At 39.4% G+C, this 49,858-nt stretch carries 44 protein-coding genes and 3 tRNA genes; 37 read left to right on the top strand and 10 right to left on the bottom strand.

Features of this window, described 5'->3' with window-relative positions:
- The first annotated feature begins 85 nt into the window (after positions 1 to 85).
- From IH597_13675 to IH597_13540, 28 genes are all read left to right on the top strand, one after another.
- Positions 86 to 820, top strand: coding sequence for a hypothetical protein (locus IH597_13675; GenBank protein ID MBE0663502.1), 735 nt, complete (start codon positions 86 to 88; stop codon positions 818 to 820).
- A 265-nt stretch (positions 821 to 1,085) separates the two neighbouring features.
- Positions 1,086 to 1,808 (top strand): hypothetical protein, encoded by a 723-nt coding sequence (locus IH597_13670; GenBank protein MBE0663501.1) that lies wholly within the window; start codon positions 1,086 to 1,088, stop codon positions 1,806 to 1,808.
- 146 nt (positions 1,809 to 1,954) lie between these two features.
- Positions 1,955 to 3,205: a hypothetical protein gene (locus IH597_13665; GenBank protein ID MBE0663500.1), complete on the top strand. Its 1,251-nt coding sequence runs from the start codon at positions 1,955 to 1,957 to the stop codon at positions 3,203 to 3,205.
- Between the two features lie 200 nt (positions 3,206 to 3,405).
- A complete protein-coding gene (locus IH597_13660; GenBank protein MBE0663499.1) occupies positions 3,406 to 4,416 on the top strand; it encodes a zinc-binding dehydrogenase in 1,011 nt (336 codons plus the stop codon).
- A gap of 410 nt (positions 4,417 to 4,826) precedes the next feature.
- Entirely contained in the window at positions 4,827 to 5,237 is a 411-nt protein-coding gene (locus tag IH597_13655; protein ID MBE0663498.1) for a hypothetical protein, read from the top strand.
- A 198-nt stretch (positions 5,238 to 5,435) separates the two neighbouring features.
- Positions 5,436 to 6,212, top strand: coding sequence for a T9SS type A sorting domain-containing protein (locus IH597_13650; GenBank protein MBE0663497.1), 777 nt, complete (start codon positions 5,436 to 5,438; stop codon positions 6,210 to 6,212).
- 332 nt (positions 6,213 to 6,544) lie between these two features.
- Entirely contained in the window at positions 6,545 to 7,960 is a 1,416-nt protein-coding gene (locus IH597_13645; protein ID MBE0663496.1) for a hypothetical protein, read from the top strand.
- Positions 7,961 to 8,184: 224 nt separating this feature from the next.
- Positions 8,185 to 9,297: a hypothetical protein gene (locus tag IH597_13640; GenBank protein MBE0663495.1), complete on the top strand. Its 1,113-nt coding sequence runs from the start codon at positions 8,185 to 8,187 to the stop codon at positions 9,295 to 9,297.
- A 312-nt stretch (positions 9,298 to 9,609) separates the two neighbouring features.
- On the top strand, positions 9,610 to 10,011 hold the full coding sequence (locus IH597_13635) for an ester cyclase (protein ID MBE0663494.1): 402 nt from the start codon (positions 9,610 to 9,612) through the stop codon (positions 10,009 to 10,011).
- A 2-nt stretch (positions 10,012 to 10,013) separates the two neighbouring features.
- Positions 10,014 to 10,577 (top strand): cupin domain-containing protein, encoded by a 564-nt coding sequence (locus IH597_13630; GenBank protein ID MBE0663493.1) that lies wholly within the window; start codon positions 10,014 to 10,016, stop codon positions 10,575 to 10,577.
- Positions 10,578 to 10,768: 191 nt separating this feature from the next.
- Positions 10,769 to 11,812 carry a beta-lactamase family protein gene (locus IH597_13625; protein ID MBE0663492.1) on the top strand — a complete coding sequence of 348 codons (1,044 nt, stop codon included), beginning with the start codon at positions 10,769 to 10,771 and terminating at the stop codon, positions 11,810 to 11,812.
- Between the two features lie 56 nt (positions 11,813 to 11,868).
- On the top strand, positions 11,869 to 12,360 hold the full coding sequence (locus IH597_13620) for an RNA polymerase sigma factor (GenBank protein MBE0663491.1): 492 nt from the start codon (positions 11,869 to 11,871) through the stop codon (positions 12,358 to 12,360).
- Entirely contained in the window at positions 12,344 to 13,000 is a 657-nt protein-coding gene (locus IH597_13615) for a hypothetical protein (protein ID MBE0663490.1), read from the top strand. The genes IH597_13620 and IH597_13615 overlap by 17 nt, the downstream gene beginning before the upstream one ends.
- A gap of 113 nt (positions 13,001 to 13,113) precedes the next feature.
- Positions 13,114 to 13,566, top strand: a complete 453-nt coding sequence (locus IH597_13610; protein ID MBE0663489.1) for a hypothetical protein — start codon at positions 13,114 to 13,116, stop codon at positions 13,564 to 13,566.
- A 111-nt stretch (positions 13,567 to 13,677) separates the two neighbouring features.
- A complete protein-coding gene (locus IH597_13605; protein MBE0663488.1) occupies positions 13,678 to 15,075 on the top strand; it encodes an alpha/beta fold hydrolase in 1,398 nt (465 codons plus the stop codon).
- A 123-nt stretch (positions 15,076 to 15,198) separates the two neighbouring features.
- Positions 15,199 to 16,458: a prolyl oligopeptidase family serine peptidase gene (locus tag IH597_13600; protein MBE0663487.1), complete on the top strand. Its 1,260-nt coding sequence runs from the start codon at positions 15,199 to 15,201 to the stop codon at positions 16,456 to 16,458.
- A gap of 43 nt (positions 16,459 to 16,501) precedes the next feature.
- A complete protein-coding gene (locus IH597_13595) occupies positions 16,502 to 17,167 on the top strand; it encodes a DUF4386 domain-containing protein (GenBank protein ID MBE0663486.1) in 666 nt (221 codons plus the stop codon).
- Positions 17,168 to 17,779: 612 nt separating this feature from the next.
- A complete protein-coding gene (locus IH597_13590; GenBank protein MBE0663485.1) occupies positions 17,780 to 19,303 on the top strand; it encodes a serine hydrolase in 1,524 nt (507 codons plus the stop codon).
- 124 nt (positions 19,304 to 19,427) lie between these two features.
- Positions 19,428 to 19,535: a hypothetical protein gene (locus IH597_13585; GenBank protein ID MBE0663484.1), complete on the top strand. Its 108-nt coding sequence runs from the start codon at positions 19,428 to 19,430 to the stop codon at positions 19,533 to 19,535.
- A gap of 235 nt (positions 19,536 to 19,770) precedes the next feature.
- Positions 19,771 to 20,217, top strand: a complete 447-nt coding sequence (locus IH597_13580; protein ID MBE0663483.1) for a GNAT family N-acetyltransferase — start codon at positions 19,771 to 19,773, stop codon at positions 20,215 to 20,217.
- Between the two features lie 225 nt (positions 20,218 to 20,442).
- A complete protein-coding gene (locus IH597_13575) occupies positions 20,443 to 21,243 on the top strand; it encodes a hypothetical protein (protein MBE0663482.1) in 801 nt (266 codons plus the stop codon).
- 471 nt (positions 21,244 to 21,714) lie between these two features.
- Complete coding sequence (locus tag IH597_13570) at positions 21,715 to 22,593, top strand: Fic family protein (protein ID MBE0663481.1); 879 nt, start codon at positions 21,715 to 21,717, stop codon at positions 22,591 to 22,593.
- A gap of 153 nt (positions 22,594 to 22,746) precedes the next feature.
- Positions 22,747 to 23,235 carry a nuclear transport factor 2 family protein gene (locus tag IH597_13565; protein ID MBE0663480.1) on the top strand — a complete coding sequence of 163 codons (489 nt, stop codon included), beginning with the start codon at positions 22,747 to 22,749 and terminating at the stop codon, positions 23,233 to 23,235.
- Between the two features lie 162 nt (positions 23,236 to 23,397).
- Positions 23,398 to 24,504 carry a hypothetical protein gene (locus IH597_13560; GenBank protein ID MBE0663479.1) on the top strand — a complete coding sequence of 369 codons (1,107 nt, stop codon included), beginning with the start codon at positions 23,398 to 23,400 and terminating at the stop codon, positions 24,502 to 24,504.
- 100 nt (positions 24,505 to 24,604) lie between these two features.
- On the top strand, positions 24,605 to 25,039 hold the full coding sequence (locus IH597_13555; protein MBE0663478.1) for a DoxX family protein: 435 nt from the start codon (positions 24,605 to 24,607) through the stop codon (positions 25,037 to 25,039).
- Positions 25,040 to 25,391: 352 nt separating this feature from the next.
- Positions 25,392 to 26,372, top strand: coding sequence for a hypothetical protein (locus IH597_13550; protein ID MBE0663477.1), 981 nt, complete (start codon positions 25,392 to 25,394; stop codon positions 26,370 to 26,372).
- A gap of 36 nt (positions 26,373 to 26,408) precedes the next feature.
- The gene (locus IH597_13545) at positions 26,409 to 26,621 is read left to right on the top strand and encodes a hypothetical protein (protein ID MBE0663476.1); all 213 of its coding nucleotides are present in this window, start codon (positions 26,409 to 26,411) and stop codon (positions 26,619 to 26,621) included.
- A 309-nt stretch (positions 26,622 to 26,930) separates the two neighbouring features.
- Positions 26,931 to 27,137, top strand: a complete 207-nt coding sequence (locus IH597_13540) for a T9SS type A sorting domain-containing protein (GenBank protein MBE0663475.1) — start codon at positions 26,931 to 26,933, stop codon at positions 27,135 to 27,137.
- Between the two features lie 236 nt (positions 27,138 to 27,373).
- Here the strand turns inward: IH597_13540 and IH597_13535 are convergent.
- Positions 27,374 to 27,447 (bottom strand) — tRNA-Arg (locus IH597_13535).
- Positions 27,448 to 27,540: 93 nt separating this feature from the next.
- A complete protein-coding gene (locus IH597_13530; protein ID MBE0663474.1) occupies positions 27,541 to 29,391 on the bottom strand; it encodes a peptide MFS transporter in 1,851 nt (616 codons plus the stop codon).
- A gap of 623 nt (positions 29,392 to 30,014) precedes the next feature.
- Between IH597_13530 and IH597_13525 the strand changes: the two genes are divergently transcribed.
- A complete protein-coding gene (locus tag IH597_13525; protein ID MBE0663473.1) occupies positions 30,015 to 31,559 on the top strand; it encodes an AbgT family transporter in 1,545 nt (514 codons plus the stop codon).
- A 103-nt stretch (positions 31,560 to 31,662) separates the two neighbouring features.
- Positions 31,663 to 33,066: an alkaline phosphatase gene (locus IH597_13520; GenBank protein MBE0663472.1), complete on the top strand. Its 1,404-nt coding sequence runs from the start codon at positions 31,663 to 31,665 to the stop codon at positions 33,064 to 33,066.
- A gap of 190 nt (positions 33,067 to 33,256) precedes the next feature.
- Here the strand turns inward: IH597_13520 and IH597_13515 are convergent, their stop codons facing one another.
- Entirely contained in the window at positions 33,257 to 34,573 is a 1,317-nt protein-coding gene (locus IH597_13515) for a metallophosphoesterase (protein ID MBE0663471.1), read from the bottom strand.
- Between the two features lie 176 nt (positions 34,574 to 34,749).
- On the opposite strand from IH597_13515, the gene IH597_13510 reads away from it, so the two are divergent.
- The 4 genes from IH597_13510 (at position 34,750) to IH597_13495 (ending at position 35,974) form a co-directional block, all read left to right on the top strand.
- Positions 34,750 to 34,836 (top strand) — tRNA-Ser (locus IH597_13510).
- Positions 34,837 to 34,849: 13 nt separating this feature from the next.
- A tRNA-Pro gene (locus IH597_13505) sits at positions 34,850 to 34,924 on the top strand.
- 113 nt (positions 34,925 to 35,037) lie between these two features.
- The gene (locus IH597_13500; protein ID MBE0663470.1) at positions 35,038 to 35,292 is read left to right on the top strand and encodes a hypothetical protein; all 255 of its coding nucleotides are present in this window, start codon (positions 35,038 to 35,040) and stop codon (positions 35,290 to 35,292) included.
- A 172-nt stretch (positions 35,293 to 35,464) separates the two neighbouring features.
- The gene (locus tag IH597_13495) at positions 35,465 to 35,974 is read left to right on the top strand and encodes an N-acetyltransferase (protein MBE0663469.1); all 510 of its coding nucleotides are present in this window, start codon (positions 35,465 to 35,467) and stop codon (positions 35,972 to 35,974) included.
- A 188-nt stretch (positions 35,975 to 36,162) separates the two neighbouring features.
- Here the strand turns inward: IH597_13495 and IH597_13490 are convergent, their stop codons facing one another.
- The 4 genes from IH597_13490 to IH597_13475 all read right to left on the bottom strand — a co-directional run bounded on the left by IH597_13490 (position 36,163) and on the right by IH597_13475 (position 44,240).
- Entirely contained in the window at positions 36,163 to 37,641 is a 1,479-nt protein-coding gene (locus tag IH597_13490) for an aminotransferase class V-fold PLP-dependent enzyme (GenBank protein MBE0663468.1), read from the bottom strand.
- 555 nt (positions 37,642 to 38,196) lie between these two features.
- Complete coding sequence (locus IH597_13485) at positions 38,197 to 40,950, bottom strand: hypothetical protein (protein ID MBE0663467.1); 2,754 nt, start codon at positions 40,948 to 40,950, stop codon at positions 38,197 to 38,199.
- A gap of 41 nt (positions 40,951 to 40,991) precedes the next feature.
- The gene (locus tag IH597_13480; GenBank protein MBE0663466.1) at positions 40,992 to 41,651 is read right to left on the bottom strand and encodes an ABC transporter ATP-binding protein; all 660 of its coding nucleotides are present in this window, start codon (positions 41,649 to 41,651) and stop codon (positions 40,992 to 40,994) included.
- Positions 41,652 to 41,813: 162 nt separating this feature from the next.
- Positions 41,814 to 44,240: a carbohydrate binding family 9 domain-containing protein gene (locus IH597_13475; protein ID MBE0663465.1), complete on the bottom strand. Its 2,427-nt coding sequence runs from the start codon at positions 44,238 to 44,240 to the stop codon at positions 41,814 to 41,816.
- 326 nt (positions 44,241 to 44,566) lie between these two features.
- On the opposite strand from IH597_13475, the gene IH597_13470 reads away from it, so the two are divergent.
- Positions 44,567 to 44,740: a hypothetical protein gene (locus tag IH597_13470; GenBank protein MBE0663464.1), complete on the top strand. Its 174-nt coding sequence runs from the start codon at positions 44,567 to 44,569 to the stop codon at positions 44,738 to 44,740.
- A gap of 29 nt (positions 44,741 to 44,769) precedes the next feature.
- Entirely contained in the window at positions 44,770 to 45,960 is a 1,191-nt protein-coding gene (sucC, locus tag IH597_13465) for an ADP-forming succinate--CoA ligase subunit beta (protein ID MBE0663463.1), read from the top strand.
- A gap of 184 nt (positions 45,961 to 46,144) precedes the next feature.
- Here the strand turns inward: sucC and IH597_13460 are convergent, their stop codons facing one another.
- The 3 genes from IH597_13460 to IH597_13450 form a co-directional block, all read right to left on the bottom strand.
- Positions 46,145 to 46,870, bottom strand: a complete 726-nt coding sequence (locus IH597_13460; protein ID MBE0663462.1) for a T9SS type A sorting domain-containing protein — start codon at positions 46,868 to 46,870, stop codon at positions 46,145 to 46,147.
- 6 nt (positions 46,871 to 46,876) lie between these two features.
- Positions 46,877 to 47,428, bottom strand: coding sequence for a hypothetical protein (locus tag IH597_13455; GenBank protein ID MBE0663461.1), 552 nt, complete (start codon positions 47,426 to 47,428; stop codon positions 46,877 to 46,879).
- A 114-nt stretch (positions 47,429 to 47,542) separates the two neighbouring features.
- Complete coding sequence (locus IH597_13450; protein ID MBE0663460.1) at positions 47,543 to 48,820, bottom strand: T9SS type A sorting domain-containing protein; 1,278 nt, start codon at positions 48,818 to 48,820, stop codon at positions 47,543 to 47,545.
- A 217-nt stretch (positions 48,821 to 49,037) separates the two neighbouring features.
- Between IH597_13450 and IH597_13445 the strand changes: the two genes are divergently transcribed.
- A complete protein-coding gene (locus tag IH597_13445) occupies positions 49,038 to 49,532 on the top strand; it encodes a hypothetical protein (GenBank protein ID MBE0663459.1) in 495 nt (164 codons plus the stop codon).
- Positions 49,533 to 49,858 lie beyond the last annotated feature (326 nt).

Here is a 49,858-nt window from a genome sequence, read left to right as displayed (position 1 = left end):
GTTACCGCCAAGTGTAAAAAGAGAAACGATTGACATAATATTTAACAGTGTACCAGTTAGAAAGCAATTAAAATATTAATTAGCTATGACTTCAAACACAATAAATCGGACAATTGAATCATCAAATGCAATTACTTTTATAATACTTGTGAGTAGGCTTTCTTTATTTATAGTTTTTCAAGCACTGATTGCCTTACTTATCAATTCATGGGAAACTTCTGAAAAATACTGGTTGCTAACTGCAACTCTTACAAATATTGTTAGTATAGCACTATTGTTCATACTATTCAAGCGTGACGGAAATAATTATTTCAATATATTCTCATTTAATAGGGCGAGTATTAAAAAAGACATTATCATCTTCGTAGGATTAGCCCTTGTATCGGTACCTATTGTTTTTGTTCCCGGCTATTTCCTGAGCATAGCGATATGGGGCAATCCAAATGTTCCGACAGATATGATGTTTAGCTCAATTGAAAAATGGTTGGTTTACGTTTTATTAATAGCTTTTCCCGTGACTATAGCTTTTGCAGAATTAGCTACTTATTTTGTATACGTCATGTCAAAACTCAAAAAACAACTGAAAGTAAAATGGTTAGCAGTATTACTTCCTGTTATATTTCTCTCTATTCAGCATTGCACTTTACCATTTATCCCTGATTTGAATTTTATCATGTATCGTGGTCTGGTATTTTTACCTTTCGCTATCTTAATCGGAGTGTCAATTTATTATCGACCTTCGCTTTTCATTTACTTTGCAATTTTACATGGCGTTATGGACTTTGGAACTGCCTTGATGTTCCTATTTGAGATAAAATAAATTAACCAAATAAACAGATATGATAGTAAAAAAAAATAGCAATACCACAGAAAAATAATACTGGCAATGGTTTACAAGGACTGATGAAAGAACACCAGGCGGTAACAAAGGCTAAAATCAAGCGGGCGGAAAGTGCTAATTTGAAAGGTATTGTAACTTATAAACTTTATCGCAGGTTGAAAGTGAAGTGCTCCGAAATGCCCGCCAGCTTTTAGCCTCAAACGTTATGCGCAATTAAAAACGACCAGACTTAGAACGAAAATTAATGACTGAAATAAAAAAATATAGAATAACGACAAGTTCACGAATTCATTTCTTACTAACGATTTTTATCTTACCAATAGTTTGTCTTATTCCAACAATGTTTTTAGTTGGTAAACTTGAGGACACAAATAAAGACTTATTTGGAATTATGACTTTTATTGTAGTTGGACTTTACTTTTTAGGCGGTTGGTTTTTATCAAAAAGAACATCAAAAGCAAAACTGATTGTACAAATTGTTGAGAATGGCTTAGATATCAAATGGGAAAGAAACTACATCCTTTACAAATATTCAGACAGATTTATTAATTGGCAAGACATAAACTGGTACAAATTTACTCCTGACCAACATTTTGACATTTTTAAAATAAAAGTAAAAAGACAACGGAATTTTAAATTTGAGCACGCTTCAAATGATAAAGATGACTTTAGAAGTTTTAATGCTGCATTCAGAAGAAACATCAGAGAACGAAATGAAAATGTGTCAGACAACTTAATGATTTTAGAAGCTCCAAATATGTATGACGGTCTGACTGGGAAAATTCTAATGGGATTTGGATATTTTACTATTGCAGCGGGAATTATTTTGATTCCTTGGGCTATAATTTCAGGACAAAAGATTAATCCCGTTACTATTTTCGGACTTTTAGGAGCTATGGGAAGCGGAGCTTTTACGATTGGACACGTGAAAAATAAACAAAAGAAAAATAAGAATAAAAGCGCATAACATTTTGTATAAGTAATGGCAGGGAAAGTGTTAAATATCAAGGTTTGTAGCCCGCTCAAACTGTGTAGCGGTTTGACAGGAAAACACCACGCAATCTGCCACTACTCATACAATTTACCGTTATGCCTCATTAAACAAAACAGAAAATGATAAAGAAAGTAAGTAGAAGAATTTTAAAATTAATATTAGGCATAGTCTTATTGACAGCAATAGCCTATGGAACATTTCACCTTTGGGAATATGCAACAGGTGGTAAATACGTTAAATATCTCAAAGAAAACTGCGAAACAGTAAACCCTGATCAGTCTTTCACCTATGACATTATCAAGACGGATATAGATAAAAGTATATTGATTTTGGTGGGCGAAATACACGGAACGGAAGAACCTTTAAAATTCGATGTTGACTTCTTTAAATATCTCAATAAAAATTATGGTGTGAGACATTATTTAGCTGAATTGGACTTTGTACAGGCAGAATATCTTAACAAGTTTATGGCGAATAAAGACCATGAATTATTGAAAAATGTATTAAAGAGATGGGTTGTTGTTCAAGGAAGAAGCAATCAGGATTACTTTAATAAATACTTAAAGTTCCAAGAATTATATGAAATACTTCCTGAAGACCAAAAATTTCGATTTATAGGAATTGACAGAATTCAAGATTGGGAATTGACGACCAGTTATTTGAATGACTTAATTCCAAAAGATTCACCTTTGCCAACTATTGAATTTAAAGAGGATGGTATCCAAGAGACATTGATAAGACAAATCGATATGTTGAACCAATATTACGCTGATGACAGCACCAGGTTAGTAAAACTAGCTAGTATAAAATCAAACATTGAAATGGTTCAAATGAAAAAGAATAGAGAAGATATCCTATTTGATAATTTCAAGACTTTTTATAACACAGAAGGGATTAAAAGTCAGAAGCTCTATGGATATTTTGGTCTATTCCATATATTTCAATATCGGGTAAATGGTAAACATCCATTGGCCTCAAAAATAAGAATGTCTGATTTGGAACTGGAGAATAAAATACTTTCTATAAATTTTATGCTCAACGACAGCTATATGGTTATGCCGAGCAAAACTTTGCCAGAGTTCTTACGAGATAAGGGGAAATACACAAGAATGCCCTTATCTGCTGATAATATGTTAGTGATGTATATTTATGGCATAAAAGACTTAAAGAGAACGACCGGCAAACAACAGAAATCACTGATAAAAATGAATGGAGTAGATAATCCATATGCAAACTCAAATCGCTTAAACACTTCATTCCAAATATTACCTGTGACAGACTTATTTGAAATGACTGACAAAGGCAAACCATACGTTCAATATACTGTTTTTGTGAGGAATTCAGATTGGGCAGAACCGATGAAAGAATAACGAAGGCATAACACTTTGTATAAGTAATGGCAGGCGATGTGCTAAATATCAACGTTTGTAGCCCGCTCAAACTGCGTAGCGTTTTGACAGGAAATTGCCACGCAATCTGCCACTACTCATACAATTTACCGTTGGGCGTAATAGCAAGATGGCTTTACTGACAAATTAGATGATACACAAATTATTAAAAAGGAGGCTTTATGAGTTATAAGCGTATAATCATAACAGATTTTGGAGAACCAGAAGTTATGCAGTTAATTGAAGAAAAAACTTTACCCGAACCTAAGCAGGGTGAGGTGAGAATTAAAGTTTTGAAAACAAGTGCAAATTTTACTGATGTTATGATACGCAAAGGTAAATATCCTGATGTTAAGGACAAACCACCTTTTACTCTTGGATACGATATGGTTGGTATCGTAGATAAATTGGGCGAAGGTTCAACAGAATTTCAGGTTGGTGACAAAGTTGCTGATATGACAGTAATTGGAGCGTATTCTGAGTACATTTGTCTGCCTGAGACAAAATTAACTCGTGTACCTGACAATATTGATTCCTCAGAAGCTGTTACTTTGATTCTCTCATATATGACAGCTTACCAAATGTTGCATCGAATAGCAAAAATTTCAGAGGAGAAAACTATTCTTATTCATGGTGCTGCCGGTGCAGTTGGAATAGCCATGCTACAATTAGGCAAACTTCTTAACCTTAAAATGTATGGAACAGCCTCTAAGTCAAAACATGCCATTGTAACTAAGTATGGTGGAATACCGATAGATTATAAAAGCGAGGATTTTATGAAGCGCGTTCATGAATTGTCAAGTGAAGGTGTTGATGCTGTTTTTGACCCCATTGGTGGTGAAAATTTTAAAAAATCATTTAAAACTCTAAAACCTGGAGGAATATTGGTTGCATTTGGATTTTACAATGCAGTTATGGGTAAAGGTGGTAATATACCATTTGAGTTTATGAAAATATTATTATGGAACATTTTACCTAACAATAGAAAGTCATCTTTTTATTCTATTGGCGGATTACGGAAAAAGCATCCTGAATGGTTTAAAGAAGATTTAATTAATTTATTTGAATTGTTAGAAAATGGGGATATTAAGCCAGAAATTGCAAATCATTTCACATTAGATAAAGCAATTGAAGCTCATTATAAAATTGAAAATGCTGAGATTGAGGGCAAAATTGTCTTCGATGTCTCGTAATTTTTATTGGGACTGAGAAATAATAATAGGTTAAAAAGCTACATACGCCCAACACATGGTATAGTGCATGCGGGTTTCAGCGGTTTTTGAAGGTTCGTGGCTCGTAAAAAACTTTGGTGTAAACTGATAGGAAATCGCTTCGTAATCCCGCACGACACCATACCATCAAACGTTGTGTGGCATATTAGAAAACTAAAACGGGAAATAATTTTGTTAATCAGATAAATGAAAGTAATATTAATTAAATAAAGGAGGAGTAATTATGAATGGAATAACTGTAATAGTTGTAATTCTTGTTCCCATTGCATTTCAAGTTTTTATGCTTCAAATCAAACAGGACAAAAGACATAATGAAATAAAAGAAATCCTAAAAAGAATTGAGGAAAAAATTGAAAAACATAATCCTTAATATGGAGAAATCAACTTTAGATGCAAAACATAACAAGAATGCACCTTATTGGGCTACAGCACTTTTGTTTTTTGGTATATTAGGATTATCGACAATTTGGATTGATTTTGGAAGATTTTGGAAGGGATACTTGCTTGATATAGCGGGGCCTGCCTGGAACTATATATTATTTCGGGGACTTTTTACATACAAAACAAACAATTCATGGACACGTTTTTTTACACCAAATAGAACTTTGGTAATATTTCTGATAGTATGCTTTGGAATTGAAACTTTGCAATATTTTAAGATTTACGATTCGACATTTGACACTTGGGATTTTCTTGCTTACATTTCTGTACTTGTCCCATTGTTTTTAATAGACAAAAGCTTGATTAAAAAAAGTAGAAATACGCCACACAACACGCAATAAAAAACATAGGGCGGAAAGTGATAAATTTGAACGACATTACTTTTAATAAAAGGCTTGGTAGCTTGATAGGTAGGTGCTTTGAAATGCCCTACATTTCTTATTGCCACTCGTTATGCCCAATGCTATGAAGACCGTTTTCCATAGACAGTTTTTCGTGCAGACAATTACTCAACAATGACAATGATAAAACAAAATACAATGAAACAACTTTTATTCATCTTGACAGTATCTCTCAGTATTATAACTGCACAGGGACAAATTTTAAATGGTAGTTTTGAAAATGGTTCAAATCCTGACTTATCAAATTGGGAATGGACTTGCGGTGCAATTTCGTTTAATAATGCACCGACAGGTGGAGGCAATTGGTGCATTAAAGTTAATGGTGGAAACACGCAAGGATGTTTTCCGGGCTACGCTTACCAAAAAATTCCTACAATTACAAATGGACAAACATATATGCTTTCTGGATGGGCGTTTGCACAAACATCACCACCTATCGGACTTTATTTTGGTAAAATAAATAACGGAATTATTACACTTCAAGCAGGGGACACAACATATTCAACTTCGTGGACACAGTTAAATGTTCAATCAAGTTTTTCTCTTTCTACTGGAGATACTGCACTGGTAGTTTTATATGGCGGACTTGTAGGCGGACCTATTCAAGGTTACGGTTACTTTGACTTGATAAACCTTCAGCAAGTGACAGGAATAAATTCTCTTGAACAAAAACAGTCAGCTAAAATTTTCCCTAACCCATTCAACAATCAAACAACTTTGCAGACAGACAATATTTTAAAAAACGCAACTCTTTCGGTTTACAATTGTTTTGGGCAGACAATAAAAAAAATAAGAAATATTTCGGGGCAGACAATTACTATTAACCGAGACAATTTACCAAGCGGAGTTTATTTTATTCGCCTAACACAAGACAATAAAATAATAGCAACAAACAAATTAATAATCGCTGATTGACGAACACAGATGACACAGGAAGCACTAGGTATAACACGGGTTTTTCGTTATGCGGGGTGAAGTGCTTAAATTTAAGTTCAGTTTTTCAAATAGGCTTTAGTGCTGGGTTGACAGTTTTATGCCCTGAAATCCCGCACGAACGCAAAGCCCGAAACCGTTACCAACCATATATAAAAACCCTACAACCTGATACAAAAGCGTCTAAAAACATGTAATGTTTCAATATGCTAAGCCTAGTAAAATTACACATTCTTCTGGATTGTCTTGTAACAAGGCTGTAAGTCTAAACGTCATACTCATGATAACTCAATTTAATAATTAAAATTACCATCATGAAAAATTGTATTTTAACATTTCTAATTTTAGGCTTAGCCTTAGACTCCTTTTCTCAGACTGACTGTAACTGCGAACAGGCATTAAGCCAATTAATAGAAAGAGTGGAAAGCGATTATCCCGGATTTAAGGAGAAAACGAGTAATAAATTAATCTACAACAGCTTAAAGAATGACTTGAGAGTTAAATCGAAAAGTATTCAAGAAAAAGATTGTTTTGATTTATTAGAATCCTATTTAGATTATTTTAAGGATGGTCATATTACACTATCGAAAAATGGTGAAGAAGAAGTAGCCCAAACTGAAGAAATGGGAAGTAAAAGCTACTCAAAAATAGAAATTAATCTGGAGAACTTTTATGAGCATATCTCAAATTCTACCGACGAACTGGAAGGTGTTTGGAAATTGGGTTCTTATAAAGTTGGCATTATCAATATGAATGACGAATATCAGGCATTTATTATTGAAAGTGATAACAAATCCTGGAAAGCCAATGAGATTAAGTTTAGCTTAATGAAAGATGGAAAGGCTAATTATTTTATGGGTGACCATTCATTAAGAGAAGACAACTATGAGTTGTTTGATGGAGCCATTTTGTCTTTTAAAAATACCAAATCCGTCTTTTTAAAGGAACTACCGAAACCAGCGCTTACCGAAAATGAAATTCAAATGAAAATGGATGAGATTGAAGGTTTCTATTTTAAGAAATTAACTGACAAAACCGTTTTATTGCGTTTGTCCAGTTTTGAACAAGCTAATGTTGAACGAATTGAGAATTTAATTAATGATAATATTGAGCTCCTCGAAAACTATGAGAACCTTATTATAGATATAAGAGATAATTCTGGAGGTACAGGCAATGCCTACGAAAAGCTACTGCCTTACATCTGTACAAATAATATTAGGTCATTGGGAACAGAATGGTTAGCAACCCCAACAGTAATTGAAACTTTGCAACACTGGATTGATATAACTCCTGATGAAGAACAGTATGCGGCAGATAAGAAAATGGTTACGGGATGGATTAAGCTCTTTAAGGCCAATGTAGGAGAATTTGTGAATCCCGATTCTACAGATGTTTCTATAACTGAAGTGAAAATTGCAGAACATAGTCCAGAACAGGTTATAATCTTAGCTAATAAGATGGTTGGCAGTCAGGGAGAGGCCTTTGTATTTAGTATGAAGCAGAGTAAAAAAGTAAAGATATTAGGAACGCCCACTTATGGGGCATTGGATTACGCTTCAGCTTACTATTTCAAATTTGGTTGCGATAATTACAATCTACTTCTACCAGCGTGGAGAGCCAGAAGACTTCCCGATTACCCTATAGACAATATTGGAGTTCAACCTGATATTTATCTGGATGAATCTGTAAAAGATTGGATTCAATTTGCTGTTGATTATTTAGAGAATTAAGAAATAACTCAACTATCATCAATAAAAATACGGTTTGGTAACAATGTATAAAAATAATAGCCGGGATAGCATTAAAATCATAATGTGCAGCCCGCTTTAACTTTTCTGTAACTTGACAAGAAAGTCCTTTGCAGTCGGCTACTATTCTTATACTAACCGTTGGCGGCAACCCTATGGCGACACTGCAAACATCAACCGACAGACTTAAAACGAACAGTCAAACAATGAAATTATACACACTTCTTTTATTAAGTATCTTAACTGTATTCACTTCCTGCAATGGACAAAATCAAAAAACGGTTGACATCAATTCAAAACAGACAAACAAAACAACTATAGGAGACACGGTTTCAGAACTTGATAAGACAATATTCGTTGTCTTTCAAGCCAACAATAATGACTATTGGTTTGGTAGTGATGGGCAAGGTGTATTTCGCTATGACGGAAAAACCATTCTCCATTTTGCAACCAAAGACGGCTTGTGTAGCGACCGTATTCGGGAAATCAAGGAAGATAAATCAGGCAACATTTTTTTCACCACTTTGGACGGCATCAGCAAATTTGACGGACAAAAATTTACCACCTTGCCGGTAATAGAAAGTACTGAATGGAAGCTGGAACCGGATGATTTGTGGTTCAATGGGCCTGGTAAAAATGGACCTTATCGGTATGATGGAGAAATGCTTTATCATTTGGAATTCCCAAAACATTATCTTGAAGACGAATTTTATTCCACAAATCCAAATCCTCCATATAACCCGTATGAAGTCTATACTATTTATGAGGACAGCAAAGGAATTCTTTGGCTCGGAACGTCAAACTTTGGCATTTGTCGCTTTGATGGCAAAACACTGAGTTGGATGTATGAAAAGCATTTGACATTAATAGAAGGGGGTGGTCAATTTGGTATCCGTTCCATTATTGAAGACAAACAAGGAAAATTTTGGTTCTGCAATACCAGCTATCGATACAATATCCTTCCAAGCAGTTTAATCGAACAGGACAAAATTTTAATAAACTATAAACGGGAAAGGGGAATTGACAATGTAAAATCACCGGAAGGAAAGGATATGATTTACTTCATGTCCGTTATCGAAGATAATAAAGGAGACCTTTGGATGGTGACTTATGAACAGGGAGTTTGGCGATATGATGCCCGCCTGAATGACGAAGTCAGGCAGGGAAAAACTCTCACCCATTATTCTGTCAAAGATGGTTCCAGGGATATTAAGCTATTCTCCATTTACAAAGACAAACAAGGCGAACTATGGCTTGGCACACATGAAGCTGGAGTATGCAAATTCAATGGCAATACATTTGAAAAATTCAAACCATGATAATTGAAAGAAGAGCAGCCGCTAACAGCGCATATAACTTCTGACGGGTGAATTGGTATATTCAAGCTTTGTGCATTTAAGTAAGTTTGGTGTATGCCGACAAGAAAGTACTTCGGAAACCGCCACAAGTCATAAACGAAAACCGTTGTGCGTCATGCTAGTGCACATAATGGTACTCTCCCTTAACTATAATCTTGCTTATTTGTTATTGTATCAGTCTAAACATTAAGATACTTTAAGAAGACAAAACATTAACAATATTGCCGATATGAAAGCGAATGAAGAAATTTTCAAAACTTTAATTGATGAAGGATCAGCAAAGGTGACGTATCTGTTTTTGACACATATTCTTCCCCAAACTTTGTTGAACATCAGTATGGATTCTTCCCTCCCAATGTTGAAGGAGTTAAAAAGGCAATTAACAGTCTGCACTATTCATTTCCAGATTTTTCATTAACCATTGATGATATGATTATGAACGGCTCCAGGGTATGGGGTAGAATGACAGGATGGGGTGCACATAAAAACAAATTTGAACCTATGTTTCCGACAGGTAAAAAAATTGAGATGACTGTAATCGATATTATGGGATTCGACAATGGGAAACAAATTGAATACTGGGGTGTTCCGGATAAATTGGCCCTCATGGAACAACTTGGGATGAAACCACCACCAGATCTTATTATGAAAATAATGAGCCTACTAAACAAGTGAAAATGAAAAGAAGAAACTTTGTTATATCAGCACTTGCAATAATACCTACACTTCTATTTGCTAAAATTGAATCAATAATTCCCATGAGAATGAAAAAAGGATTTAAAGTAATTGCAGGTGAAGCCAGATTTGGAAAACACTACAAAATGAAAGGTGTGACTCAAAACACGTTAGACATTAAAATTTCCGGAACTGACACTGAAAATGATTTAGCTGTGTTTGAGCAAACCGGGCTTAGTCCAAATGGCGGTCCACCTTTGCATATTCATCTATTTCAGGATGAATGGTTCTATGTTATAGATGGCGAATACTTGTTTCAAGTTGGTGAGGACAAATATCAAATGAAATCAGGTGACACAATTTTTCTTCCGAGGAATGTTCAGCACGCCTTTATTCAATTGACAGAAAAAGGAAAGATGATCGTTTCTTATTTACCAGCAGGAAAGATGGAATCATTTTTTCAAGTGACTGATCAATGGACATCACCTCCATCGAAAGAGGAAATAGCAAAAGTTTTCGAGGATCATGATATGAAAGTTGTTGGGGCACCATTAAAAACGGAATAAGAAATAAAATGATAGAAGGCACGAACGCAAAACACATGGTATAGTGCATGCGGGTTTCAGAGATTTTCAGGCGTTTGTGGCTCGTAAAAAAGTTGGCGTAAACTGATAGGAAATTTCCTCGTAATCCCGCACGACACCATACTATCCACCGTAGTGGCAAGCCTGACCTGTCCTAATATAAATATGATATTGTGAAAAAGAAACAAACAAAACGAATACTCAGAATAGCATTGCTTATTGGAACCATAACTTCCATGTTTTTTGTGCCATGGATTTTGGTAAAGGTATGGTTAACGCCATTACCAGATACAGTTGAGGAGCAAGTAAATGAAGCAATTGGTTATGGATTTGATGGTATGATTGTTTACGTGGACCAAGCTGGGATGCTACCGGAGTTTTATGCCGCTGGCTGGCATGACCGAAAAAATAAAATACCTGCTTACCCGCAAGCTTTATTTAAGATTGCCAGTATTACCAAGCTATATATCGCTGTTGCTACCGCAAAATTAGTCAAAGAAGGACGTTTATCTTTGGATGGTACACTCGCTGAATACTTTCCGGAACTTGCGGGAAGAATTGAATATTCAGACAAAATAACCTTGAGAATGATGTTGCAACATCGGAGTGGCATTCCCAATTTTGTTGAGCATCCTGATTATTGGAAAAACCCGCCAAAAAACAGACAAGAAACACTTGATTATGCACTGGATTTACCAGCTGATTTTGAACCAGGTGAAGATTATGGTTATTCAAATACCAATTATTTATTGATTGAGGACCTCATTGATAAATCATTGGGCTATCCCCACCAGCAATATATCAAGGAGGAAATTTTAAACCCACTTGCGCTGAATAACACTTTCGGCTCACTTAGTGAAGTGGATATAGACGATGTGATGAGTGGCTATTATGTTGGCGTTGATAAAGATTTTAAGTATGAAGACACAGGCTTAATGTTGGCTACAGCAGAGGATGTGGGTATATTCCTGCGCGCATTAATAGATGGTACTGTATTTAATAAAGGTGAACAGGAAATCTATTCATCTATCTACGTGTATGAACATACAGGCCTGCTTGTTGGTTATCAGAGTATCGCAAAATACCACAAAGACATGGACATGGTTTTAATCCAATTCAATAATACAACAAACTTTGACGGATACAACTGGTCTTTAGCAGAAATCTTTTATAAGCGTATTGTAAAAATTGTTAGAAGAGAAAGAAGCTCAAGATAAAAATTAAACTTCAGTGTAATAATTCAAGACTTACACCACTAACTAAAAAAACAGTTTTGAGTAACGATTTTTATAAAGCATACATTTTACCTTTTTCTGGAATAATCATCAAGTTGTGCAGGGCATATACCAATTCACAAGAGGATTTTGAAGATTATTTTCAGGAAGTATGTTTGCAAATTTGGAGGAGCAAAGAGAACTTTCGGGAGGAATCGGAATGGAGTACCTGGGTTTACCGAATTTCATTAAACGTTTGTTTAACCTTACTTAAGAAAAAGAAAAATAATGTTCAGCATTTTGTTTCTGATTCTTTGGCAGCAGAAGAAACCGAACATAATTCTGCCTTTTCAGACGAATCTTTAAATCAATTATATGAAGCCATTAAACAACTATCAGAAATTGACAGAGCCATTATCATGCTTTATCTGGAAGAAAAATCGTATCAGGAAATCGCTGATATTATCGGGACAAATCCCAATAATATTGGTGTGCGTGTTCAACGAATTAAAATGAGATTAAAAAAAATATTAGATGGAAAAATCAATTGAAAATATTTGGAAAGAAGGCTTTCTTAAAAGTGATGCATTGGTAGCGCCAAAGATAAACAGTCTGTACACCCGAAAGTCAATTCACATCATTGATAAGTTCAAAAGGATGTTCAGGATAAATCTGATTGCAATTGTTGCTTTCTCGTTTGCCTTTCTGATTGTTTCCTGGCTTCTGCACATTCAGGTTATGGGTGTTTTGTTTTTTGTAACGCTTATGGTACTGGTTTTTATTAATAAGAGGTTGTTAAATGATTTGGAAAAGATTAATCAGGGACAAAACAGTTATCAGTACCTCAAAAATTTTAGTCATTGGATAAAAAAACAAATTGCTATTAATAAGCGAATCGCCACATTTATATATCCTGTTTTTTTTATGTCATTCATTCTGGGTTTTTGGTTTAACAACGTAAAGGATGTTTATTTAGGCGAACGGATTGTCAGGGAATTACTGCATGTATACCCCGGCACCTACCTAATATATGGAGTGCCGCTGGTTGGGATAATTATTGCAATTTTAATTATGGCTGCCTTGGCTTATTACGGCGCTAGAATTTATCTGTGGGATTTAAATGTTATTTTCGGAAATGTATTAAAAAAGTTGGATGAATTATTGACTGATTTAGAAAGTTTAGGGAATTGAACGCCTCTTGTAAAGGCTCATTCACAAGGCTTTTAGGATTTTCAATAAAAAAAGATTGTTTTGTGTGTAATATTTATCGCATTGAGCCACTAACCAGGAAAACATTAAACATTATGACACTACAAGAAGCGTATAACTTTTTTGAAAGTTTAAAAACTGAAACCACTAAAAAGTCGGAAATCAGGGTTTATGAAAAATTCCTCCACATTCTATCCGAATTGAATAACAGAGATTTCACAACAGATGAAATTCAATCCATTGAAACGGAACTCGATAGTTTAAATTTAGAAACGAACCATGAAAACAGGAAAAAATACTTTGGCAAAACACTCCGTAAATTTAATGAGTACTTAAAAAATACATTTTCCCTGATACCAAGCGGCTATTATATTACTTACGGAACAGCCCTTGGAGTAGCCTTTGGGTCTGTCCTGGGCGTTCTTTTTGGCCAGGTTTTTGACAAATCTCCGGGCATTTCAGTTGGAGTTAGCATTGGCATAATCATAGGATTATTGGCAGGACAATATTTGGATTCTCAGGCAAAAGCTGCAGGAAACGTTCTTTAACCGCCAATGTTGTCAACTCCTTCCACTGCTAAATATTAGCACTATTTTTCATTATAAAGCACGGCTAAATAAAGCTTTGGCTTAATCACTTACATTTAAATTTTAACCAAAATGAAATCATCTGTATTAACAACTATTCTAATAGCAATTTGCATGGTAAATGCTTTTTCTCAAAACCTTTTCGGTGTATGGCACGGTTATGCCAAAAATCCGGACAACAAAGAGATACTATTTGTTTTTTTGTTTGAAAACTCTCAAAATGGACTTACTTCCACTATGGCTATTCCTACTTTTGACGTTTCAGGCATCAAACCAAAAACAACCGCTTATGAAAATGGAAAATTAAATATAGATGGTTCGAATGTGGGTATGAATTACGAGGGAAAATTAAACGAAACTACCAATCTAATAGAAGGTACTTATGCTGAAGACGGCGTTTTACTTGCTTTAACCCTAAAAAAAGGCAATCCTAAAATGCCCAAGATGAAAAGACCACAGGAACCCGTAAAACCTTATCCTTATTACGAAGAACAAGTTGTTTTTGAGAATAGAGAAGCAGGTATTAAGTTGTCGGGAACATTTACAAGACCCAATCAAAAAGGAAAGTATCCGGTGGTTGTATTAATAAGCGGAAGTGGCCGCCATGACAGGGATGGAAGCATGATGTCGCACCGGCCATTTTTGGTATTGTCGGATTATCTTACACGAAAAGGCATCGCTGTGCTGCGTTATGATGATCGTGGTTTCGGAGAATCGACAGGTGATTTTAGTAAAGCCACAACTGCCGATTTCGCGCAAGATGTAATAAGTGCCGTTCAATATTTAAAATCAAGAAACGACATCAATCCAGATCAAATAGGATTAATAGGCCATAGTGAAGGCGGCATAATAGCACCTTTTGCGGCTAATCAAACAAAAGATATTTCTTTTATAGTGACCTTGGCTGCAACAGGAATTTCAGGCAGTGAGGTATCAGTTATGCAATCAAAATCATTGAGACCTTTTCCAGTTCAAGATGAAGAAGCTTTTGAGGACAATGTAAGACAATCAATTAAAATAGCTTCTTCAAGCAAAGAAATATCGGAAAAAAGAAAAGAGTTATTGGCGCACAATAACACTTATTTAACTCCGATTTTAAAATCCATAGGTGCTACAGATGAAAATATTACAAAATTCATTCAAAATGAAACCGAATCTGTTTTAAAACCTTGGAGCATCTATTTTTACAATTACAATCCAGCAAATGAATTCGAAAAATTACAAATACCCGTGCTCTCTTTAAACGGAAGTAAGGATCAGCAGGTAGACGCTGCCATAAATCAAAATGCAATACGAAATGCTTTAATTAAAGGAGGAAATAAGAACTATACGATTGTAGCGCTAGAAAATTTAAATCATTTATTTCAAGAGTGCAAAACGGGTAACATGACTGAATATAAAGAGATTGAACAATCAATGTCGCCAACTGCATTGAGTGAAATTTCTAACTGGATTTTGGAAATAATTTAGGCAGAATGAAAAAATGAAATCGATTAACCAGATTAAATTAATCCTACTTTTACAGATTGTTTTTGGCATTCGATTTTTCACTTTGATAAAGTAGAATTAAGTAATAAATCATAAAACAATAATATGAAATTTGGGCTACGATTTTTTTTAATAGCAGGACTAATCATTCAACTTCAACAATTGGTGAATGCTCAAATAAACTCAACGAATCAGTATTTGTGCAAAGTTGGAATTACAGACAGTATTCACTCCGGGTTTTTAAATGAATTCCGGGAGATATACATCCAACTACCTGACAATTACAACCCTGACAAAAATCAGAAATACCCGGTGGTTTACATTTTAGATGGGGAAATATTTCTTCCAACTCTTACAGATGTGCAGAATTATTACAGTGGCGGATTTACACCTGAAATGGTATTAATCGGAATTGCCAATAATAGAAACAGGTTGCGAGATTTAACCACATCGACCATAGCAACAACATACGGAATGCCATTTACTGAAGAAAACGGAGGGGCTGAAAACTTCTCTCAATTCATTGAAAAAGAACTTATACCATATATAGAAGAAAATTATGCGGTAAGCAATTTCAGAACATTAATCGGTCATTCTTACGGCGGATTGTTTACAGTTTATTCACTTCTAAAACACCCGCATTTATATGCCAATTACTTAGCCATCGACCCAAGTTTGGATTGGGACGGCCAAAAATTATTGAAGGAAGCAGAAGAAGTACTTGCCACTCAGAAATTCGAAAACAAATCTTTATTTATGTCTTTGAGCGGACAATTGAACATGCAGGACTCGAATGTATCAATCGACAATGTGATGCAAGACACAACAGAATTCACCATGTTTGCCCGTTCCAATATTGCCTTTTCAAAAGTGGTAAGTCAAAACGTTCAAAACGGACTGTCTTTTGAATGGAAATTTTATCCCGGAGACTTACATGGCACCATTTCCTTTCCTTCTATTATGGATGGGTTAATTTCACTTTTCGAATGGTATCAGTGGGAAAATACCGATAAATTCAATTCACCTGATACACCAAAAGAAGAGCTTCTCAGCATAATAAAACAGAGGGAAAAGAAGCTCAAAGACCATTTTGGATATTTTGAACCTCCTTATCCGGAAGAAATTTTAAATATGTCTGGTTATATGAATATGGATATGGAACAGCTTGAAAAAGCAAAAATGTACTTTGAACTTGCCATGGAGTATTATCCTGAAAGTGCAAATGCCTATGATTCTATGGCAGATTACTATGAATCACAAGGTGACTTAACCAATGCTGTAAAATATGTAAACAAAGCTTTTGAATTAAGTGGCAGCGATTACTACAAGCAAAGAATTGAAGAACTTAAAGTGAAAAATGAATAACTGACGTTCACCTTTTTAGTAAAACACCATTAAACGTACTTTTATGAATAAAGAGAAAATGAATAAAAATCGAATTTTTGCAAAAATTACAGGATACTCGCTTTTATTGATGGCAGTATTAGCTGGATTTGCATTTGGATTTGTACTCCCCAAAGTATTTAACTCCGGTCAATTAGATTTAGTGCAAAGCAACCTTGCCAGCAATCTGCAACTTTACAAGTTGATGATATTCGCAATTCTAATCGTGCTTCTGCTTGATCTATTGGTTTCCTGGACGCTTTATATGTTTTTTAAAGATGACAACAGGAAGATTGCACTACTATCGGGTATTTTGAGAATTGTTTACACCGTAATATTTGGAACTGCGGCATTTTATTTAACGAAAAATCTTAATCCTATTGAAACAAGCAACGAGATTATTATCAATAATTTTCAATTGTTCCAATCCATTTGGAGTGCCGGGTTAATCATATTTGGAACCCATCTTATTTTCATTGGAATACTAATGAAGCTTCATCCTCGGATACCTAAGATTTTGTGGTATTTGGCATTAATCGCGGGAATTTCTTACGTTGTTGTCCACTTCCTGAAATTGACGGTAACTCAATCTGATATTGTAAGTAATTTGGAAATGATTTTAGCTCTTCCCATGGCAATTGGAGAACTTGGACTTGCTGTTTGGTTAATAATAAAAGGTGGAAAAGCATAATAAATTATCATATTGGAGAATGCCAATCTTTAACAGGTGGTCATAATACATTGGGGGTAAGGTGGTTATTCGAGCTTCTGTTCCCACATTCAGGTTCGTTGTACCTTGATAGTATAGTGGCTCAGAAACCACCAACATTACTTATCGCCAACCGTGTGTGTCTTGAATCTCAAGGACAATCCAATATAGTTCTTTGATGGTGCTGTACAAAAGATTTAAGACATGGATGCTACTCATGAAGTTTGAGCGGAGGTCAAGCGAACCGAACTGGCTGGCTACAGCAATTAAACCAAAAGAATGGCTTTCTGCAGATAGCTGTCAAACACCAGGAGGATCTGTCAATAAGGGCAGTTTTGCAGTATTTGAGAACCAGGTACAAGGAGAAACCCGGATTATTTCCACACTGGCAGTTGTTACATCCGTAGCATCATGCTACATTTGTGCCTGGACATGAAAAGCCATAGCGCCTATGCTGAAGCTACGGCGTAAGCATATGGATTGAGAGGTTCACTTACGGTTCCCCGCCTGACCGGACGGGCAGGTGTGAGAGGGAAGGGCTGAAACTCCGCTTTCTGACACGACTACACCTTATATCCCAAAGCCATCAATATCATGGATAAAATAAAAAATGTTTTAGTAGCAATTGGATTTTCTGGTTTACTTATTAGTTGTAATCAAACCAAGAATCCGGAAATAGACCAAACGGAATTTGTGAATAATATACACTATGTTTCAATTGACGGATTATGGCGCGTCACACAAGAGACAGCAATAAAATATCCGCATGGAACACTAGAGCCTATAATTCAAATAAGTGGCGATGCCTTTGGTAAGCTCAGTGCACGAGGCTGTTTTCTTTGGGATGACCATTTTTACGATTATTGGGAGATTAATAGTGTCCAATTCACAGATTCTACTGATCAATTCGTGATTGATTATGAAGAGGAAGGTTTCTATAAGGGAATTGTGGATCATCAGAAAGGGATCATAACAGGAACTGCCTGTTGGGGGGATCCTTCTGACACCAACAAACTGGATTTTTTTCGTGATGAAGATAATGATGTAAATAAATTATTTATTCCTTACCCTTCCTGTTCAAACGGAAGTATAAAATATACCTATCATCAGCCTGAAAATCGTAATGATCAACTGCAAATCGCTTCTATATTTGAATTTGTAAAAGATTCATCTTCATTTTACAATTTGATTGAAAGGATCATTAAGCAGAAATTCGGTCGTCTTGAATCATTTGTTATTATTAAAGATCAGAAACTAGTTCTTGAAGAATATTTTTATGGTTACGATCGAAGCCAACTGCATCAAATTCATTCGTGTACAAAGAGTATAATATCTTTGCTATTAGGAATATCATTAGAAGGTCATAAGAAACTTGATGTCGACGAACCAGTTTTTAATTTTTTCCCGCAATATGATACATTAAAAACCCCTGATAAAGAGAAAATCACACTTAAACATGTTTTAACAATGACTTCAGGACTTCCCGAGGATGATGATTTTGAGAAAGATGATCCTTATGACCTGGTGAAACAAATGCTCAGTCAGCCATTAGTATCCAATCCGGGAGAGAGGTTTAAATACAATAATAATGGCACAAATCTACTCGGCAGTATTATTTATACACTTGAAAAAAAACAAGCTGATGAATTTGCAAAAGAAGTTCTGTTCAACAAGCTGGGCATTTCGGAGTTTTATTGGCAAAAAGAAAATGATGTTCTTCAATGCCACAGTGATCTTCATATGTATCCGAGAGATATGGCAAAAATCGGTTTGCTGGTTTTAAATAACGGTTATTGGAATGGTGAACAAATCGTTCCAAAAGAATGGGTTAATTTATCAACAAAACCGCATGTAGCTGAGAGTGAATTCTTCGACTATGGATACCAATGGTGGTACAGGTCAAAGCGAAACAGATCATGGTGGGAGAATCCGGTACATGGTAGCAATAATGAACACGATATGTTTTTAGCACTTGGTTATGGCGGGCAATATATTATGGTGGTAAAAGATCTGAATATGGTCATTGTTACCACGTCATCGGATTATAACGAAAGTAATGGCATGGCACATGCGAAAGTTCAGATGGTTATTGAAGAAGTTGTGCCATTATTTGATTAAATAAAAGACTTATGCCCAAATTGCTTTAAAGTGGTTTAGAAACGCAACTTTCACCCAAAGAAAAATCAATTTTTATGATTATTCAAAACCGCCCTAACATCAGTCGGAGGAAATTGCCGAAAAATTGACGATACCCGCACCAACCGTTAAACGTATTTTATCAGGGTTGCTTAATAAAGGACTGATTGAAAAACGCGGAAGAGGACGCAATGTGAGCTACACAATCAAATAAAACAACGATAAAATTTAATGATACCAATGACTTAGTAAATGTTGAAATCGCCCGGCTACTTTCAGCACCTACACACAAGCAGGGGTTTTGTGTTTCATATTATTAGGAAAGTGCTAAATTTGAAGTTTAGTGTATCGTAGTAAGCTTGTTGCTTAAAGATTCCTGTTTACGTGTAGCTGCAAAACGGAACGATACTACGGAAAGTATAACTTGCCAAATCGGGAAATAATAAATTATGGTTCGAATAGAAAAGATTAGCAATAATAAGAAACAGTTCCTTGACTTGCTATTGCTGGCAGATGAGCAGGAAAATATGGTTGACAAGTATTTGCCTGTTGGAGACTTGTTTGCTCTATATGACGATGATTTGAAAAGTGTTTGCGTTGTAGTGCCGGTAAATAGCGAAACCTGCGAGTTGAAAAACATAGCGACATACGGGAAATATCAAGGCAAGGGGTACGGTAGAGCATTGATAAACTTCATACTTGATTTCTACAAAAACGACTACAAAACAATGCTGGTCGGGACAGGCGAAACGCCGGCAATCTTGTCCTTTTATGAAAGTTGTGGATTTGAAAAGTCCCATCGGGTAAAGAATTTTTTTACAGACAATTATGACCATCCGATGTTCGAGGGAGACATTCAACTTGTTGATATGATTTATCTTAAAAGGGATTTATAGGAATAGAAGGAATGTAATACATAACAAATAAAAACGCTGAACAAATAAGCACCACCAGTAACATCAGGTATAAAATATTGGGAGATAAGTAATTACCTGAACATTTCTGCTCGCATTAATTTTTGCAACGGCAGACAGTAACGACGCCCGCAATCCCCCAACATTTCAATATGCCCGATGGCCATTTTTAAAAAGCAGCACTGTCAAACCAAAAAACAGATAAAGATGAAAACAAAATTGATTTTTTTGATACTCCTTTTAACTGGAGTTTTTTTTGCCTGCAATTCTAATAAAGAGCAAAATAATCAAACAATTACAAAGTCTGAAAATAAGCTAATAGGTAAGTGGGTAAGGATTGGACAAACTGGTCCAATTGGATTTGAGTTTAAAGACATTGGATTGGTCGAAGGCGATTTTGGAAATGACCAAACTGTTGATGTTATTGTAAGCTATGAATTATCAGGAGATACAATCAAATTTATTGATAAAGAAGGGCAAATGTGCGAAGGATATGGGCAGTACAAGGTGTATCAAACAGATTACTATTTATCCTTCGACTTAATCGCTGACGATTGTAGCGGAAGGATAAAAACTACGATGGGATTTTGGACAAGGCCTGATTTCAATGATTTTTTAAAGACTCTTGATGATGAATTATCAAAGTTGCCGGAACCTGAATTATATTTAAACAGAGCAAGGATATATTTAGCAACAGGTATGACCAAACTGGCAAAAGATGATTTTGACAAGTATTTATTAACAGACACATTAGACGCAAGCGTTTATGTAAACAGGGCTGGAACCAGATTTCCGGAGGACTTGAAAGGAGTAGTATTTGATTGTAATAAAGCATTATCGTTAGACCCAAATAATAAAAATGCTTACTTTCTTCGTGGATTGGCGCGCTACGAATCAGGAGAAAAAGAGCAGGGATGCGAAGACTTTAGTCAAGCAATTGAATTAGGTTTTTCAGTATTGAGAATTGCCGAACAAGAAAAGTGTATTGATTTTTGGGATAAGGAATAATTGAAATCAAAAACGGGCTATAACATAGTATCCCTGAAATTTGCGGCCTCAGTTCTAGTTCAAGCCCCTGCTGAGCTTTTCCTGTTGTTATGGCTGACAGGAACGTACACTACTGTGGCTAGACAAGAACCATTGCGTGCAATAGTATGACGAAACTACTGAAAAGACTTAAACTGCAATAAAAATCCTATGGAAACAAACACAACAAATGGAATGAAGCCAAAGAAGAAACTAACTAAATTGCAGGTTTTAATAATAATTTTTTGGGTAGTAATGATCCTAATCTCTTTAGCAGCACTTTTTCAATAAAATATTTGCTGCTGCAGACCAGGGGCGCAGGCAAACAGCCACTGGTCAAATTGCCAGACTTGGCGGTCATTGTAACGTGCAACAGTATGCAGCAATTCAGGATAAATAATCATAACTTTGGACAGTATATTATAGCGTTACAGAATTGATAACACCTAAATTATGAGTAATGCAAAAATATCCATACGCTTTTTTGACGACCGCGAAGTGCGGGCCGTTTGGGACGAACAAAACGCCAAATGGTGGTTTAGTGTGTTGGATATTGTAGCTGTGCTTACTGACCAGGACGACTACACCAAAACCCGCAACTATTGGAAGTATCTTAAAGCAAAATTGAAAAAAGAGCACAGCGAGTTGGTTAGTGCCACTACCCAACTGAAACTTTTGGCAAGTGATGGTAAACGCTATTTAACCGATATGTTGGATTACAACGGCATCATTGCCTTAGGCAAAGAATTTCCAGGCAAAAAGGCAAACCGGTTTATTGAGTGGTTTACTTACAGCGATGAAAGCATAGACGGAAAAAGTAAAACCAAAGCGTATGCCTTGTTTGATAGTTCGTTTATCAACAGCATTGAAGTAGGTACAACCAAAGGCTTGCAGCAAATTCACGCTTATTTGTTTGGTGGATTGTATGATTTCGCGGGGCAGATAAGGCAAAAGAACATTTCAAAAGGCGGATTTCAATTTGCCGTATCACGCTTTTTGGGCGAAACATTGAATCAAATAGAGGCAATGCCTGAAACTACATTTGACGAAATCGTGAGTAAATATGTGGAAATGAACATTGCACACCCGTTTATGGAAGGCAATGGTAGAAGTGCCCGGATATGGTTGGATTTGATTTTGAAAAAACGCCTTAAGAAATGCATAGATTGGAGCCAAATAGGCAAAAGAGATTATATGGAAGCCATGATGCAAAGCCCAACAAATAGCATTGTTCTAAAACTCTTACAAAACGCTTTAACCAACAAAATCAATGACCGCGAAATGTTTATGAGAGGTATTGACTATTCGTATTACTACGAAGAAAACGACTAATGAAATACCGGTAAAAAGCTGGGGAAGAACACAACGAAAAATTGAAAAGCGAAACGACACTATCGAGAATAACGAACTGCAAATACATGAAATTGCCAGCAATCTCAAACATTTTGACATGTGGGCAGCATTTCTAAAGAGCTACAAGAAATTATGAAACAACTTATCATTTTAATTTTACTTCTGGTCTCTTACACGGTAAAAGCGCAAGTGAACAGAGACTCTGATTTGTTTAGAGATTTGAAAACCCAGGACAGCGCTTTCTTTGAACGTGGATTTAATCAATGCGACCTGGAATATCTGAATAATAAGATTTCGGATGATTTAAAATTTTACCACGACCAAAGTGGTTTCCAGAATAAAGATGCCTTTTTTGAAAACGTCCAAAAATATATCTGTTCCGATTCAGAGAAAAAGCCTGTTCGCAAAGTAGATGCAAACAGTTTGGAAGTATTTCCCCTTTACAACAACGGAAAACTATATGGTGCGATACACACAGGAATTCATCATTTCTATTTAAGGGAAAATGGTAAAGAAGATGTATGGACCAGTACGGCAAAATTCACCCATGTTTGGGTTTTGGAAAACGAGATTTGGAAATTAAGCGAAGTGCTGAGTTATGACCATCAGGACCCGGGTTGATGGAAACCTTAAAAACGACACTGAAAACTAACCAAAGGCTAACAAGGTTCCTCCATTGGGAATTAGCATTATAGAAGAGCTACTGACCAAACGACTCTAATGTGGAATAAATGATAAAAGAGCTTGTAGTCAGCAGTAAACAACAATTATAAAATCAATACAATGAAAAGCCCTGGAACTAAGCAAGTTTTCATTACAAGAACTGTAATTTTGATTCTTCTAACACTACAAATCACTTCATGTATTGGACAGGTGATTGAACACGCTGCTATTCAAGGTGTAGACCAAGAGACAGACACACAAACATTCCAATTAAATCAATACACAACATTTCCGCAAATTCACACCAACTTAAATGGAATGGTAAGGGAATTTGTCAGAACCATGCATCAGGACAAAAAAGGGAACTATTGGTTTGGAACAAATGGAAATGGGATAATTCGTTACGATGGACAAACACTCGAACAAATTGCAATTGAGGCAAGTCAACAATGGGCGGCGGTTAGAGCCATTGTAGAAGATAAAACAGGTAATGTATGGTTTGGAACTTCAGTTGGACTCGTAAAATATGATGGCGAAAAATTTGCAACGTTCTCAGAAGAAGAAGGTTTGCAAGATGAAGAAATTTGGGGATTATTTGTGGACGCAGACGGACTAATCTGGGTTGGATCGCCTGGAGGGGTTAGTCAATTTGACGGTAAAAAGTTTACACCGTTTTCTTTACCCGAAGCGATGGTCGAAAATCCACAGCATATGTTATCTGATAAATTGGTTTTCAAATTTTTGGAAGACAAAAATGGAACCATGTGGTTTGTTACTGATGGAAACGGAATTTTCAAGTACAAGGAAGGGGAATTTACTCATTCAACAAATATGAATGGACTGACTGACAATAACGTTGCCGATATCTTAGAGGATAGTAAAGGTAATATTTGGATTGGAACATTTTATGGTGGAGTGAGCAAATTTGATGGTAAAACGTATTCCAACTTCACTAAAGATGGGATTATTGAAGGTATTGAAACCTATAATTTTTGCGAAGATAAGCAGGGAAATGTTTGGTTTTCGGCTGAGAATCATGGTGTGTACCGCTATGATGGGGCTAATTTCACCCAATTCACAACTGAAAACGGATTAACCACAAATGGGGTTCAAAATATTTATGAGGATAACAAAGGACAACTATGGTTTACCACCTGGCAAGGAATAAGTATTTATGACGGATATAATTTTATGAACGCTAAAGACAAAGAACCCTGGACGCAATAAAATAAGTGTTGCTAACCTGGAAGACGATCGGAAAAAGATCTGGAAACTTTGGGGAATGAGCATTAAAGGCAAACACTCCAAACAAAAACCGATAAATCAAATGTTCAGAAAAATTATAAAAACCGACATCTCAAAAACAACCATCATTATTCGTCTGATTGTTGGCGCTGTATTTTTATCAGAAGGCATTCAGAAGTTTGTGTTTCCAGCCATTCGCGGAGCAGGACGATTCGAGAAAATCGGTTTACCTTTACCCGAACTGCTGGGAAGTTTTGTTGGTTCATTTGAAATTCTTTGCGGAGTGTTTATTCTGCTCGGCTTACTCACAAGGCTTGCAAGTATTCCGCTAATAATTATTATGCTTGTTGCCATTGCGACCACAAAAGTCGAAGTTTTAACCAACCAGGGATTTTGGGAAATGCTGCACGCAAGCAGAACAGACTGGTCAATGTTGCTATGCAGTATTTTTCTGTTAATCAAAGGCGGTGGCTTTTGGTCTCTTGATAATAAACTGGACCTCGAAAAAAGCAAATAGAATATCAGATGTACAATTTTTCATATTTCAAGGAAAAGGACAGGCAAACAATCCTGGATTTCATAGAGCAATACCCCTTTGCTTAAATGACGGGAAGTTTATTTCTTAGCCTGGGTTATTCTTTTTGATGCTTTAGTCAAGTGCGTAAAAAAAATGATTAAGATTGAAACAAGTTGCAGGTGTAACAACACCATTATCCAATGGCCTATGATAGTGTGATTTAAATCATCAAGACCTCGCAGAATTACTTGATAACGCTATTAATAAAGAACTATATCAAGCAGCACAATTCCCAGTTACAATAACGAGTAACGGATCGTTTGCCAGATGAATAACCATAATTTAATCAACTATGAAAAGATTAAATGTTTTACTCATAGCATTATTTGTTTTTTTTGAAGCCTATGCTACAGACTCCTGGGTGCTTAAAAATTTTCCTGACAGCGTGAATATTAGTGGCCTTGCAATAAACGCTGCAAACGAAATATTCGTAATTGCAAGTTATCAAAGCGATAGTGGTGCGTGGCCAGTAGGCGTTGCTTATCGTTCCAGCGATGATGGTAATAATTGGATTCAAATTGTGCCAACTGGTAGTATTCCTGAAATAATGGATATCCTGATTGACTATGAAGATGACATTTATCTTGGAATATGGTTCGGCGGATTATACAAATCAGAGGATAATGGCGCTACATGGGAGGAAAAAGGGAATGGTATGTCTAATAATCTGCCAGTGTACCTTTCGATAAATTCAGTAGGGGTTATATATGCCGGTCACTTTTTAGGCGGAGGAATTGATTATTCATTAAACGGTGGTGAAGAATGGCATTCGACCAATCATCCGACAAATACCAGCATCATAGGTTTAGGGATTGGTCCGGATGATTATATTTTTTCAGATGGTGGCTTGTATTCTCCTGACGGTGGAGAATCATGGCATTATAATAATTCCGGGCTCTCTGATGTAGTGTTAATAAACCAGGTTTGTTATGCTTTTAATAATACCAACCAGGTTTTCTTAGGTACTGTGGAAGGGATATATTACTTAAGTTCAATTGATGCAGCCTGGGTAAATGTTTTTTCAATCAATGCCAGCGTACGCGATATTATTGTTTCATCACAAAATACCATCTATGCAGCGACGTATGCAGACGTTTTCTATTCAATGAATAATGGTCAGGATTGGGAAAATATAAATGACCAGTTCACGGGTTCCCCACCTCAGAGGTTTTGCTTTGATAATGAAGGTTTTTTGTGGGCTGCCTCAGGCAATGAAGTATACAAAAGCCAACATATAGTGAATGGATTACATGAAGATTTTGCTAATCAGTAGAATATCAGGCTTTTCCCAAACCCATTTAATGACTATTTGCTTATAAATTTCACCAATAACTACCAGGATGGTGAAAACATCAGTATAAACATATTCAGCATTGATGACAAACTGCAAAAGTCAATTACTGATAAAGTAATTAACAAGCAATTAGCGCTAAACTTAAAAAACTTAGCTTCAGGAATATACATACTAGAGATGGATCAAAGAGGGTTCGGAATAAGAAATGAAATAATTATTAAAGAATAGGTATCAGTTGCACTGTACTTCCCAATACTTCATCCATAGCTTTTAGATAATTATTGCTTTCAACTCGAATGCATTACCGGAGGCCAATACAATATTTATCAATGGTTTAAGGATGGGGACTCTATTCCTGGGGCAAATAGTAATTTTATTGAATTCACTACAGTTACTTACGCTGACTCGGGCACATATCATTGTGTAGTAACAAATTCGTTAGCTACAGGATTAACCTTATTCGCCCGCCCAATTAACCTTCAAGTCACAAATCCTTCATGTTTTAGTGATAATATTTTTAATAAAGCAGACCTAAGTGTGTATCCTAATCCTGTAAAAGGAATAGCTCTAATCAGATCAAGCAATCATAGGAATATTATTGCAACAGAAGTACTTGTTACAAACATTTGGGGAGTTAGGCTGCATGCATTATCATCAAATCATTATCATCACATTAGCATTGATTGCTCAGATCTAGACCCTGGAATCTACTTCATTCAAATGATAAGCAATCCGGGATGCTGAGCAAAGCACAAAAGCTGATCGTAAGGGAATAAAATGTTAGTATTAGATTGGACTCTAAGCGGTCGCAATAACGATATATGGATTTTTTGAAATAAACCTCCATTCGCACAATATCGGTTTTTCAAACAGGACTGCGCCTTGATGTTTTCCTAAATAAAAGAAACCCAATTTTGTAACCATTAAAAAATCCCCAAAACAAAAAAGCCTGTAACATTATAATTTACAGGCCTTTTGGGTGATCCGGGCGGGATTCGAACCCACGACCCGCAGCTTAGAAGGCTGCTGCTCTATCCAACTGAGCTACCGGACCATTTTGGCGTGCAAAATTAAACAAATCCTTAAACTATAAAAAAAGGCCGCACCTTAAATTGAGCACGGCCTTTTTATAAATGAACCGGAATGTTTATTTTTTGAAACCTGTGGCGCGTTCAAGCCTGTTCATGATTGAGAAAATAAACACTGCTGCAAGAACGCAACAAATGATGAATATTCCCCAAAGCATATAAAGCTCTATTTTACCCCACATCAAACTTCCTACAAAAAGGAATTTATTACCAATCGCGGTGGCCAGTAACCAACCTCCCTGCATCAATCCCTGGAAGCGTGGAGGTGCAACTTTTGCAACAAACGATAATCCGATCGGGCTCAGGAAAAGCTCGGCAATTGTAAGGATCAGGTAGGAACTCATCAGCCAGTAAGGCGATACCCTTCCGGATTCCTCAACAGCGCCTGTAATGTCTTTTGGTGAAACCAATCCCAGCGATGCCAGCAATACCAGCACAAAGCCAAAAGCGGCGATAATCATTCCAATTCCAATTTTGCGCGGTGAGGAAGGTTCCTTGCCATGTTTACCCAACCAGGCAAAAATTCCCATCACAAGCGGAGTAAGCGCTACGATAAATAAAGGATTGAAAGACTGGAAAACCTCAGGCGAAATCAGGTTTAACGCATCGTTATTTGATGCAAAATAGTAACACAGGTAGCCAAATACAATGAACGCCGCACCTCCGATCAGACGAGTGCTTTTTTTCTTTGTGAAAAACAACATGGCACTACCGGCAATGGCGCCAATCACTGAAAGAATTGACCAGATGTTAAAGAAAAGATTGGTGAAAGGCCCTACATATTGGTGGGTGTAATCGCGGGCAAACATGGTTAGTGTCAATCCGTTTTGGTGGAACGACATCCAGAAGAAAATAACCACCACGAAAACAAGCGTTAATGCAACAACCTGTGGTTTTTCTTCTTTGGTAGAAATTTGGAACATCAGTGAAACGAAGCCGACAAACAATCCAACGGCCAGGCCAAGTTTGTAATCAATGTCTGCGATATCGGTATATCCGTCTGCAATATGGAAAAGTACAGCTATAACTGCCATCAGGCCCAGCGAAATAAAGATATATTTCACATTATTGCCCAGGTTTATGCTGGGTTTGTTAACGGTGCTGGTATTGTTAGCTTTCTCAAGTTTGGCAAGTTTGTGCTTTGATGGCAAAAGATAATTAAAACTCAGATATACAATCAATGAAACAACCATTGCAACGGCTGCTATAGCAAATGCATAGTTAAAACCTGCAGAAAAAACCCCAATATATTCGTTTGCAAAAGCTGTGAGATCCGCGGCTGACTTTCCGCCATCAGGAATTATCGCTGCATTGGCGAGGGTTTGAAATTGGTCAACATCTTGTAAAGTACCATTCAGATACTGATGGCTGAGCAAGGGAAGATTGGCGTTTTCGTAAAATCCATTGTATTTCAGCCAGAACTCTTTGACCCCTTTGGCTACAAATGGCGCAAAAAAAGCGCCGATGTTAATACCCATGTAAAAGATCATGAAGGCGCTGTCGCGGAATTTCCTGTACTTCTCATCATCGTACATCTGGCCTACAACAGCCTGAAGGTTACCTTTGAACAATCCGTTTCCTAATGCAATGATCAGCAGTGCAGCTACCGAAACCCAGAGTTCAAGACCGGGTATGGCAATGATCAGGTAACCTGCGAACATAACGACTTGTCCGACCATGATGACCGTTTTATACCTTTTGGTCCAGTCGGCCAGCATACCGCCTACAAGCGCGAGGGCATAAATTGCAAAATAGAACCACGAATAAATACTTCCTGCCGAATCGGCATCAAGTCCGTATCGTGCCTGAAGAAACATTACCAGGATTGCCATCATGGTATAAAACCCGAAGCGCTCTCCCATGTTGGTGAAGAAGGCCACCAGTAAACCTTTTGGATGATCTTTTAGCATAGATGCGTGTTTTGTTAGTGAAAATGATTATGAATGAAATTGCGGGAAATTTTGCGCAAATGTATCGTTTTCTAGCATACGTTACACAGATAATCCACCTGGATTACTAATTCTTAAATAGTCTATTTAAACACTTTCGTCAAGAGGGAATTTTGGTGGAGGATTATTTCTGAACCCAAATGAATCAAGTTCAAAATTCACTATTAATTCCACTCCGATAGGCTCAATATGCATTTCTTAATTTTTAGTCACCTAGAAATCATATTGTTCATTAAATAGCAAGTTATCGGTTATATAAACTGTGTGATTTCTATGTGGCTATTTGTCTTTGTGGTTCAAAACAACTTGTCGGAGCGGGCTCATTATTTGGGTCTGAACCATGCCAGGCAGCAACCTAAAAAGTACCTGCCAATTTCCCGTTCTGGTTTTTTATTTATATTTGCCACCGTAAAGGCTTGTTGGACTGTAATTAAACAAAAGGCCTTTGCAACAAAAAGACCACCGCAACGGTTTAAACCACCTGGAATGCGATGGCCTTATTTTTTTGTTGCAAGCCAGGTACGACCAGCAGAAAATGAACCCGTGTCAATTAGAGAGAAAATCAAATTATAAAACGAAAATCCATGAAAAAACCCATTGATGCCATCCGCGGCTTTTTTTCAAAGGCCTTTATCAAATCGCTCGATTACATTGAAATTATTGGAAACAAATTACCACATCCAGCCACATTATTTGCACTGCTTGCCTTGCTGGTGGTTGTAGTTTCCTGGCTGACATCTTACTTCGATTACCAGGCCATACACCCGGTAAGTGGCGAACCGTTGACCGTAAACAACCTGTTGAGCAGCGATGGAATTCGCTGGATATATACCAATATTACCCGGAACTTTGTCCTTTTTCCTCCCCTGGGTTTCGTACTGGTGGTGATGGTTGGCATTGGTGTTGCCGAGGGTTCCGGTTTGTTTAATGTGATGATCAGGGCTCTTGTGCTGGGAGCGCCACCCCGTATGATCACTGCCGCAGTAGTAACAGCCGGTATTCTCTCACACCTTGCATCAGAAGCAGGTTATGTATTGCTTATTCCTTTAGGAGCGATGATTTTTCATGCTATGGGACGGCATCCGATGGCTGGCCTTGCAGCAGCGTTTTGCGGGGTGAGCGGCGGTTTTGGGGCCAATTTTCTTATTGGCGCTGTTGATCCGATCCTTGCGGGTCTTTCTACTACTGCCGCGCAAATACTCGATCCTGAAATGGTGATCAATCCTGTGGTCAACTATTACTTTATGTTTGTTTCCGGGTTTCTGATCATTATAATTGGTACCTGGGTTACCAACAGGATTGTTGAGCCACGGCTCGGAAAATATACCGGCAATGCTGAGCAAATTCCGGTTGATAAGCTTAATGCAACTGAGAAAAAAGGTTTAGGATGGGCAGGGGTGGGCATCCTGGCAGTGATTGCATTCCTGGCATGGAGCATCATCCCCGAGAATGGTTTATTGCGCGATCCGGAAACAGGATCAGTGTTACATTCGCCATTTTTCGATGGAGTGATCATTGGTATTCTCATTTTCTTCTTCGTACCCGGTGTTATTTATGGTTTTATTGTGGGAACCGTTAAAGGCGATAAGGATATTGTAAAATACATAACAAAGTCAATGGCCGGCATGGCCGGGTATGTAGTGCTGGTTTTCTTCGCCGCCCAGTTTGTGTACTTTTTCAGCTACAGCAATCTTGGGCTGGTTGTAGCCATCAATGGCGCTCAAACCCTCAGCAATATTGGCCTGACAGGCATACCATTGATCATTGCATTTGTTTTGCTTTCGGCTTTTATTAATCTTTTCATGGGAAGCGCTTCGGCTAAATGGGCAATCATGGCGCCGGTTTTTATTCCAATGCTGATGCTGCTTGGCTACCATCCCAGTCTTACCCAGGCTGCTTTCCGTATTGGTGATTCAGTTACGAACCTGATTACGCCTATGATGAGCTATTTCGCACTCATTGTCACGTTCGCACAGAAATATGACGAGCGCTATGGGATCGGGACTATTATTTCATCCATGCTTCCTTATACCTTTTTCCTTACCATCTTCTGGATTATTCTGCTGGTAGCCTGGATGCTGTTAGGTTTGCCGTTAGGACCCGATGGCCCGCTGTACATGCCTAAATAGTCGTATTAGTCAGCTTTGCATTTAGTGTTAAGTTTTTATTAACTGGCATTCAGTGTTGCCTCAATTGCTACATTTGTGGGTTCGAACCATTTAATAATTCGCTATGAGAAAAATATTGATATACCTTGTGGTTATCCTGTTACCAGTGATCATGAAATCCTGTGGTCAACCTGAACCTCAGCGTGATGCACCCAAAAACGTTATAGTTTTTATTGGCGATGGCATGGGTTTTAATCATGTTGACGCTGCAAGTATTTACCTTTTTGGTGAAACCGGTAATATGGAATTTGAAGGGCGGGAATGGCAGAAGCTTGCGCAAGCCAGTTATCCGGCATTTATCAGAATGGATTCAGTAAAAATTGCTGCAGGAGGCTACAACCCACGGGCCGTATGGAGCGATACCGCCTACCTGAGAAAGGATTACACAGATTCTGGTGCGGCTGGAACAGCGCTTGCCACAGGGCGTAAAACATATAACGGCGCTATTGGAATGGGTGTCAATGCCGACACCCTCAAAAACCTGACCCGGTTCGCAAAGGAAAAAGGAAAGGCAGCAGGTGTCGTTACCAGTGTTCAGATATCACACGCTACGCCAGCAGCTTTCTCAGCGCACAATAAAAGTCGCAGTAACTATGAGCAGATTGCCCGGCAACAAATATTACAAAGCACCCTGGATGTACTTATGGGTTGTGGTCATCCAATGTACACGAATGATGGCATCATTGCCGAAGCAGATTTCAGATACCTTGGAGGAGCTGAATTGTGGTCGCAACTGGATGGTACCGAGCCTGCAACAACTTTCATGGTTGAAAACCAGCAATATATTTTGCCAGACATTAGTGGTGATGGAGAGCCAGATGCATGGACATTGATTACCGACAGTACGAAGTTTGCAGCAATCGCTTCAGGACAGAACCTGCCGGCCCGCTTGCTTGGAATTCCTCAGGTTCGTTCAACCTTACAACAATCAAGAAGCGGAAATGAAGAAATCATACCTTTTCAGCGGCCCTTCACTCCCGGCGTGCCTTCGCTTGAGCAAATGACAATGGCAGCCGTAAATGTGCTGAACCAGAATTCGAATGGATTTTTTCTGATGGTTGAAGGTGGGGCTATCGACTGGGCAGGCCACGACAACCATCCCGGCAGGATGATCGAAGAAATGGATGACTTCAACAACACCATTAAAGCAGTAGTTGATTGGGTCGAAAAAAACAGCAGTTGGGACGAGACACTTATCGTGGTTACAAGCGATCATGAAACCGGTATGCTATGGGGAGAGTCTGATGGAGCAAATGTGCTGACAACAATTAAAAACAATGGCAAGGGGCAGCTTCCTGCAATGAATTGGTTTAGTGATGATCATACGAATGCTTTGGTCCCTGTTTATATTCGTGGAAAAGGAAGTGAAATTTTCAATTTCCTGGCTGATGAAACCGATCCGGTAAGAGGGCCTTTCGTTCAGAACACAGAGATCGCACAAGGGATATTTTTGTTGTGGAACCGCTAGTATTCCGATCACTCTCTTGTATCTCTTTGAAACGAGCAGCCTGATCTTTGTTCCGTCATGGAAAAGTTGGCAATTGGCAGTCTGCAGTTGGCAATCAAATACATCACTTCATTACTCCATCACTGCATTACCCCATTACTCCATGAATTTCCGATTGTACAGCATCACAAAAAATGCAATCCCTGAACAACTATTCTTTCATTGACTTTAAAGTAAGCAAGGTTATTTCCGGCTTCATACCAATGCGAAACGGAAAGAAAATATGACCCAGTCCGCGGTTCACATATATGTAGCTCTTTCCCTGCCCGTTATTTTCTATGCTGAACAAACCGCCCCAATACTGGTAAATTATGGATGCCGGACTATACTTACGCTTCCCGACTTTTAATCCAAGTTGTAAACCATGTGTATGGCCTGAAAGGATTAAATCAACATGCTGTTTTTGTAGCAATTCTGGGCCAATAATGGAAGGAGTATGCGTAAGCAGTATTACTTTGCAAGAATCGGGGATTCCTGCCAGGGAAAGTCGAACATCCGATCTGTCTGGATAATGTTCGTTGTCGCTGTAATTGCCGGTGCCTGCGACAACAATGCATTGTTTGTCGCGAAATAGTTTAACATTTCTGTTTTCAAGCAGGAACCAGCCCATTCCTTTGATTACATTATTCATCAAAGTGTCGTTCATTTCTTTTGCATGCGCATTTGGCCAGCGCATATAGTCGCCGTAATCGTGATTTCCCAGCACGGCAAAAACGCCATCTTTCGCACTCAGTGATGAAAGCGTTTCTGTGAAAGGCAAGGCCTCAGAAGTGGCATAATTGACCAGATCGCCGGTAAAAGCAATGAGATCAGCATCCAATGAATTCACCATCTCAACAGCTTTTTGCAAAGGTTTTTGAGAGTGCCAGCGGCCCAAATGTATATCGGAAAGTTGCACAATCCGATATCCTTCAAAGGCTGTTGGGAGGTTTTCAATATGAATTTCTTCTTCAATAATTTCAAAATCATACACCCACAAAGTCATTCCCATTATCATAGCAATACCAAGAATTGCAGAAAAAACAGCGGATATCTTGAGCCAGACTCTTTTGTTGGCTAAGTGAAAAGATTTTCTAGCTAGTTGGGTAATGGATTTGCGCAAATCAAAAAGTATCAGCACCAGCAAGGGCATTAACCGGATCAGATAGAAAAACACAACAAACCCTAAGAGGTAAGTTCGGAGTATTGGATTCCAATCTACCGGACTCAAAAATGCCAGTGAAAGGAAAAAAAGCATCAGTAATGCTGAAGGCAATCCTGTAATGAAAACCAGGACTTTTCTTAGCCAAGGCTTATTGATTATGCCGCCTGAGGATAAATGCCAAAATAAATATAAATCGGCAATCGCCATAGTTAAAAGCCAGGGCATTCGGCTTGCATAGGCCGGCATGCGCCAGGCTGCAATGGCTAAAGCAAGTATAAAAACAGTCAGGTATCCGGCTTTATAAAGGTTTTTACTTATTATCACGCGATTTTAATTTTGGATCGCTAAAGGTAATGCTTTGATTGCTATTGGTATGAATTGTGGTTCTGAAAACAATTTTCTTTATAATTGATCAATGTCTTGCAGGGAACAATGATTTTTGTATTTTTGCACTCCCTAAAACGTTTTGGGAGGTGAAAACGCTCTTTACAACCATATCCGGTGAGGTGGGTGAGTGGCTTAAACCAACAGTTTGCTAAACTGTCGTACTGGAAACGGTACCGGGGGTTCGAATCCCCCCTTCACCGCAGGACAATATTTCGGGGTATAGCGCAGCCCGGCTAGCGCACCTGGTTTGGGACCAGGGGGTCGTAGGTTCGAATCCTACTACCCCGACACTTAAAAACAGCCACTTACATCATAAAAAATGTGAGTGGCTGTTTTGCTTAGTAAACATTTTTAGCTAACAAAACATAATTAAATCTTAGCTTTGCTGAAACTATACACTTATGGGTAAAAAGATTGAAATTAGTGGAACATGGGAAGGCCATAGTCATAAGGTTGATGTTCACTTACCGTTAATTTTGTTTGAAGACAGTGGCTCTCAGGTTGTCTACTGTCCGGCATTGGACGTTAGTGGTTATGGGAAATCAGAAGATGAAGCATTTGAATCCTTTGAAATTTGCCTGGATGAATTTTTTCGCTATACAATTAACAAAAACACTTTTCGTGCAGAATTACAGCGGTTGGGTTGGGTTTGCTAGGTGAAATGTTAAAATCATAAGATAAATTGATTTGAGAACAAGGATTAACGAATTATGATTTTCTTTGTTAGTAGGGCACCTCATTAATCGCTGTTCCTTAACTAACCGAAGCAATCTCACTTAAGGTAATCCTTGTTCTTCTTGAATGTAAAGGTTTAAAACAAATCCATTTATGCTCCAGCAACTAGTAACAATACGGCTAGCTGTACCTGAAGACCTTCAGGCGATTGATGAAATCTACAACCAGGCTATTGAAATAAAGGCAACGGCTCATACTTCCCCGCTTACGATTGAAGAACGTAAAAGCTGGTTCGAATATCATGAACCAGCTTTATTTCCTGTATATGTTGCCGTTGCCAATGACGCGGTAATAGGTTGGATTTCTTTCAGTCCTTACAGATCGGGGCGGCAAGCGTTAAAGTTCACAGCTGAGATCAGTTATTACATTCACCGTGATTTCTGGAGTAGGGGAGTGGGTTCGCAACTTTTGGAATTTGCCATCAATGAAGCCCCAAAACTAAACTTCAGTGTGTTGATAGCTATCTTGTTGGAACACAATAAGGCAAGCGTCAGCTTACTGAAAAAGTTTGCGTTCGAAAAATGGGGATTTCTACATGAGGTTGCTGAGTATGACCACAACAAATGCGGGCAATACTATTATGGCTTGATATTGAGGCCGTGAGAGGCTATCTAACTTCTTCTGAGTTTTAATGTTCTTTGTCATCCTGTGTGTAACGAATGATCTGGTTTTGAGGCTTAAAAGAGATCCTTCACTGCGTTCAGGATGACAAGATTTCGAGCTTCTAAAGCAGCCTCTATGCGGGTATTCGGAATTTTGTTACTAGCCAGTTGTTTTTTTGGAAAGAGCAATTAGAGTTTTAGCCAACCCTTTACGATGTTGGCCTGGCGTTCGCCATCATTAATATGATGAAACTCGTTGGTGTACTTGTTGTAAATATAGTCTTTCTGGAAACTATCATAGTTTTTCACAATATCTGCAATGGCTTGAAGTATAAAATCAACTTCCTGGTCAGTCATTACAGGGTGCAGAGATAACCTAACCCAACCCGGTTTCTCAGAAAGATCGCCAGAAGTAATTTTTTCAGTTATCAACTTCGATTTTTCATAACTTACATCCAGCAGGTAATGCCCGTAGGTTCCGGCACAAGCGCAGCCCCCACGAACCTGTATTCCATAGCGATCGCTCAAAAGTTTTACGACCAGGTTATAATGAAGGTTCTCAATATAAAAAGAAATCACGCCAATACGATCCCGCACCGTGTCTGCAAGAATATGTATACCTGGAATTTTCAGGAGCCCATCAAAAGCTTTCTGCAGCAATTGCTCTTCCCGCTTGCAAATCTGTTGCGTTCCCATCTGCTCCTTCAACTCAATGGCCAGGGCAGTGCGGATGGTTTGCAGGAAGCCGGGTGTGCCGCCATCTTCCCGTGCTTCGATATTGTCAACGTATTTGTATTCGCCCCAGGGATTGGTCCAATCTACCGTGCCACCTCCCGGCTGATCGGGCACAGGGTTATGATACAAGCTTTTATCGAAAATTAGCACACCGGCTGATCCCGGGCCGCCAAGAAATTTATGCGGTGAGAAGAAAATGGCATCGAGTTTCTCTGAGGGATCTTCAGGGTTCATATTTATTTCACAATAGGGTGCCGATGCCGCGAAATCAACAAAGCAATACCCGTTATACTCATGCATGATTTTCGCGAGTTCGTGGTATGGAACATGAATTCCGGTAACATTTGAACATGCTGTGAATGACCCTATTTTCAGCTTACGGTTTTTGTATTTTTCAAGTTGTATTCTCAGGTTTTCAGGATCAACCAGCAGGTCTTTGCCAGGTTCGAGCACTACCACATCGGTCATTGTTTCGAACCATGAGGTATGATTGGAGTGGTGCTCCATATGCGTGATGAAAATCACAGGCTTTTCTGATTCCTTTAAACAATCGTGATGAAAAAGCTGCCCACAGTATTTTAACCCGAGAATACGCTGAAACTTCACAATGGCACCGGTCATTCCATTGCCAGTACTTATGAGGATATCGTTTTCACCTGCATTAACATGTTTTTTGATCCGCTGCTGGGCATGATGGTAAGCCTTGGTCATCAAGGTTCCGGTCTCGCTTGTTTCGGTATGGGTATTACCAACAAAAGGCCCCAGGTCCTTATAAATTCTTTCTTCGATCGGGGCGTACAAACGGCCGCTTGCGATCCAGTCGGCATAGAGAATTTTCTGTTTACCATATGGGGAATCGTAGGATTGGTCAATCCCAACGATGTTTTTCCTGAATTTCCTGAAATATTCTTCCATGCCTTGCTTTGGTTTCATTGCCGGAAGCAAAGGTCAGAAAAAAAATGAGAGTAAATTCATGGCAAGATGCGAATCTGTGAGTTTTTGTTGGCTAGGCTTTGAAGGTCAATTTGTTAATTGGTTAATTGGTTGGAATGTTGGAGTAATGGAATAATGGAGTGATGGAGTGATGGAGTGATGGAGTATTGTGGCTAAGCTTGCGAAGAGCGCGTCCCCCTTGGCGAAGTGGGTTAGGGGGATTGACTGACTTAACCAACGTGATTCAGGTATGCAGTAATATAGTGTGTGAATGGTTGATAAGTCAATTGGTTGACTGGTTGGAGTAATGGAATTATGAATAGAGGTAAACCCGGCACTTCGACAGGCTCAGTGTCCGGAACTTTGAACTTTGAACATGGAACATAGAGCCCACTCCGAAAAATCAGAAATTGCTGATTTTTATCGTTTTTAGCCCCTGACCCCTAAAGGGGAAACTCTAAAAATCAGCAATTTGTGAAAGTCCCCTGTAGGGGATTTAGGGGTGAAAAGACTTTTCGAAGTGGAATCAACTTTGAACCCGCAACGCCGAACGCCTTAGTCCCCCGATGAGATGCGTAGCTGAACTATTTCCACATCTGAACCTTCGGGATAAATGCTGAGCCAGTTATTATCAATACGGTACCAGCGGTCTTGCGAGCTTACCCTGACAATAAACTGTGTCTCTTCTTTTCCGCCTGGATTTCTGAGAACGATCCCTCCGCTTTTCTGGGAATCAAGACCATAGTTAAGGAAGAAGCGGGAAGATTCCGTATTTGCAAACCGCAGTGTAAGGATTACATAGTTATTCCTGCGAACCCGCATGTCAACGGGTGAAAAATCGAAGCGCTTTTCATCGCCTGAAACTACGCTGACAGGCGAGCTTACCAGGTCAACAATGGCTCTTTCCTCGATGTACTTCCTAATGGCATCTATTTGTTCGCTTGGGTAGCTTTCGTTGGGTTTCAAACGTCCGGCTTCGGTATAGGATTCAATGGCCTGATCAAAAACCTTGGTAGTAAAATAGCGGTCGCCATCGGCGATGGCTTTGTCGTATGCTTCCTGGGTTTTTCGCAGTTCAGCTGCTACGATGCCACTTAATTCAGACAATTTTTCTTTGGGCAGGCTTTCCTGGGGTTTCAGTCCGGCAGCCGTTTCCCATGAAGAAAGTGCGCTCACAAGATCTTTGTTATCCTCATGGAATCGCGCTGAACTTACAGCATTTGCATAGGATTCGTTGATCTCAGCTTCACTTACCAGGCTGCGGGCTTCAGCGATGCGATTTTCGGCATACTGATCTTTTGGCTTGTATTTTAGCGCTTCCTGGTAGGCTGCAATGGATTGCTGGTACTCACCGGCATCAAACCTTGTGTTCGCCACCCCAATATTTTCATTATAAGCAAGCTGTTTTGCTTCAATTTCTTTAATTATTTCCTGAACCTCTGCTGCCCGTTTCCCGGGGTATTCTTCCTCTGGCTTGAGCGAAGCCGCTTGCTGATAAGCTGCAAGTGACTGTTTGTATTCCTGGTTCTTAAAGGCGAGGTCTGCCGCCTCAATGGCCTTTACATAGGTTTGATCCTTTTCAGCAATGGCAGCCAGGATTCCATCGATTTCCTTAATGCGGTTCGCATCATGGTTTGAACCGGGCTTGAGTTGCAGTGCTTCATCATATTTTTGGCGGGCATTGTTGTATTCTTTTGAAGCAAAAAGCTCATCCGCATTGGTTCTGAGCGCAGTATATGCCTTTTCATTTTCGATAAGAACCTCAATCTCGCGTATTTGTGCAAGCTCGTCTTCTTTCAGAGGCAATATTTCCTCAGCTTTACGGTATTGTTCCAGCGCCGACTGGTAATCCTGGTTCATAAAATAATCAGCAGCCGAAGAGAGGAAATCAACAACTGCCTGGGTTTTTTCGAGGCGTTGTTTGGGATGTGCTTCCGAAGGCTTCAGATTGCTGGCCTGCTTGTACGAATCCAATGCCTGCTCATAATCTTTGTCGTCAAAAGCATTATCAGCCGCAGTGATTGCTGCAAGGTATGCTGCTTCCTGCTGTTCAAGGTTCGCAAGAAGGGTATCTATTTCAGTGATGCGTGAAGCCGGATGCGCAGCCTCTGGTTTCATCTTCAACAACTGCGTGTATTGCTCGCGGGCCTCCGGGTATTTTGCACCAGCGAAAGAGTTATCGGCAGTTGCAAGCAAAGTATTGTAAGCCTTTTCAGCTTCAAGAATTGATTCAATTTCTGCTACAACGATTGCCTGATCATCAGTCAATGCTTTAATCTTTTCTGCTATTTTAAACTGGGCAAGTGCATTTTCATATTCTTTGTCCTGGTAATACTTTGTAGCCAGCGCCAGGGCTTCCAGCCGGGCTTCTTCTGAAGTAGCGTACTCAGCAAGTATAGTTTCAATATGTGCGATACGTTCCCGGGGATATTTCTCAGCAGGTTTCAGGCGAAGAGCGTGCTCATAGGCGGCCTTTGATGCATTCAAATCCGATTCGGTGAACAGCCGGTCGGCATTTTCGATCACACTGGCATAAACGGATTCAATTGAACGTTGGTCGTCGGCCATGGCATTGATCCGGTCAACCATGCTCAGCGGATAACTCTCCCCGGGCTTCAGTTGCAGTGCCTGATTGTAAGCTTTTAATGCGGCATTGTAATCCTGGATCATGTAAAGCTGATCGGCTTTGTCAACAAGTTGTTGATATGCCTGTTTTTCCTGCCGGGTAGCTTCAAACTGTTTATTGATTTCATTTACCCGGTTCCTGGCGTAAGTATCATTTGGAAGCAGACCGGAAGCATACAGGTACTCATTCATCGCCGACTGGTAATCCATCAGCTTGAAAAGCGAGTCAGCGATTATGATTGATTTATCGTAGAGTATTTTCTTGCGATCCAATTCCTTCAACTGCCCATCAATTTCTTTGAGCTTAGCCAGCGGTTGCTTTTCTTCCGGTTTCAGCACATTGGCCCAGAAATACTGTTCGCGGGCTTGTTTATAATCCTGTTGATTATAGAGTCGTTCGCCTTCGCTGATATAACTGTTGTAACGCCGGGCATCATCCGGGTCAACATATACTTCCCTGATCTGCTGAAGTTTGATCCTTGGATAGTTTGCTTCGGGATTGGCGCGCAGGGCATTCTCATATTCAGCTTTTGCCTGCTTGTAATTCTTTTGATCCATCAATTGTTCTGCACGCAGAATGATGCTCTCGTAACTTTCGCCTCCAGGCTGTTGTCCCAGGGCCGAAGGGCTAATAAAAATCAGAATTGCGAGAAGCAGGATCAGACTAAAACTTTTGTAAGTCATTGTAAACTCAAGTGTTGTTCAGTTGGTTTTAATTTATTCTTTTACGAACCGTTCATTATGATTCCATCAACGATGGTCAGTTTCCGGTCGGCCAGGTTCGCCAGTTCCTGGTTATGTGTTACAATAACGAAAGTTTGTTCAAATTGGTCTCTTAGATCAAAAAAGAGTTTATGCAGCTCTTTGGCATTGTTTGAGTCCAGGTTCCCGGAAGGTTCGTCGGCAAATATTACAAAAGGATCGTTGATCAGCGCGCGGGCCACAGCAACGCGTTGCTGCTCTCCGCCAGAAAGTTCAGATGGTTTATGATGCAGGCGTTCAGAAAATCTGAGAAATTCGGCAAGCTTCATGGCTTTTTCTGTAGCAGCCTTTTTTTGAAGTCCCGAGATAAAGGCAGGAATGCAAATGTTCTCCATTGCGGTGAACTCAGGGAGCAGGTGATGAAACTGGAAAACAAAGCCAATGTGCTTATTTCGAAATGCCGACAGCTTCTTGTCATTAAGTTTGCTGATATTTGTATTGTTGATAAATACACTGCCAGAATCAGGTTTATCCAGCGAACCGAGGATGTGCAGCAATGTTGATTTGCCGGCTCCCGAGGCTCCAACCACAGAAATGATCTCAGCTTTGGCTATGCTTAGTTCTATCCCTTTCAGCACCTTAAGCGCTCCGTAGCTTTTATGAATGTTGTTTGCTGTTATCATCCGTACGTTTATAAATGTTCAAGGTTCCAAGTTCCAGGTTCCGGGTTCAAAGTTCAATGGCCACCCCGTCTCCATTTCCCCGTTTCCCTAAGTCTCTAAGTCCCTATGTCACCAAATCTCACTTTCTCCATCTCTCCCCCTCCCTCAGTCTCTAAGTCCTTCTCAACCCCTCCGTTTTAACATCTGATAATCCAAATAATACAGAAACTTAACCGTGAGGCTGTTCAACTGAGGGCTATCGAGCGTGTTGCCAAAATTATCAAAGAAATTGTATACCGGGTATGTTTCTTCATGCATGATTGCATTTTTATACACTACGCTGAGGTTGCTTCCGGGAGCAAACTCCCAGTTAAACAACAGGTCAATGTTAAAAGTGTTGAAGTTAAAATCATGATCAATGATGTATTCCGGGTTTAGCACTAGCCGCCCATCTGTCTGTAAATCATAATAATTGTCGTATTCTCCTCTGATCCAGTAATGGCGCAACCAAAGACTAAGCGACAAGTTATTTCGGAACATGTACCGGCTGCTTAATGTGTTCTCAAGGGTTCTGATGTCACGGTTGCCAAAAAAAACCTGGTTGTTATCGCGGCTCACATAACCCCGGTCATTGTCCTGATCTGACAAACGAAGCACATGGTCCATTGTAAACTTATCGCTGAACCTGAAAATAGGCCGGATCGTGATGGATTTCGTGAAATATTTTTCTTCGTTGGTTCCGATCTCAATTCCGCCATCCAATGCAAATGCCCTTCTGTAGTCGCTTGAAAAGCCGAAGTTCGCCCATGTGTAAAGTGGCGTAATATAAAACCGATCCTTCACCCTGGGTTCGTAATAGTCGTAGCTACGTTTGAGCGATTGGGTTACACCGCCCCAGATGCTCAGGTGTTTTCTGGTAGTAGCACTGGCCCGCCAACTTGCAAAACGACCGGTATTTTTTCCTGTACTCATCCGAGACAAATTATCAAAAACTATTGTAGTTGAAAAGTTGAGAAGGCGCCAGAACGGATCGTAAATATTGTATGAAGCCTTTCCTCCGCTATTGATTTCATCATTTGTATGGTTCAAACCCAATCCATTGATGTTGTAACGATCATTCATGGCATTGAACCAAAAGTTATATTGCCATTGCCCTTTAACCTTCGCAAAACCCAGGTCGTATCTGTAGCCAATATCCACTGCATTTGGTTTTTTATCACCGTTTTGAATATTCTTATTGTAGATCTGGCTTAATTTTCCCGAAGCATCAAACTTATAGGTGTTCCTCTTTTCATAATATGTGACCCCGGCAGCCGTAACATTTTCATTATCAAATTTATTCGATCGCGTCACATTCGTATTGATCAGGTAGGCAGAAGAGTTGAAACTAAGGCCTTGATCCAGAACCAAAATGCTGTAATTGGTGAAGGGTTCGGTAAGAACCTGTCTTTGGCGGCCAAGCGAATCTTCAGCTATCGCATAGGTGTTGGCGGTCATGGCATTGAAAATACCAATTCCAAGGTTGGATGAGTTTCGACCCGAAACCTTGGTCGCATTGAGTAGCTGTGCCCTGTCGGGGTTGCGGTGAATAAATTCGCCTTCAAGCAATTCATTATGAACTGTATTGTAAAGTTGCGGTTTTCGCCCGATACGCCTGCTATAAAAAATATCTCCTTTATGAAACAGGTCAACACCTTCATTAAAAAAACCGCGGTTCTCATCATACACCGTTTCAAAGGCAGTAAGATTTTTAATTTCATGATCCGAGGCAACAGTGCTGAAATCGGGCATCAGGGTCATATCGAGGGTGAAACTTTTATTGATGCCATATTTCAGATCCATGCCACCGCTGTAGGTTGAAGAGTAATTGCTGGCGCCAGGAATATTGTATGGATAATGCTCAACCATTGATGATACAAAAGGCGTGAAGGAAAGCCTGAGCGGTGGTTCGATATTTGAAAGTCCATGCAGTTCGCCCCAATAGGCCAGCGTGTTTGAGGTGCCTTTGGGAACCAGCGCCCATTGCAGCATTTCGCGGTGACGGCGGATGGAACGATGTAATTGCAGTCCCCAGATTTGTTTTTCATTGGCCGGGAAGCGGAGTGCCGACCAGGGGATGCGCATCTCAAGCGTCCAGCCTTTCTGGTCAAATGCAACGGCGCTTTCCCACACTGCATTAAAGGTGTCGTCGCTGCGGCGGCTGTCGCATTGCACGCCCGAAGCATACACCTCAAAAACATAGGCATCAAGTCCATTGTAATAGGTGTCGAACTGGATACCGAATAAATCGGCATTAAGACCGTCATCACGGTTTCCTAATTGGGTGAGAATACTGTTGGGATCTGAATCGTAAAGTCGGGCGCCAATGTAAAGTGCACGGTCGTCGTAAAGGATGCGGACTTCGGTTTGCTGGCTTGCGGAAGCAGCGAAAACAGGATCGTACTGATGAAAATCCGTAAGTGGTTCAGACAAGAGCCAGACGTGTTCATCCAATTGTCCGTCCATGATAGGCGGCACAGGAGTCCGGATAGCAGTGGCGGTTTTAGGAATGGGATTGGCGTTAAGAATGTGTGGGATTAGAAAAAGCAGTAAACAAAACCTCAGCAGCATCTGTTATCTCTTGTGAATTTTAAGACGTTAAACGAATAATTTTGGCTTATCGTCTGTTAAAAGTAAAAATCTGGTGAGGGGAAGGATGGTTTTTCTATTTTTGGATTTTGTTTGCCACGGATGATGTATTTAATGCCACGGATTCACGGATGAAATTTTTATTGCCACGGACGTGTCCGCCGGGGCGGATTCACGGATGAATGTTATTTAGCCACGGATGCACGGATGATTTTTTTTGCCACGAATGCACGAATGTTTTTTTTAATGCCACGTATACACGGATGAAGATTTTAATGTCACGGAAATTGTTTACCATAGCGGATTACATGAACGCCGAACTCGGAACGCCGAACCTCGAACACGAAACCCGGCGCTTCGACAAGCTCAGCGACCGGAACCCAGAACCCGGAACGTCAAACCTCGAACGTCAAACGTTGAACTTGAACCCGGAACATCGAACACCGAACGCCAAACCCGGAACTTTGAACCTTGAACCCTGAACGCCTTACACTATTTAAACACGAACAACATGAACCTCCACGAGTATCAATCGAAATCAATTTTGAAACAGTACGGCGTGCAAGTGCCGGAAGGAATGGTAGCTTTTACACCAGAAGAAGCTTTGCAGGCAGCCAAAACCTTGCAGGAAACCACAGGAACAGATAAATGGGCGGTGAAAGCCCAGATCCATGCCGGAGGCCGCGGCAAAGGCGGTGGAGTCAAGATCGCCAAGAGCCTGGATGAAGTGAAGGAATATGCCAAAGCTATTTTGGGCATGCAACTGGTGACGCCGCAAACCAGCGCTGCCGGCAAGAAGGTGAACAAGATACTTATTGAGCAGAATATTTATTATCCTGGCCCATCGGATGTCAAAGAGTTTTATGTAAGTATTTTGCTGGATCGGGCCAAGGGTCGCAACATGATTATGTACTCGCCCAAGGGCGGGATGGATATTGAAAAGGTAGCTGATGAAACCCCAGAATTTATTTTCACCGAAGAGATTGACCCTAAAGTTGGATTACAGGCTTTCCAGTGCCGCAAGGTAGCTTTTAACCTCGATCTTTCGGGAACCGCTTTCAAGGAAATGGTGAAGTTTATTGCCGCCCTTTACAAAGCTTACGAAGGCACCGACGCTTCCCTGTTTGAGATCAACCCCGTGATCAAAGCTGCCGACGACCGCGTTTTTGCCGCCGATGCCAAGGTGGTGGTTGACAACAACGCCTTATTCCGTCATGCCGGCATACATGCCATGCGTGATCTTGACGAAGAAGATCCCATTGAAGTGGAAGCCAGCAAATTCGATCTCAATTTTGTGAAACTCGATGGCAATGTGGGTTGTATGGTGAACGGTGCCGGTCTTGCCATGGCCACCATGGACATGATCAAACTTTCGGGTGGCGAGCCGGCCAACTTCCTTGATGTAGGAGGTTCAGCCAATGCCAAAAGGGTAGAGGAAGCTTTCCGCATTATTTTAAAAGATCCCAACGTAAAAGCAATCCTTGTCAATATCTTTGGCGGCATCGTCCGCTGCGACCGGGTTGCCCAGGGTATTGTTGATGCCTATAAGAATATCGGCGAAATCAATATGCCCATTATTGTGCGCCTGCAGGGAACCAATGCCAAAGAAGCCAAGGTGCTGATTGATAACTCCGGCCTGAAAGTTTCATCGGCCATCACACTTGAAGAAGCTGCTGAAAGTGTGAGGAAAGCGGTTGAGTAGAGAGCCTTTTTATGAAACCACTCCCGATGGTTATCGGGAGGCACTGAGGGCACTTAGAATCATTGAGTTTTTGCTAAGCCTTGTCTGCACCGACCGACCGCTTCAAGCGGTCTGACGGATAATCAGCGTCATACGTCTTTTACCTATACGATCGCTGGGAGTGATAGGATGGGGCACTAACGCATCAGATTTTAATGATTTTTGATGTGTAAGTAATTCCATTGCAGTTTAACTTTAGAATATAAAAACCCGGCGGCAGAAAAGAGATATCAATAGAAAACGAATTCTGTGAAAGCATTAAGCTTCCCTCTACTATATTATTGCCGCTTAAGCCTGAAATTGTGTAAGCGTAGCTACCGTCTGGAAGGCTTCCATTAAATCTTCCCTGAAATATGTCTTGTACAGGATTGGGGGCTATCTGAATATTGTGGATGTTTGCAAAGACTGAAATTTCTTTGATTCCTACTGTTGGTTCAATAGATTTGCACATCCAGTTCACAGATACAGGAGATAATGCAAAAATGTAATCCTGATGATCACAATACAGTTTCCCAACTGGGCCCTGCGGTAATCCGGAATTATTAAATTCAAAAGTGTTTCCGTTATCCGTAGAAACAATAATACCATCAGGCCAGCCTATACCTGCATAAATATCACCTGCCGAATTAACTGCCAAACCGTTTACATCAGGACCGTACAGACATTCAATAATTTGCGGATTGTCGTGATATATAGCATAAATTCCGCCCCCTCCACCAATAAAATTACCATAAACACCTATGAACAGATCCCCTTCGGCGTTCACTTCCACAGCTTGAACCTGATGGTTTTGCAAACCGACATAATCCCATGTAAGCCCATTATCCGTTGATTTATATACTCCACCAATTTCAGGGTAAAAGCACATCATGCTTATTTAAATATCCCCGTTACCAGTTATTGCTAAATCTGAAATATATTCACTAGGATGAGTTTCGGTAATAAAAAGTGTATCCCGGTTGCTACCCTCGTCAATAGTTCTTAATAAAACAACTCCACTTCCTATACTTCTCGATGCACCGCACAGTATAGTATCTGTGCCGATACAATGTATCTTTGAAAATGGGGTATAATAAGGTATATTTAGTATCTGCCATGTATTGCCGTTATCATAAGACACTATGAACGGATCAAATCCACCTTTACTTACATAGATATTCCCGGAAACACTGATAGTCATGGAATATATTTGAAAATTGGAAGTATTTAATACTATTTCCCAGGTTTCTCCTGAATCTTCTGAACGATAGATTCCGTTTGTTACATTTGATGTAACAGTGCCAACAAAAATGCTACCTTCTGAATTAATAGCTATACATGCAATGTGCAAACTGTCTGGAAAAGGCAATGTTTCCCAAAAATCCTGCGCATATAGACGTGGAAAGGGAAATAGCAGAATCATAAAAAGAAATGCGATGGTTTGCTTCATGGTGTGCTAATGTTTTTTAAGCAGTTACGGGCTTGTAAAAATACGCTATAAAACAATGCTGGAAAAAAAGCCTTAGTTGTCAAACTTCTCAGGTTCTGCGAACCATTGAACGCATCAGGTTTTAATGATTTTTGATGTGTAAACGAATCCATCGCAATTTACTTTTAAGAGATAAAACCCCGGCGGCAGAAAAGAGATATCAATAGAAAACGAATTCTGTGAAAGCATTAAGCTTCCCTCTACTATATTATTGCCGCTTAAGCCTGAAATTGTGTAAGCGTATGTGCCGTCCGGAATGTTGCCATTAAATCTTCCCTGAAACAAGCCTTGTACAGGATTGGGGGCAATCTGAATATTGTGGCTACTTGCAAAGTTTGAAAGTTCTTTGATTCCTACTGTTGGTTCAACTGTTCTATATATAATATTTGAAGGAGCACCACCAGATAATGCATATATATAATCCTCTGTATCACAGTATAATTCCCCTTTAGCACCAAGAGGTAATCCGCTATTTTCAAAGTCGAAAGTAAATCCATTGTCTTTAGAAACCATTACACCAAGGCCGGTACTGGCATATATATGCCCCGCCGAATTAATAGCTAAATCATATACAGCAGGCCCATCCAGACATTCAACCATTTGTGGATTATCATGATATACAGCATAAATAGCCCATCCAATCCCCAGGGAATTGTCGCGGACGCCTATAAACAAGTCCCCCTGCTCATTTACTTCAACCGCTATTACTTTGTGGTTGAGCAATCCTAAGAACTCCCATGTGGCCCCGTCATCAGTTGCTTTATACACCCCGCCCATATTGGGGTAGAAACAGTCCAGGCTAACAAAAATATCGCTGTTGGGGGCAATGGCAATATCACTGATGTATTCGCTGACGTGGTTTTCTGTCGTAAAAACCACTTCCCAGTCTAAGCCTCCATTTTCGGATTTTAGCAGCATAGCGCCACTGGATGCCCATTGGCTTACATACAAGGTGTCCTCTCCTTGTACTACTATTTTTACGCTTCCACCATAATCGGGCATAGAAAATGATTCCCAGGTTTGACCGTTATCAGACGATTTTGTTAAATACCATCCAGGCCCTCCACCTAATACGAAAATTACTCCATTATCGGTTATTGCTATTGAAGACGGCCCATAAAGCCCCATATCAAGAACCAATTCCCAGGTTTGACCTGCATCCTGTGAGCGAAACACCCCATCATAAGCTGTTAGGGTATTGGTTCCAACAAAAATATCACCTTGCTGGTTTACAGCAAGACAGGTTATGGTAAGGCTATCGGGAAAAGGCATTAACTCCCAGAAATCCTGTGCATACAGGCGTGGAAAAAGGTATAGCAGGATCGCAAGAAGAAAAGTAGTTAATTGTTTCATGGTGTGATGGTTTTTGTTATACAGTTAATGGTTTGTAAATATACGCTATAAAGCATTGCGTGGTGCAATATAATTTCGTTATTAAACCACTCCCGATGGTTATCGGGAGGCACTGAGGACACTAAGATTCACTAAGTGGTACTAAGTGAACTTAGTGCCTTAGTGGTTGAAAAAATATTCCTAAATTTACCGGCCTAAATCAATCGTATCAATTACTATGAGCAAGTTATTGGCAATAGCAGCAATCCTGGCAATCATGTGGTCCTGCAACAGCGGTTCGGAAAAGAATTTGCCTGATGGTGACTGGATAAAAGGCAGCAATGCAGACAAGGTTGAAATCATTGAGCGACAGTATGATGGCTTTTCAAGAACGATGATGGAGGTGCACTACCGATATGAAGAGTTATATTGGGCCGGACAAGACCAAAACTGGGAATATGCCAATTACCAGTTGGAGCATATCAACGAGGCCATGGAGAAAGGGTTTGAGCGCCGCCCCGAACGCAAAGTAAACTCGCTGGAATTTCTTGGCACACCAACCGAAATCATGCAGCAAGCCATTGACTCAAAAGATCCTGAGCAGTTCAGCCAGGCATTCAGAACGTACAATGCCGCCTGCAAAAGCTGCCACATCAAGGAAGAAGTGTCGTTTATACAAACCATAATCCCGGAGCAGCGATCAGGGCAAACACGGTTTAACGCAGCAAAATGATCTGATAAACTCTAAACTCACTAAACCCTCTAAACTTTCTAAACCATAAACCTCGAACCCGGAACTTTGAACATTGAACCTTGAACCTTGAACCAACAATAGAACAATAGAACATTCGAATTATGAACCCGGAAAAGCGGCAGTAGGCAGCGGCAGTCCACATTTAGTTGAATCTTTCTTAATCCGGAACTTTGAACATTGAACCTTGAACCTTGAACCAACAATAGAACAATAGAACATTCGAATTATGAACCCGAAAAAGCGGCAGTAGGCAGCGGCAGCAGCAGTCCACATTTAGTTGAATCTCTCTTAATCCGGAACTTTGA

The organism is Bacteroidales bacterium (genome assembly GCA_014860575.1).
In the GTDB taxonomy this organism is placed as follows: domain Bacteria; phylum Bacteroidota; class Bacteroidia; order Bacteroidales; family JAAYJT01; genus JAAYJT01.
The sequence above is the reverse complement of the archived record's forward strand: the minus strand, read 5'-3'. Positions and strand labels throughout refer to the sequence as shown.

Coding starts and splice junctions, on each gene's coding strand:
- IH597_13675 (MBE0663502.1), top strand. CDS start 86: ATGACTTCAAACACAATAAATCGGACAATTGAATCATCAAATGCAATT.
- IH597_13670 (MBE0663501.1), top strand. CDS start 1,086: ATGACTGAAATAAAAAAATATAGAATAACGACAAGTTCACGAATTCAT.
- IH597_13665 (MBE0663500.1), top strand. CDS start 1,955: ATGATAAAGAAAGTAAGTAGAAGAATTTTAAAATTAATATTAGGCATA.
- IH597_13660 (MBE0663499.1), top strand. CDS start 3,406: ATGAGTTATAAGCGTATAATCATAACAGATTTTGGAGAACCAGAAGTT.
- IH597_13655 (MBE0663498.1), top strand. CDS start 4,827: ATGGAGAAATCAACTTTAGATGCAAAACATAACAAGAATGCACCTTAT.
- IH597_13650 (MBE0663497.1), top strand. CDS start 5,436: ATGAAACAACTTTTATTCATCTTGACAGTATCTCTCAGTATTATAACT.
- IH597_13645 (MBE0663496.1), top strand. CDS start 6,545: ATGAAAAATTGTATTTTAACATTTCTAATTTTAGGCTTAGCCTTAGAC.
- IH597_13640 (MBE0663495.1), top strand. CDS start 8,185: ATGAAATTATACACACTTCTTTTATTAAGTATCTTAACTGTATTCACT.
- IH597_13630 (MBE0663493.1), top strand. CDS start 10,014: ATGAAAAGAAGAAACTTTGTTATATCAGCACTTGCAATAATACCTACA.
- IH597_13615 (MBE0663490.1), top strand. CDS start 12,344: ATGGAAAAATCAATTGAAAATATTTGGAAAGAAGGCTTTCTTAAAAGT.
- IH597_13610 (MBE0663489.1), top strand. CDS start 13,114: ATGACACTACAAGAAGCGTATAACTTTTTTGAAAGTTTAAAAACTGAA.
- IH597_13605 (MBE0663488.1), top strand. CDS start 13,678: ATGAAATCATCTGTATTAACAACTATTCTAATAGCAATTTGCATGGTA.
- IH597_13600 (MBE0663487.1), top strand. CDS start 15,199: ATGAAATTTGGGCTACGATTTTTTTTAATAGCAGGACTAATCATTCAA.
- IH597_13595 (MBE0663486.1), top strand. CDS start 16,502: ATGAATAAAGAGAAAATGAATAAAAATCGAATTTTTGCAAAAATTACA.
- IH597_13590 (MBE0663485.1), top strand. CDS start 17,780: ATGGATAAAATAAAAAATGTTTTAGTAGCAATTGGATTTTCTGGTTTA.
- IH597_13580 (MBE0663483.1), top strand. CDS start 19,771: ATGGTTCGAATAGAAAAGATTAGCAATAATAAGAAACAGTTCCTTGAC.
- IH597_13575 (MBE0663482.1), top strand. CDS start 20,443: ATGAAAACAAAATTGATTTTTTTGATACTCCTTTTAACTGGAGTTTTT.
- IH597_13570 (MBE0663481.1), top strand. CDS start 21,715: ATGAGTAATGCAAAAATATCCATACGCTTTTTTGACGACCGCGAAGTG.
- IH597_13565 (MBE0663480.1), top strand. CDS start 22,747: ATGAAACAACTTATCATTTTAATTTTACTTCTGGTCTCTTACACGGTA.
- IH597_13560 (MBE0663479.1), top strand. CDS start 23,398: ATGAAAAGCCCTGGAACTAAGCAAGTTTTCATTACAAGAACTGTAATT.
- IH597_13555 (MBE0663478.1), top strand. CDS start 24,605: ATGTTCAGAAAAATTATAAAAACCGACATCTCAAAAACAACCATCATT.
- IH597_13550 (MBE0663477.1), top strand. CDS start 25,392: ATGAAAAGATTAAATGTTTTACTCATAGCATTATTTGTTTTTTTTGAA.
- IH597_13530 (MBE0663474.1), bottom strand. CDS start 29,391: ATGCTAAAAGATCATCCAAAAGGTTTACTGGTGGCCTTCTTCACCAAC.
- IH597_13525 (MBE0663473.1), top strand. CDS start 30,015: ATGAAAAAACCCATTGATGCCATCCGCGGCTTTTTTTCAAAGGCCTTT.
- IH597_13520 (MBE0663472.1), top strand. CDS start 31,663: ATGAGAAAAATATTGATATACCTTGTGGTTATCCTGTTACCAGTGATC.
- IH597_13500 (MBE0663470.1), top strand. CDS start 35,038: ATGGGTAAAAAGATTGAAATTAGTGGAACATGGGAAGGCCATAGTCAT.
- IH597_13495 (MBE0663469.1), top strand. CDS start 35,465: ATGCTCCAGCAACTAGTAACAATACGGCTAGCTGTACCTGAAGACCTT.
- IH597_13490 (MBE0663468.1), bottom strand. CDS start 37,641: ATGAAACCAAAGCAAGGCATGGAAGAATATTTCAGGAAATTCAGGAAA.
- IH597_13485 (MBE0663467.1), bottom strand. CDS start 40,950: ATGACTTACAAAAGTTTTAGTCTGATCCTGCTTCTCGCAATTCTGATT.
- IH597_13480 (MBE0663466.1), bottom strand. CDS start 41,651: ATGATAACAGCAAACAACATTCATAAAAGCTACGGAGCGCTTAAGGTG.
- IH597_13475 (MBE0663465.1), bottom strand. CDS start 44,240: ATGCTGCTGAGGTTTTGTTTACTGCTTTTTCTAATCCCACACATTCTT.
- IH597_13470 (MBE0663464.1), top strand. CDS start 44,567: ATGAACGCCGAACTCGGAACGCCGAACCTCGAACACGAAACCCGGCGC.
- sucC (MBE0663463.1), top strand. CDS start 44,770: ATGAACCTCCACGAGTATCAATCGAAATCAATTTTGAAACAGTACGGC.
- IH597_13460 (MBE0663462.1), bottom strand. CDS start 46,870: ATGATGTGCTTTTACCCTGAAATTGGTGGAGTATATAAATCAACGGAT.
- IH597_13455 (MBE0663461.1), bottom strand. CDS start 47,428: ATGAAGCAAACCATCGCATTTCTTTTTATGATTCTGCTATTTCCCTTT.
- IH597_13450 (MBE0663460.1), bottom strand. CDS start 48,820: ATGAAACAATTAACTACTTTTCTTCTTGCGATCCTGCTATACCTTTTT.
- IH597_13445 (MBE0663459.1), top strand. CDS start 49,038: ATGAGCAAGTTATTGGCAATAGCAGCAATCCTGGCAATCATGTGGTCC.